The sequence below is a fragment of the Gemmatimonas sp. genome (assembly GCF_027531815.1).
GTDB lineage: Bacteria > Gemmatimonadota > Gemmatimonadetes > Gemmatimonadales > Gemmatimonadaceae > Gemmatimonas.
Genome location: NZ_JAPZSK010000006.1, coordinates 1 through 57,189, shown reverse-complemented (window position 1 = coordinate 57,189; position 57,189 = coordinate 1). Strand labels below are relative to the sequence as shown.

54 protein-coding genes, 3 tRNA genes and 1 pseudogene are annotated in these 57,189 nt (G+C 68.1%); 49 read left to right on the top strand and 9 right to left on the bottom strand.

The genetic code is table 11. The features are described 5' to 3' along the window. The first annotated feature begins 187 nt into the window (after positions 1-187). Positions 188-1,366, top strand: a complete 1,179-nt coding sequence (locus O9271_RS07825; protein WP_298267999.1) for a hypothetical protein — start codon at positions 188-190, stop codon at positions 1,364-1,366. 98 nt (positions 1,367-1,464) lie between these two features. On the opposite strand, the gene rpsT is transcribed toward O9271_RS07825, so the two are convergent. Then, positions 1,465-1,716 (bottom strand): 30S ribosomal protein S20, encoded by a 252-nt coding sequence (rpsT, locus tag O9271_RS07820; RefSeq protein ID WP_298267997.1) that lies wholly within the window; start codon positions 1,714-1,716, stop codon positions 1,465-1,467. Positions 1,717-2,151: 435 nt separating this feature from the next. Between rpsT and O9271_RS07815 the strand changes: the two genes are divergently transcribed. The 17 genes from O9271_RS07815 to groL all read left to right on the top strand — a co-directional run bounded on the left by O9271_RS07815 (position 2,152) and on the right by groL (position 21,133). Next, complete coding sequence (locus O9271_RS07815; RefSeq protein ID WP_298267993.1) at positions 2,152-2,835, top strand: site-2 protease family protein; 684 nt, start codon at positions 2,152-2,154, stop codon at positions 2,833-2,835. Between the two features lie 7 nt (positions 2,836-2,842). Further along, entirely contained in the window at positions 2,843-3,592 is a 750-nt protein-coding gene (locus O9271_RS07810; RefSeq protein WP_298267991.1) for a ScpA family protein, read from the top strand. Then, positions 3,567-4,121, top strand: coding sequence for an SMC-Scp complex subunit ScpB (scpB, locus tag O9271_RS07805; RefSeq protein WP_298267989.1), 555 nt, complete (start codon positions 3,567-3,569; stop codon positions 4,119-4,121). Before O9271_RS07810 ends, scpB begins: the two co-directional genes overlap by 26 nt. Beyond that, positions 4,118-5,185, top strand: a complete 1,068-nt coding sequence (locus O9271_RS07800; protein WP_298267987.1) for a pseudouridine synthase — start codon at positions 4,118-4,120, stop codon at positions 5,183-5,185. Before scpB ends, O9271_RS07800 begins: the two co-directional genes overlap by 4 nt. A gap of 92 nt (positions 5,186-5,277) precedes the next feature. After that, on the top strand, positions 5,278-6,252 hold the full coding sequence (locus O9271_RS07795; protein ID WP_298267985.1) for an AAA family ATPase: 975 nt from the start codon (positions 5,278-5,280) through the stop codon (positions 6,250-6,252). Positions 6,253-6,282: 30 nt separating this feature from the next. Further along, positions 6,283-7,254, top strand: a complete 972-nt coding sequence (locus O9271_RS07790; RefSeq protein ID WP_298267982.1) for a DUF58 domain-containing protein — start codon at positions 6,283-6,285, stop codon at positions 7,252-7,254. Further along, entirely contained in the window at positions 7,251-8,369 is a 1,119-nt protein-coding gene (locus O9271_RS07785) for a hypothetical protein (protein ID WP_298267980.1), read from the top strand. Before O9271_RS07790 ends, O9271_RS07785 begins: the two co-directional genes overlap by 4 nt. After that, positions 8,366-9,412, top strand: coding sequence for a VWA domain-containing protein (locus O9271_RS07780; protein WP_298267978.1), 1,047 nt, complete (start codon positions 8,366-8,368; stop codon positions 9,410-9,412). Before O9271_RS07785 ends, O9271_RS07780 begins: the two co-directional genes overlap by 4 nt. A gap of 7 nt (positions 9,413-9,419) precedes the next feature. Then, complete coding sequence (locus O9271_RS07775) at positions 9,420-11,129, top strand: VWA domain-containing protein (RefSeq protein WP_298267976.1); 1,710 nt, start codon at positions 9,420-9,422, stop codon at positions 11,127-11,129. Beyond that, positions 11,126-13,408, top strand: a complete 2,283-nt coding sequence (locus O9271_RS07770; protein WP_298267974.1) for a hypothetical protein — start codon at positions 11,126-11,128, stop codon at positions 13,406-13,408. The genes O9271_RS07775 and O9271_RS07770 overlap by 4 nt, the downstream gene beginning before the upstream one ends. Positions 13,409-13,416: 8 nt before the next feature. Next, the gene (mutL, locus tag O9271_RS07765; protein WP_298267972.1) at positions 13,417-15,243 is read left to right on the top strand and encodes a DNA mismatch repair endonuclease MutL; all 1,827 of its coding nucleotides are present in this window, start codon (positions 13,417-13,419) and stop codon (positions 15,241-15,243) included. Further along, a complete protein-coding gene (gene miaA / locus O9271_RS07760; RefSeq protein WP_298267970.1) occupies positions 15,212-16,213 on the top strand; it encodes a tRNA (adenosine(37)-N6)-dimethylallyltransferase MiaA in 1,002 nt (333 codons plus the stop codon). Before mutL ends, miaA begins: the two co-directional genes overlap by 32 nt. Continuing rightward, positions 16,210-17,409 carry an N-acetyl-alpha-D-glucosaminyl L-malate synthase BshA gene (gene bshA / locus O9271_RS07755; RefSeq protein WP_298267968.1) on the top strand — a complete coding sequence of 400 codons (1,200 nt, stop codon included), beginning with the start codon at positions 16,210-16,212 and terminating at the stop codon, positions 17,407-17,409. The genes miaA and bshA overlap by 4 nt, the downstream gene beginning before the upstream one ends. Further along, positions 17,406-18,212 carry an undecaprenyl-diphosphatase UppP gene (gene uppP / locus O9271_RS07750; RefSeq protein WP_298267965.1) on the top strand — a complete coding sequence of 269 codons (807 nt, stop codon included), beginning with the start codon at positions 17,406-17,408 and terminating at the stop codon, positions 18,210-18,212. Before bshA ends, uppP begins: the two co-directional genes overlap by 4 nt. 7 nt (positions 18,213-18,219) lie before the next feature. Further along, positions 18,220-18,945 (top strand): biotin--[acetyl-CoA-carboxylase] ligase, encoded by a 726-nt coding sequence (locus tag O9271_RS07745; RefSeq protein ID WP_298267962.1) that lies wholly within the window; start codon positions 18,220-18,222, stop codon positions 18,943-18,945. Between the two features lie 241 nt (positions 18,946-19,186). Continuing rightward, positions 19,187-19,474, top strand: coding sequence for a co-chaperone GroES (locus O9271_RS07740; protein ID WP_291260161.1), 288 nt, complete (start codon positions 19,187-19,189; stop codon positions 19,472-19,474). Between the two features lie 27 nt (positions 19,475-19,501). Continuing rightward, positions 19,502-21,133: a chaperonin GroEL gene (gene groL / locus O9271_RS07735; RefSeq protein ID WP_298267959.1), complete on the top strand. Its 1,632-nt coding sequence runs from the start codon at positions 19,502-19,504 to the stop codon at positions 21,131-21,133. Positions 21,134-21,339: 206 nt separating this feature from the next. On the opposite strand, the gene O9271_RS07730 is transcribed toward groL, so the two are convergent. From O9271_RS07730 to O9271_RS07710, 5 genes are read right to left on the bottom strand one after another with little or no spacing between them, the layout of a single operon-like run. Continuing rightward, positions 21,340-22,173, bottom strand: coding sequence for an MBL fold metallo-hydrolase (locus tag O9271_RS07730; protein WP_298267954.1), 834 nt, complete (start codon positions 22,171-22,173; stop codon positions 21,340-21,342). A gap of 10 nt (positions 22,174-22,183) precedes the next feature. Continuing rightward, positions 22,184-23,398 (bottom strand): putative sugar nucleotidyl transferase, encoded by a 1,215-nt coding sequence (locus O9271_RS07725; RefSeq protein ID WP_298267951.1) that lies wholly within the window; start codon positions 23,396-23,398, stop codon positions 22,184-22,186. Beyond that, entirely contained in the window at positions 23,395-24,426 is a 1,032-nt protein-coding gene (locus O9271_RS07720; RefSeq protein WP_298267948.1) for a mannose-1-phosphate guanylyltransferase, read from the bottom strand. The genes O9271_RS07725 and O9271_RS07720 overlap by 4 nt, the downstream gene beginning before the upstream one ends. Positions 24,427-24,454: 28 nt before the next feature. Next, the gene (locus O9271_RS07715; protein WP_298267945.1) at positions 24,455-24,889 is read right to left on the bottom strand and encodes a response regulator transcription factor; all 435 of its coding nucleotides are present in this window, start codon (positions 24,887-24,889) and stop codon (positions 24,455-24,457) included. Positions 24,890-24,893: 4 nt separating this feature from the next. Next, positions 24,894-25,247: a roadblock/LC7 domain-containing protein gene (locus O9271_RS07710; RefSeq protein ID WP_298267943.1), complete on the bottom strand. Its 354-nt coding sequence runs from the start codon at positions 25,245-25,247 to the stop codon at positions 24,894-24,896. A 140-nt stretch (positions 25,248-25,387) separates the two neighbouring features. Between O9271_RS07710 and O9271_RS07705 the strand changes: the two genes are divergently transcribed. From O9271_RS07705 to gatB, 7 genes are read left to right on the top strand one after another with little or no spacing between them, the layout of a single operon-like run. Further along, a complete protein-coding gene (locus O9271_RS07705) occupies positions 25,388-26,014 on the top strand; it encodes a hypothetical protein (protein ID WP_298267941.1) in 627 nt (208 codons plus the stop codon). A 13-nt stretch (positions 26,015-26,027) separates the two neighbouring features. Then, positions 26,028-27,305: a serine--tRNA ligase gene (serS, locus tag O9271_RS07700; protein ID WP_298267939.1), complete on the top strand. Its 1,278-nt coding sequence runs from the start codon at positions 26,028-26,030 to the stop codon at positions 27,303-27,305. Positions 27,306-27,346: 41 nt separating this feature from the next. Further along, the gene (locus tag O9271_RS07695) at positions 27,347-28,501 is read left to right on the top strand and encodes a HAMP domain-containing sensor histidine kinase (RefSeq protein WP_298267937.1); all 1,155 of its coding nucleotides are present in this window, start codon (positions 27,347-27,349) and stop codon (positions 28,499-28,501) included. Continuing rightward, entirely contained in the window at positions 28,498-30,939 is a 2,442-nt protein-coding gene (locus tag O9271_RS07690) for a UvrD-helicase domain-containing protein (protein ID WP_298267935.1), read from the top strand. Before O9271_RS07695 ends, O9271_RS07690 begins: the two co-directional genes overlap by 4 nt. Further along, positions 30,939-31,256, top strand: a complete 318-nt coding sequence (gatC, locus tag O9271_RS07685) for an Asp-tRNA(Asn)/Glu-tRNA(Gln) amidotransferase subunit GatC (protein ID WP_298267933.1) — start codon at positions 30,939-30,941, stop codon at positions 31,254-31,256. Before O9271_RS07690 ends, gatC begins: the two co-directional genes overlap by 1 nt. After that, a complete protein-coding gene (gene gatA, locus O9271_RS07680; protein WP_298267931.1) occupies positions 31,253-32,656 on the top strand; it encodes an Asp-tRNA(Asn)/Glu-tRNA(Gln) amidotransferase subunit GatA in 1,404 nt (467 codons plus the stop codon). Before gatC ends, gatA begins: the two co-directional genes overlap by 4 nt. After that, positions 32,653-34,119, top strand: a complete 1,467-nt coding sequence (gatB, locus tag O9271_RS07675; RefSeq protein ID WP_298267929.1) for an Asp-tRNA(Asn)/Glu-tRNA(Gln) amidotransferase subunit GatB — start codon at positions 32,653-32,655, stop codon at positions 34,117-34,119. The genes gatA and gatB overlap by 4 nt, the downstream gene beginning before the upstream one ends. On the opposite strand, the gene O9271_RS07670 is transcribed toward gatB, so the two are convergent. Together O9271_RS07670 and O9271_RS07665 are read right to left on the bottom strand one after the other, a co-directional pair. Beyond that, the gene (locus O9271_RS07670) at positions 34,088-35,035 is read right to left on the bottom strand and encodes a zinc dependent phospholipase C family protein (RefSeq protein WP_298267926.1); all 948 of its coding nucleotides are present in this window, start codon (positions 35,033-35,035) and stop codon (positions 34,088-34,090) included. The two genes, gatB and O9271_RS07670, sit on opposite strands and share 32 nt — an antisense overlap. Beyond that, on the bottom strand, positions 35,032-35,607 hold the full coding sequence (locus O9271_RS07665) for a hypothetical protein (RefSeq protein WP_298267924.1): 576 nt from the start codon (positions 35,605-35,607) through the stop codon (positions 35,032-35,034). Before O9271_RS07665 ends, O9271_RS07670 begins: the two co-directional genes overlap by 4 nt. Before the next feature lie 99 nt (positions 35,608-35,706). Between O9271_RS07665 and murA the strand changes: the two genes are divergently transcribed. The 14 genes from murA (at position 35,707) to O9271_RS07595 (ending at position 50,095) form a co-directional block, all read left to right on the top strand. After that, positions 35,707-37,002, top strand: a complete 1,296-nt coding sequence (gene murA, locus O9271_RS07660; RefSeq protein ID WP_298267921.1) for a UDP-N-acetylglucosamine 1-carboxyvinyltransferase — start codon at positions 35,707-35,709, stop codon at positions 37,000-37,002. 17 nt (positions 37,003-37,019) lie between these two features. Then, positions 37,020-37,727: a polyphenol oxidase family protein gene (locus tag O9271_RS07655; protein ID WP_298267918.1), complete on the top strand. Its 708-nt coding sequence runs from the start codon at positions 37,020-37,022 to the stop codon at positions 37,725-37,727. Positions 37,728-37,969: 242 nt separating this feature from the next. Further along, on the top strand, positions 37,970-38,437 hold the full coding sequence (rimP, locus tag O9271_RS07650; protein ID WP_298267915.1) for a ribosome maturation factor RimP: 468 nt from the start codon (positions 37,970-37,972) through the stop codon (positions 38,435-38,437). Positions 38,438-38,446: 9 nt separating this feature from the next. Further along, positions 38,447-39,757 (top strand): transcription termination factor NusA, encoded by a 1,311-nt coding sequence (nusA, locus tag O9271_RS07645; protein ID WP_298267912.1) that lies wholly within the window; start codon positions 38,447-38,449, stop codon positions 39,755-39,757. Then, positions 39,754-40,134: a ribosomal L7Ae/L30e/S12e/Gadd45 family protein gene (locus O9271_RS07640; protein WP_298267909.1), complete on the top strand. Its 381-nt coding sequence runs from the start codon at positions 39,754-39,756 to the stop codon at positions 40,132-40,134. Before nusA ends, O9271_RS07640 begins: the two co-directional genes overlap by 4 nt. A 9-nt stretch (positions 40,135-40,143) precedes the next feature. Then, a complete protein-coding gene (gene infB, locus O9271_RS07635) occupies positions 40,144-43,089 on the top strand; it encodes a translation initiation factor IF-2 (RefSeq protein WP_298267907.1) in 2,946 nt (981 codons plus the stop codon). Positions 43,090-43,098: 9 nt separating this feature from the next. Next, on the top strand, positions 43,099-43,515 hold the full coding sequence (rbfA, locus tag O9271_RS07630; protein WP_298267905.1) for a 30S ribosome-binding factor RbfA: 417 nt from the start codon (positions 43,099-43,101) through the stop codon (positions 43,513-43,515). Between the two features lie 14 nt (positions 43,516-43,529). Next, positions 43,530-44,462 (top strand): tRNA pseudouridine(55) synthase TruB, encoded by a 933-nt coding sequence (gene truB / locus O9271_RS07625; protein ID WP_343213880.1) that lies wholly within the window; start codon positions 43,530-43,532, stop codon positions 44,460-44,462. Beyond that, on the top strand, positions 44,459-45,412 hold the full coding sequence (locus tag O9271_RS07620) for a bifunctional riboflavin kinase/FAD synthetase (RefSeq protein ID WP_298267903.1): 954 nt from the start codon (positions 44,459-44,461) through the stop codon (positions 45,410-45,412). Before truB ends, O9271_RS07620 begins: the two co-directional genes overlap by 4 nt. A 77-nt stretch (positions 45,413-45,489) precedes the next feature. Next, the gene (secD, locus tag O9271_RS07615; RefSeq protein ID WP_298267901.1) at positions 45,490-47,169 is read left to right on the top strand and encodes a protein translocase subunit SecD; all 1,680 of its coding nucleotides are present in this window, start codon (positions 45,490-45,492) and stop codon (positions 47,167-47,169) included. Between the two features lie 7 nt (positions 47,170-47,176). Further along, positions 47,177-48,193, top strand: a complete 1,017-nt coding sequence (gene secF, locus O9271_RS07610; protein WP_298267900.1) for a protein translocase subunit SecF — start codon at positions 47,177-47,179, stop codon at positions 48,191-48,193. A 4-nt stretch (positions 48,194-48,197) separates the two neighbouring features. After that, positions 48,198-49,004 carry a TatD family hydrolase gene (locus O9271_RS07605; RefSeq protein WP_298267898.1) on the top strand — a complete coding sequence of 269 codons (807 nt, stop codon included), beginning with the start codon at positions 48,198-48,200 and terminating at the stop codon, positions 49,002-49,004. A gap of 38 nt (positions 49,005-49,042) precedes the next feature. Then, positions 49,043-49,432, top strand: a complete 390-nt coding sequence (locus tag O9271_RS07600) for a RidA family protein (RefSeq protein WP_343213887.1) — start codon at positions 49,043-49,045, stop codon at positions 49,430-49,432. A gap of 15 nt (positions 49,433-49,447) precedes the next feature. Continuing rightward, on the top strand, positions 49,448-50,095 hold the full coding sequence (locus O9271_RS07595) for a hypothetical protein (RefSeq protein WP_298267893.1): 648 nt from the start codon (positions 49,448-49,450) through the stop codon (positions 50,093-50,095). Between the two features lie 22 nt (positions 50,096-50,117). Here the strand turns inward: O9271_RS07595 and O9271_RS07590 are convergent, their stop codons facing one another. Then, positions 50,118-50,879, bottom strand: coding sequence for a UDP-2,3-diacylglucosamine diphosphatase (locus O9271_RS07590; protein WP_298267891.1), 762 nt, complete (start codon positions 50,877-50,879; stop codon positions 50,118-50,120). A gap of 84 nt (positions 50,880-50,963) precedes the next feature. On the opposite strand from O9271_RS07590, the gene O9271_RS07585 reads away from it, so the two are divergent. From O9271_RS07585 to O9271_RS07540, 10 genes and pseudogenes are all read left to right on the top strand, one after another. After that, positions 50,964-51,413 carry a thioesterase family protein gene (locus O9271_RS07585; protein WP_298267888.1) on the top strand — a complete coding sequence of 150 codons (450 nt, stop codon included), beginning with the start codon at positions 50,964-50,966 and terminating at the stop codon, positions 51,411-51,413. Further along, positions 51,410-53,173 (top strand): peptidylprolyl isomerase, encoded by a 1,764-nt coding sequence (locus O9271_RS07580; protein ID WP_298267884.1) that lies wholly within the window; start codon positions 51,410-51,412, stop codon positions 53,171-53,173. The genes O9271_RS07585 and O9271_RS07580 overlap by 4 nt, the downstream gene beginning before the upstream one ends. After that, positions 53,170-53,865, top strand: a complete 696-nt coding sequence (locus O9271_RS07575; protein ID WP_298267881.1) for a hypothetical protein — start codon at positions 53,170-53,172, stop codon at positions 53,863-53,865. The genes O9271_RS07580 and O9271_RS07575 overlap by 4 nt, the downstream gene beginning before the upstream one ends. Before the next feature lie 16 nt (positions 53,866-53,881). After that, entirely contained in the window at positions 53,882-54,376 is a 495-nt protein-coding gene (lptE, locus tag O9271_RS07570) for an LPS assembly lipoprotein LptE (RefSeq protein ID WP_298267878.1), read from the top strand. 17 nt (positions 54,377-54,393) lie between these two features. Further along, positions 54,394-54,858 (top strand): annotated as a pseudogene (gene rfaE2 / locus O9271_RS07565) (D-glycero-beta-D-manno-heptose 1-phosphate adenylyltransferase); the annotation flags it as partial. Further along, a complete protein-coding gene (gene rph, locus O9271_RS07560; RefSeq protein ID WP_298267872.1) occupies positions 54,851-55,606 on the top strand; it encodes a ribonuclease PH in 756 nt (251 codons plus the stop codon). The pseudogene rfaE2 and the gene rph, both read left to right, overlap by 8 nt. Before the next feature lie 59 nt (positions 55,607-55,665). Further along, positions 55,666-56,310 carry a non-canonical purine NTP pyrophosphatase gene (locus O9271_RS07555; RefSeq protein ID WP_298267869.1) on the top strand — a complete coding sequence of 215 codons (645 nt, stop codon included), beginning with the start codon at positions 55,666-55,668 and terminating at the stop codon, positions 56,308-56,310. 33 nt (positions 56,311-56,343) lie between these two features. Then, positions 56,344-56,417 (top strand) — tRNA-Pro (locus O9271_RS07550). Positions 56,418-56,482: 65 nt separating this feature from the next. Beyond that, positions 56,483-56,556 (top strand) — tRNA-Arg (locus O9271_RS07545). A gap of 37 nt (positions 56,557-56,593) precedes the next feature. After that, positions 56,594-56,665 (top strand) — tRNA-Lys (locus tag O9271_RS07540). The last annotated feature ends 524 nt before the right edge of the window (positions 56,666-57,189 follow it).

Sequence of the window (57,189 nt, the reverse complement as noted above, 5' to 3'; positions counted from 1 at the left end):
ACGCTCCCGGTTCATGGTGTCACAGTGCACAGCGCCGCGAGCGAATACGTAACATCCGTCACGCCCCTTGGCGTGACAGCGGGTGCCATTCATCGTCGCCTGTCAGGTACGCGGTGCTTGCTTCACCCGTTCGTCCCCGTGAGCTTCCCGGAGTTCACCCCTCGTCCCTCCTCACGGAGTAGCCGTCGTGTCCATCGAAGAAGTGCGCGCGCTGGTCGCGGAGCGCCAGCGCTATGACGAGTGGCTCGCTGCCCTCGAGGCCAAGCGAGCCGAGACACCTGCTCGCGTGTTCGAGCGGGTCCATGGGGACTACGTGGGCCGTCGTGCAGGGGTGTTGACACAGCTCCAGGCACACGTGGGCGCCCTCGCGACGTCCGGCGGTGAACTCGAGCAGCGACTGGGCGACCTCGAAGGACGACTGTCGTCGCTGGGAGAAGAACTCGCCGAAGGGATGCTGCGCAACCTGGTGGGCGAATACGACCACCAGCGATGGGACGCGGTGCGGCAGGACATCGAGGCCCGCATTGGCACGCTGGGTCAGGAACGCGGCGCGCTGTTGGCCGAAGTGGAGGAGGTCCGCGCGCTGCTGGCAAACGCCCGCGTCGAGCCGTTCGCCGTGCCGACTGTCGAACCGAGCGCCGAGCCCAGTGCCGAGCCGAGTGTCCATGTGGCGGCCGGGCAGAACGTGGCGTCGGTCCCCACACCCGTCGTCACGCTCTCCCCGGAGCCCACGCCCCTCGCCGGTCTCGCCGTGGACGCGGAACGTGCCGCCACGGAGTCAGAGGCGCCGCTGCTCGATATCCATGTGTCGGGCATCGTCGACAACCCCGTGCCGGCGGCGGACCGTCACGAGGATGTGCTCGCGGACGTCGCGGCGCTCTTCAATACGTCCAGCATTGCCGCGGTCCCGGCGCCGAAGCCTGCGGTACCGTTGGCCCCCTCGGCACCGCAGCTGGCTACGCCGGCGCTGTCGACGGAGGCTGTGGCCCAGCAGGCAGAGGTGGACCATGCGCTGGCCATGTTCGGCACGGCCACGGGGCCGGCCGACACGCAGTTCGTACAGTCACTGCAGGGCATCGAGCCCGAGCACGACACGCGCATGGAGCGCTCCACCGCGACGGCGACACCGAAGCCCGCCCCCAACGCCGCCGATCCGTTCGACGATTTGGCGTTCCTCCGGTCGGTGATCGATCCCAAGGGGGCGGCCGAATCGGCGCCGCCCGTGGCCGCTCCCTTCGGCAGCGCCGCCGCCCCCGCCGCCTCGGCCGAACCCCAGAAGACCCTGCGCTGCACCGAGTGCAGCACCATGAACCTGCCCACGGAGTGGTACTGCGAGCGGTGCGGGGGAGAATTGGCGGCGTTCTGATTCGAGCGCACTGATGGTGTCGCAGACGGACGGAACGCAAGAAGGCCGGTCTCATGAGAGACCGGCCTTCTTGCGTTCCGCCAACCGGCGTCCGCGATTTACGCGGCGGCGGCCTTGTTGGCCTGCTTCGCGAGCTTGCTCTTCTGACGAGCGGCCGCGTTCTTGTGAATGAGTCCCTTGCGCGCCGCGCGATCGAGCAGCGACACGGCATTGAGACGGTCATCCGCCGCCGCAGTCGCCGTCTTCGCCTTCTTCACGGCAGTCCGCAGCGCCGAGCGCTGGGCGCGGTTACGCACCGCCGCCGCACGCGACTTCCGCAGATCCTTCTTTGCGGACTTGATATTCGGCACGAAAAAACTCCTGGGAACTTGTTTGACAGTGACGGGACACCACCCGGCAGACGGATGGAATCCGGCCACGGCGGAACAGACTGAGGAACTTAGGCGAACCCAAGGCATGGGTCAAGCCGTTGCCACTGCTGCGCGAAGAGCCGTTTCGCCCACCTGCTTCCTGCTTCCTGCCTCCCGCTGCCTGCTCCCTCTTGGGGGGCACGGGGAGGAAGCAGGAAGCAGGGGGCAGGAAGCAGGGGGCAGGGAAGCAGGAAGCAGCAAGCGGGAAGCAGAGAGCGGGGCGCCCACGCCATGTGGATAACTCCCCGTGTGGAATACTTTTGACTTCCCCTCTCTCGACGGCTAGACTTCCCCGTTCGATTTGCTTGCATTCGCGTTCCGGGCGGCGCTGCGGTGCCACCCGTTCCACGTCTCCTATCCTTCCCGGCTGCCGCGGTGGACTTCGCCCAGCAACTTGCCCTCGTCTTTCCCGTCCTGCTCTTCTCGATGGTCGCCCACGAGTATGCGCACGGCTACGCGGCGATGAGGCAGGGAGACATGACCGCCTACCAGCTTGGGCGGCTCACGTGGAACCCCATCAAGCACATCGACCCCTTCATGACCATCATCCTCCCGGTCATGCTGGCGTTTCTGGGCGGGCCCATCTTCGGCGGGGCCAAGCCGGTTCCCGTCAACCCGCGCAATTACCGCGAGTACCGCAAGGGCGACATCATCGTGTCGCTGGCCGGCGTGGCGGTAAATGTGCTCATTGCCCTCGCCTGCGTCCCGCTCGTCATGGGCGTCGGGCTGCTGGGGCAGCAGTTCCCGCAGCTGCTCAGGCCGCTCTTCGTGCTGCAGCTCATGTTCATGCAAGGCATCGTGCTCAACCTGGTGCTGGCGGCGTTCAATCTCATTCCTATTCCGCCGCTCGACGGGTCGCACGTCTTCAAATATCTCCTGCCGCCGCAGTGGTCGCTGCAGTACCAGCGCATCGGCGCCGTCGGGTTCCTGCTCCTCTTCGCGCTGCTCTCCTTTGGTCGGCCGCTCGTGAATGCCTGGATGAGTCCCGCCTTCGCCACCGCCCGACTCGCCCAGCAGGTGTACCTTCCGTATTTGCTCCCCAACCCTTTCGACGCGTGAACGCTGCGTGATTGCCCCCAACTTTCGCCCCGTCGAGTCCGAGTCGTCGTCGTTCGTCATCGAGCTCAGCCAGTTCACCGGCCCGCTCGACCTGCTGCTGTCGCTCATCCGCGATGAGCAGGTGGACATCTACGACATCCCCATTGCCCGCATCGCCGAGCAGTTTCTCGCGCGCATCAGCACCCTGGGGCTCGACGAGGCGGCCGACTATCTCGAAATGGCCGCCCGGCTGCTGCGCATCAAGGCGCAGATGCTGTTGCCGCGTGCCGACGGGGAGGACGCGTGGGAGGATCCGCGCGCCGAACTGGTGCGCCGCCTCCTCGAGTACCAGCAGATGCGGGAAGTCGTCGACCTGCTCGAGCGTCGCGGTGAAGAGCGCCGCCACCAGTTCGCCAGACGGTACGTGCATGTCGCGGCCGACATCACGCCGCTCAACGCGCCACTGGCGCTGTCGCTCGGCGAGCTGCTCGCCGCCGTCGATCGCGTCCTCCGCACGACCAAGGAGCCCAAGTTCCATGACGTCGTGCCGCGGGCACTCGATGTGGCGGGGGCCATGACCACCATCCGCAAGGTCATCGCCATGCGGCAGCACGCGCGCTGGGCCGATCTGGTCGGCCGCGACGCGGAGCCGTGGCAAATCCTGTCCGTGCTGCTGGCCCTGCTCGAAATGGCGAAGCTCGGTGAGCTGCGTATCGCGCAGCATCGTCCCTTCGCCTCCGTGGAGATTACCCGTGACGCCATTAGCGAAGCTGCTTGAAGCGGCGCTGTTCGCTGCCCCGCGGCCCATCCCGCTGACGGCGCTGGAGGCGCTCGATCCCGAGTCGAGCCCCGCCGCCGTGGCCGCCGCCTTGGATGAACTCCGCGAGCACTACAACGTGGACGGCCACGGCGTGGAACTCGTCGAACAGGGCGTGGGCTGGCAGATCCTGACGCGGGCCGAATACGCCGAAGCCATCGAACGCGCCCAGGTGGCCGTGCGCCCGCAGAAACTGTCGGCGGCTGCGCTGGAGACGCTCGCCATCGTGGCCTACCGGCAGCCCATCGGGCGCGCGGAGATCGAGGAGATCCGCGGCGTCGCCGTGGGCTCGGTGCTCAAGTCGCTGCACGAGCGCAACCTCATCGACATCGTGGGGCGCAGCGAAGGCATCGGTCGCCCGCTCCTCTACGGTACCACGCCGCAGTTCCTCGAGCAGTTTGCCCTGCGTCACCTCGAAGAGCTCCCGCGCGCCGACGAACTGGCCATCGCCTTGCGCGGCGCGGGGAACACCGCGGTCGTGCCCGAGTGACGCCGCCACGTCGGTCCGGTGGTGACGGCGGCGGCCGCCAGGCCCCCGGAGCACGTAGCCCCGGTGGCAAGGCCACGGGCGGCAAGCCCGTCGGCGGCAAGCCCGTCGGCGGCAAGCCGGTCGGCGGCAAGGCACGCGGAAAACCGGGCGATGGGCGTCCCGGGACGGTAGCGGCCTCGCGCGGGCGCGGCGCACCGACCGGCGCGGCACCCACCAACCGCGACTTCGCCGCCGCCCGTGTGGAAGCGCGGCGCGACGCGGCGCGTACCGGAACCAAGACAACCGGCAGGGCCGCCCCGGTGGCGCCCGGCAAGGCCGGCAGCACCACCAAGGCACGTGACGAAGGCCCCATGCGCGTGCAGCGCGCCCTGGCGCGGGGCGGCGTCGTTTCACGCCGCGGCGCCGATCAGGCCGTGGCCGACGGGCGGGTGCAGGTCAATGGCACGGTGGCGCAGATTGGCCAGGTCGTCGACCCTCGGCGCGATGTCATCACCCTCGATGGCGTACGAGTCGAGACGCACGTGACCGAGCATCGCTGGATCGTGCTCAACAAGCCCGCCGCGGTCATGACCACCCGCCGCGATCCGCAGGCCAGGACCACCGTCTTCGACCTCGTCGAGGACGTGCCGGGGCTCGTGTACGTGGGACGGCTCGACTTCATGACCGAAGGCGTGTTGCTCCTCACCACGGACGGCACCGCTGCCCACGCCCTCACCCACCCGAGCCGCGAGGTGGAGCGCACGTACGTGGCGACGGTACGCGGCGATGCCTCCGCCGCCGCGCGCGAAGCACGGGACGGGGTGCAACTCGAGGACGGCGTGGTGATGCCGCGTGACGTGCAGGCCTATCCGCTGGGTTCACGGCGGTGGGCGTTCGAGATCACCATCACCGAAGGCAAGACCCACGAGGTGCGACGCATCTGCGACGCGCTGGGCCTCGAGGTGGAGCGTCTCGTCCGCGTCAGCTTTGGCCCGGTGAAGCTCGGCAATCTGGCGGCGGGAGAGGCCCGGGCACTCACCAATGCCGAACGCACGGTGCTCGACGCGCTCATCGCCCAGCGCTAGCACCACCGCGGCGGTACGCGGAGCAGACGGAACCCTGCCGGGTATGGAGGCACAGGCAGGCACAACTTCTTCAGTCAGAGGAGCAGGGATACGTGACCACGAGTGTCGCCACGTCGCATGACGCGGCTCTGGTGCAGGGGGTGGTACGCGAAGTCGCGCGCCGCATCGTCGGCCAGGAGTACATGGTCGAGCGCCTGCTCATCAGCCTGCTCACCGGGGGCCACGTCCTGCTCGAGGGCGTTCCAGGCCTGGCCAAGACGCTCACGGTACGCACCCTGGCCGAAACGGTGCGCACCTCGTTCCAGCGCATTCAGTTCACCCCCGACTTGCTCCCGGCCGACGTCATCGGCACGCAGATCTTCGATCAGCAAACGGGGGAGTTTCGCGTCAAGCGCGGCCCCATCTTCGCCAACATCATCCTCGCCGACGAAATCAATCGCGCGCCGGCCAAGGTGCAGGCGGCGCTGCTCGAAGCCATGCAGGAGAAGCAGGTCACGATCGGCGGCACCACGTACAAGCTCGCCGAGCCATTCCTCGTGCTCGCCACGCAGAATCCCATCGAGCAGGAGGGCACGTATCCCCTGCCGGAGGCGCAGGTCGACCGCTTCATGATGAAGCTGCGCGTGGGATACCCCACCCGTGCGGAGGAGAAGGAAATCCTGCGGCGCATGGCCGGCGGCGACCAGACCACCATCGTGCCCGTGGCCTCCCCCGAAGAACTGCTCGACGCCCGCCGGCGCATCGCCGAGCTGTACATGGACGAACGCATCGTCGATTACATCGTCGACCTGGTGCACGCCACCCGCCACCCCGCCGACATCGGCGCCCCCGATCTCAAGCCGCTCATCGAGTTCGGCGCCTCGCCGCGCGCGACCATCGCCCTCGGGCAGGCGGCGCGCGCGCATGCCTTCCTGCGTGGTCGCGCCTTCGTCACCCCCGATGACGTGAAGAGCATTGCCCCCGACGTGCTGCGCCATCGCGTGCTCACGTCATTCGAGGCGGACGCCGAGGGGGTCACCAGCGATACCATCGTGGCGCGACTGCTCGCGGTGGTGGATGCCCCGTGAGTCGCGGTCGCTGAGGAGCCGAAAGGTCCCGTGAGCGTCCTGTCCATCGCACCGGCGGCCGTGCTGCGGCAGGTGCGTCGCATCGAGGTGCGTACGCGCCGCCTGGTCGATTCGCGCTTCGCCGGCGAGTATCGGTCGCTCTTCAAGGGGCAGGGCATGGAGTTCGCCGAAGTGCGCGAGTACCAGCCCGGCGACGAGGTGCGTTCGATCGACTGGAACGTGTCCGCCCGCATGGGGCGCCCCTTCGTGAAGCGCTACGTGGAGGAGCGCGAGCTCACCATCATGCTCGCCATCGACCTCTCGGGGTCGTCGCGCTTCGGCACGCGCGCGCGCTTCAAGCATGATCTGGCCATCGAGCTGGCCGGTGTGCTCGCGCTCGCCGCGGTGCGCAACAACGATCGCGTGGGGCTCATGCTCTTCAGCGACCAGGTCGAACACGCGCTGCCGGCGCGCAAAGGGCGCAAGCACGCGTTGCGCCTCATTCGGGACTTGCTCACGGCGCAACCGAAGGGGCGGGGCACCTCCATGACGGTCGCGATCGACCGGCTCATGCGCCTCCTGCCGCACCGCAGCGTCGTCTTCCTCGCCTCCGACTTCATCGCCGACGATGTCGAGAAGCCCCTCGCGCGACTGGCCCAGCGGCACGATGTCATTGCCGTCACGCTCGAGGATCCCGCCGAGCGGGTGCTGCCCAACGTCGGCCCCGCACGTCTCGAGGACCCCGAGACGGGGACGGTCGTGGAAGTCGACACGTCGCACCCGGCGGTGCGCAGCGCTTTCGCGCAGCGCGTTGCTGCCGAAGACGAGGCACGGCGAAAGCTGTTCGGTCGCCTGGGGCTCGACGAGATCATCGTGCACACCGAGCACGGGTACGTCGATGCGCTCCTCGCCTTTTTCCGGGCGCGCTCACGACGACCGCACGGCGCCGTGCGCGCCGGTCCCCGTGGGGCACTCGGTGACGCGGCGCTGGCCGTGGAAACACGCGCGGTGACGAGCCGATGACGTGGCGCCGCCTTTGCCGGTCGGTTGCCGTCACGCTCGCCTGCGGCCCCGCCATGGCGATGCGGCCGGCCGAGCTCGCGGCACAGGCGAAGCCCCCTGCGGCCCCCGACACCGCCTTCCTCACCACGCGCAGCGGGGCCCGGGTGCAGGCAGGCTCACTCGTGCAACCCGACACGGTGGAAGTCGGCGACCCCATCACGTTCGTCGTGACGGTGGCCGTGCCCGCGGGCGCGCGGGTCGAGTGGCCCAGCATTGCCGACTCGGCGGCCACCGTGGCCATGCGCGAACCAGTGCGCATCACCGATCAGGGTACGCTCAACGGGCAACGCCGCGAGCGCGCCGTGTACACGCTCAGCGCGTGGGATGTCGGGGCACTCCCCATCGACATGCCCGACGTCGTGGTGCGCATGGATACGACGGTGGTGCGCGTACCGCTCACGAACGCGCGCGTGTTCGTGCGAACGGTGCTCCCCGGCGACAGCACGCAGCACATTCCCAAGCCGGCGCGCGACCTCTTCCCACGCGTGGTACCGTGGTGGCAGCAGTGGTGGCCGGCACTGCTCGTGCTGGCGGCCTTGGGCGCGCTCTGGTGGTATCGCCGCCGGCGGCGCCGGTCGCCGGCGGCCGCGGTGGTGCGTGTTCCGCTCGATCCGTTCGCCAGAGCCAGGCATGAGTTCGAGCGACTGGAACGCCTGGGCCTCGCCGATGCCGGTGAGGCCGGACGGTACGTGGCACTCGCACTCGACGTGTTGCGTCTGTACCTCGCCGAACGGCTGCCGTCGGCGGCACTGTCGCTGACCTCCGCCGAACTCGTCGCGGCCATCGGTGACGATGAGCGCGTACCGCACGATCGCCTGCGGTCGCTGCTCGCCGATGCCGATGGCATCAAGTTCGCCGCGCGTCTTGTGTCGCCGGCGCGGGCGCGGGAACTCGCCGGCACCGCGCGCGTCATTGTCGACGACGTCGAGGCGGTCGAGCGGGCACGTCAGGCGGCGGCCGAGGCGGCACGTCGGGCCGCGCTCGAAGCCGCCGCTCGCGCGCGTCGGGACAGCGAGGACGCGGCGCGACGCGCCTCCACGGGGCCACGCGGGCCCAAGACCGGAGCGGGCGTATGAACGGCGCCGACTCCCTCGGAGCCTACTGGCTCGAGCAGCTCGCCGGCCTTTCGCTCTTCGGCCTCGGGTTCGCTCGGCCTTGGGCGCTGCTGTTGCTGCTGCTCCTGCCGCTCTGGCTCTGGTGGTTGCGGCGCCACGAAGCCTCGCGGCTGACCATTCCGTTCTCGCGTGCCGACATGCTCGCCCGCGGCCCGCGGCCCGCGTTGCGCTTCGTGAAGTGGATCCCGTGGCTGCGCGCGCTGGCGCTTGCCGGCGTCATCATCGCTGTGGCACAGCCCCGCTCCGGGGCGCGAGCGTCCACGGTCAACAGCGAGGGGATCGACATCGCCCTCACCGTGGACATTTCGAGCTCCATGCTCGCCGAAGACTTCCAACCGCAGAACCGCATGGAAGTGGCGCGCGAGAAGCTCAAGCGCTTCGTCATGGCCCGCAAGACCGATCGCGTGGGGCTCGTGGCGTTCTCCGGTGAGGCGCTCACGCAGGTGCCGCTCACGACCGACTATCCCGTCGTGCTCGCCGCCATCGACAATCTGCAGGTGGGCCAGCTCGAAGACGGCACCGCGATTGGCACGGCCATTGCCACGGCGGCCAACCGGCTGCGCAATTCACCGGGCCGCTCGCGCGTCATGGTGTTGCTCACCGACGGCGAGAACAACCGCGGCGCCATCGACCCGCGCACGGCCGCGCAAGCCGCGGGCGCGTTCGGTATTCGCATCTACACGATCGGCGTTGGCAGCGAAGGCATGGCCCCGGTGCCCGTGGGGCGCGGACTCTTTGGTCTGCGCTACGAAAACCGGCCGGTCAAGATCGATGAACCGCTGCTCACCGAAATCGCGTCCACCACGGGAGGCCGATACTTCCGCGCCAAGGACGCGGCCGCGCTGCAGGCCATCTACGAGCAGATCGATCAGTTGGAACGCTCGGCCGTGGAAGCGAAGGCGTTCATTCGGTATACCGAGCAGTTCCGCTGGCCGCTGCTGCTCGGTGTGGTCGCGCTGCTCGGTGAGCTCTGGCTCCGCGCGCGGCGTGGGGTGCTGCCGTGAGGATCGCATGAATTTTCTCGCGCCGCTCACCATCCCGCTGGGCGATAATGTTCCGCCGCTCGTCCTCGACGCCCCGTGGCTGCTGGGACTCGCCGTGATCCTGCCGTGGGCCGTGTGGTGGCTGCAGCGGCAGCGCATGGTACAACGCACGCAACGACTGGCCCGCTTCGCCGAGCCGCAGGCGTTGCAGCGACTGATGCCGCAAGCGGCAGGCGACCGTCGGCGCACCGGGCGCCTGGTCGTGGCCGCGGCGTGCATCGGTCTCGCCATGGCCGGCCCGCGCTGGGGGCTCGCCAGTGGCCCGGTCAGTTCGCGCGGTATCGATATGGCCATCGCGCTGGATGCGTCGCTTTCCATGATGGCGCCCGACGAAAAGCCCAATCGCCTCGAGCGCATGAAGCAGGAAGTGCGGCGGCTGCGGGCCATGTCGCAGGCCGATCGCGTGGCCCTCATTGCCTTCGCCGGTCGCAGTTACATCCTCACGCCGCTCACGTCCGACGACGGCGCGATCGAACTGTTTCTGGAGAATCTCGACCCGAGTGTGGTGGGGCAGGCCGGGAGCTCGTTGGCCAAGGCACTGCGCCAGGGCACGGAACTGCTGCTCGCCAGCGATGGCAGCGCCGATCGGGCTCTCGTGCTCATGACCGATGGCGAGTCCTTCGACACGACCGAGGATGTGGAGACGGCGGCACGCGAAGCCGGCGCCAAGGGCATCAGCGTAGTCACGGTGGGGTTCGGGACCACGGCGGGCAGCACCATTCCCGTGCGCGACGGCTCGGTGGTGAAGAACAAGGTGGATGACGAGGGCAACGTGGTCGTCACCCGCTATTCCCCCACCTTGCTCGAACAGGCGGCCACGGCGGCCAACGGCACGTTCATTCCCGCGGAAGCGTCCGACAAGGCCTCGCGCATCCGGGCCACACTGCGTACGCTGCGCACGGCTCGCCGGTCGATCGATACCCGGGAAGATCACGTCCCGCGCTTTCTGTGGCTGCTGGTGCCGGCGTTGCTGCTGCTGGGCTGGGACACGTGGCGACTCGTCACGCCTCGCCGTCGCCCTGCACGGCAGCCCAGTGGGGCGCCGGTGAGTGCCCTTGTGCTCCTCGCTCTCATCCCCCCGGCCTTCGTGGCCTGCGGCCGCGAACCGGATCCTGCCGCCCTGTTTGCGGAAGGGCGCGTGGCGGAAGCTGTGGCGGCTTATCGTGCCCTGGTCGCGCAAGGCGACAGTTCCGCGCGCACCCTGTACAACCTGGGCTCGGCCGTGCTCGGCGCCGACTCGGTGACGGAAGCACAGGTGCTGCTCGACGCGGTGCGCAAGAACAGCGAGGGCGAAGTGCGCGCCCGCGCGCGATTCAACGCGGGGCTGGCGGCACTCAAGCAGGGACGCGTGCCGGACAACCCCGACGCTGACCAGCAATTGTCCGCCGCGCGCGCCGCCTATCGCGCGTTCCTCACGGAACGCCCCGGGTACGCCGACGCGAAGTGGAATTATGAGCTCGCGCTTCGGAAGCAGCCGCCGCAGAGTGGAGGCGGTGGGGGCGGCGGCGGCGGTGGCAGCAACCAGAACAATGAGCAGCAGCAGGAGCCGCAGTCCGACGGCGGGCTCGACCAGCGGCAGGCCGATGCGTTGCTCAACAGCGCGGCGCGTGAAGAGAAGGACGTGCAGGGACGCAAGCAACGGCAGGGACGTGTCCCGCCCGGTGGGAAGGACTGGTGAGCGCCGTCTTCTGGCAGCGAACGTGGCATGCCCTCGCGCTTCTGGCGTGCACCACGTGGCCCGTGGTGAGCGCGGCGCAGCCCGCGCCCTCGCCCACGGCCATCGTGAGTCGCATTCGGAGCACCGGCAACCGACCCATCGATTTTCACGCGGCCGTCTTTCCCGACACCGTCTACGTGGGGCAGCAGGTCACCTACCAGGTGGCCGTGCTGCTCAGCGACAACGCGCGCAGCCGCCTGCGCCGCAATCCGGAGTTTCTGCCGCCGGAGTTGCGCGGGATGCTGTCCTTTGAGCTCGGAGCACCGAAGCGGGTGGCCGCCCGCAGCTACGGCGGCGGGCCCGCGTACGAGACGCATGTCTTTCAGCGCGCCCTCTTCGCCGTGACGGCAGGACCGCTCCAGGTCCCCGCGCCGCAACTCACGTACAGCTTGCCGCAATCAGCCAGCTACTTCAGTCGGGAAGAACGCTATGTGGTGCGCGCCGAAAGTGCGCAACTCGTAGTGCGTCCGCTTCCCGCCGAGGGCAGGCCAGCTGACTTCACAGGCGCGGTCGGTGTGCTGAGTGCCAGTGCGCGCTTCGACAGCAGCGCCGTCCGCGTGGGCGACCCGCTGCTCTTCACCGTGCGTCTCGAAGGCGTGGGGAACGTGCGCCTGCTGCCCGCGCCGGCACTCGAACTCTCCTGGGCCACCGTGGTGCGGGGCAGTGAGCGCGTACGGGTCGATACGAGTGGTGCGCTCGTGCGCGGCGTGAAGGAGTTCGACTATCTGCTCACTCCCACGCGCGATGGACCGGTCACGCTGCCGGTCGTGCGCTATCCCTACTTCGATCCCTATCGCGAAGCGTATCTCGTGGCGGAGACGCGCCCAGCCGATGTACGCGTCGCCGCGGGAGATCTTACCGAGAACGCCACGGCCGAGGAAATGGAGCAGACGGCGCTGCGTCCCTGGCGGCATCGCCCACCCGTCACGCTCAACACCGTGACCGCCGGCTGGCGCATGGTGCTCCTCACGTTGCTCGTGCTGGCTCCGCTGCCGGCAATCGTGATGCGCTGGCAGCGGGTGCGCCGGCGACGGGCCGCGTTGGCACCCGCGCCAGGCACGGCCCTGAAGCACGAGGCGACGCCGGACGACGACAGTCCCGCCGGTGTGGCCCGTCGCACCCGTCGCACCGTCCTGGGGCATCTCGCCGCACGGCTCCAGACACCCGTGGCCGATCTCGTCACGCAGGCGGATGTCGAACGCATCGTGCGCCGCCGTGGGGTGACGCGCGCCACCACGCGCGACCTGCTGGAACTGCTCGACGACCTCGCGGTTGCCGGCTTCGCGCCCCACGGGCACACCGATGCCGCGCCCTCGTCGCTCGAATCGCGAGCCGCCCGACTGCTCCAACGCGTCCACGAGGAAGCCGTAACGCATGGCCGCACGCGCCTGACGGCCCGTCGAGGACGACGTCTCGTGGGCGTCGCGCTCATGCTCGCGCCGGCGGCGCTCTGGCGCCCGCTCCCTGCCGGGGCGCAGGAGCCGCTGCCGACCTCATCGATACGGTCAGCGCAGCCCGTGGCCGCGTGTGATCCCCCTGCGGGCAACGTGGCGGGCAGGGCGGCCCCTTCAGCGCTCGATCTCCTGGTGGGAGAGGGAACCGCCGCGTACCAGGCGCGACGCTTCAGCAGCGCCGCCGAACGGTTCGCCAGCGCCGTGGTGACCTGCCCGGGTGACGTCGACTTGTTGGTCAATTGGGGCGCGGCAGCATGGGCGGCCAACGATACCGTTTCGGCCGTCATCGCCTGGCAGCGTGCTGCCCGGCTCGATCCGCTCGCCGCCGATATCCAGGGCGCGTTGGCGCTGCTCCCGAGTGGCGCCCGCGACGGCCTCGCCGACATTCCCATGGTACCGGTCGTACCCCTGGCCCTCGTCGCGCTGGTGGCCTGGTGCAGCGGCTGGTGGCTGTTGGCATGGGCGTGGCGCACGTCCCGCGGCAGCACCTGGCAGTCGTCACTCGCCACCGTGCTGGTGGTTGCGGCGCTCGCAGCGGGAGCCACCGCGTGGTGGGGACATCGGGCGCTCGACGCCTCGGCGCTGGCCGTAGTGCGTCGTCCCGAGACGTTGCGTACGGCCCCCGGCTTCGATGCGGCAACGGCGGGTGGCGTCTCCACGGGCGATGTCGTTCGCCTGCTGACCAATCAGGAGGGCTGGTCCAGCGTGGCGCTTGCCGACGATCGCGCCGGGTGGATCCCCGCGTCGCGTCTCGCCCCGCTCGTAGACCGTTCCGCCACCCGATAGACTTCGGAATGTCGCGAATCGCCGTTCTGCCAACTGCTGTTGCCGACCAGATCGCCGCTGGCGAGGTGGTCGAACGGCCGGCATCGGTGGTCAAGGAGCTGGTGGAGAACGCGCTCGATGCCGGCGCCACCACGGTCGATGTAACCGTCGAAGACGGCGGACGTGCCCTCATCCGCATCGCCGACGATGGGTCCGGCATGGACAGTATCGACGCGGTGCTCGCCCTTTCGCGTCACGCCACGTCCAAGATCTCCTCTGCCGAACAGCTGGTGGGGGTTCGCAGCTTCGGCTTCCGCGGCGAGGCGTTGCCGGCCATTGCGTCGGTCTCCGAGTTGCAAATCGAGACCGCCCCCGAGGACGGCGCCGGCACGCTCGTGCGCGTGGCCGGTGGCGCCTTGCAGGAGACGCGTGCCGCCGCGCGACGCCGCGGCACCACGGTGTCGGTGCACCGCCTGTTCTTCAACACGCCCGCTCGGCAGAAATTCCTGCGCAGTGCGCGCAGTGAGTGGCGCGGGATTCTCGACACCATGCACGCCATTGCCACGCTGCGACGCGATGTGCACTTCGTGCTGCGGCACGACGGCAAGGTGGCGCTCGATCTGCCCGCTGTGCCCACCCTGCGCACCCGACTGGCCGCGCTGTGGGGCGCACGCGAACTGGAACGTTTCGTCGATGTCGACGACGTGCAGGGCCCGGTGCACGTGACCGGCCTCGTGGAACGACCGGCGGATGTGGGCACGGCGTCCCGCCGCGTGCTGCTTGTGGTGAACGGCCGGCTGGTGCGCGATTTCGGCCTCGTGCGGGCGGCGGAAGCGGCCTACAAGTCCACGCTGCCGGCAGGCATGCGGCCGTCGGTGGTCCTGCTGGTGCATGTGCCGGGGGCCGATGTGGACGTGAACGTGCATCCGGCCAAGGCCGAGGTTCGTTTCCGTGATCGCTGGCCCATCGAACGAGCGGTCGAACAGGCTGTGCGGCGAGCGCTCGGGCTGTTCGAGGCGTCGGCCGATATCGGGGGATGGCGCAGCTGGTCGCCGTCCGGGGCAACGTCGACGGCGTGGCGCAGTGCCCCCGTGTGGCTCGAGCCGGCCGCCTTGCGTGCGCCGCAGGCGCCGGATGGCCTCTTCGCGCCGCACGACGCGGCGGCGGCCCCCGCCTTCGACACACCGCCGTGGGAATCGCTCACGGAGGACGTGGGCGGCGTGGGCACGCCCGCCCCGGCACCGCACGAGAGCGACGCCGTGCTGACCGCGCCCCCCGAGCCCGTTGCCGTGCCGCCGTTGATGCAACTGCGGCGCACGTATCTCATGTTCGAACACGACGACGGCGTCATTCTCATCGATCAGCATTCGGCGCACGAGCGCGTGCTGTACGAGCAGTTCCTGGGGGTGCTCGAACGCGGCGAGGCACCGTCGCAGCGTCTCCTTTTCCCCATGACGCTGCACCTCGCCCCCGCCGAGTCGGAGGCGTTCGAGAGCAGCCGCGACCTTTTCGTGAAGCTGGGTTTCGAAATCGAGCACTTCGGCGGCCATACCCTGCTCGTGAATGCGGTGCCCATGCCGCATCCGCGCTTCGATGCCGAGCGTTGCCTCCGCGACACCCTCGCGGCGATGACGGGCGACCGGGTCCCCAGCACGCAGGCGCGTCACGAACGGCTGGCGGCCACCTTCGCGTGCAAGGCGGCCATCAAGGCCGGTGACACGCTGTCTCCCGGCGAGATGCGCGCGCTCTACGTGGCGCTCGCCGACACCCGGCTGGCGGCGCATGATGTGCACGGCCGCAGCACGATCGTCCGCCTGTCGTGGGATGAACTCGATCGCCGCTTCGGCCGCAAGTGAGGCGGCGGTGACCAACGCGCCGCCCGACACGGCGGAGCTGGTGTTCGCGTCTCCGGTTGCCTGTATCGTGGGGCCCACGGCGGCGGGGAAGAGCGCGCTCGCCATGCAACTGGCCGAGGCCCGCGGCCTGGCCATCGTGAGTGCCGACTCCCGGCAGCTGTATCGCGGCTTCGACATCGGGACGGCCAAACCGTCGGCCGACGAACAGCGGCGTGTGCCCCACTTCGGCATCGACATTGCCGAGCCCGCCGAGCGGTACTCCGCCCGACAGTGGGCGGAGCAGGCTGCCCAGTGGTGCCGAACCAGCCTCGACGCCGGCGTGCGGCCGGTGATCGTCGGCGGCACGGGGCTGTACGTCCGTGCACTCGTGCACCCTCTCGACGCCGTGCCGGCGCTCGATGCCGCGCGCCGGGCGGAGCTCGAGCCGCTTCTGGCGGCCATGCCGGTGTCGGAGTTGCAGCGATGGTGCACGCGGCTCGATCCATCCCGGGCGCATCTGGGGCGTACGCAGTGGCTGCGCGCCATCGAGACGGCCCTCCTTGCGGGCACCCGCCTCAGCGCGCACCTCGGGCAACGTGAGCCCGCGGCGCGACCCGCCCGTTACCTTGTGGTGGATCCCGGGCCCGTGCTCGCGGACCGCATCGAGCGTCGGGTACACGACATGATCACCAACGGCTTCGTCGAGGAAATCGTACAGTTGCGGCAGCAGATCCCCCCGGACGCACCGGCCTGGAAGGCGAGTGGCTACGGGGCGGTGCGCGATGCCGTGGAAGGACGATGCACGCTCGACGCCGCCGTGGCACGGGTGGTCATCGAGACGCGGCAGTATGCCAAGCGGCAGCGGACCTGGTTCCGGCATCAGTTGCCCGCCGCCGCCGTGACCCACGTGAATCCCGCACACCGCGAGGCCCTCGACCAGGCGCTGGCGTGGTGGGACGGAATTCCTCCGCTCGCGGGAGTGAACGCATGAAGATCGGCATTACCTGCTATCCCACGTACGGCGGATCTGGGGCGCTGGCCACCGAGCTCGGGATTGCCCTCGCCGCTCGCGGGCACGAGGTGCATTTCATCACGTATGCGCAGCCGTTCCGCCTCCCCAGCTTCCTGCCGCGCGTCTACTTCCACGAGGTGGACGTGGGGCGGTACCCGTTGTTCGAATATCCGCCGTACGACCTCGCCCTGGCCGTGCGCATGCACGAAGTGGTGCGCGATCATCAGCTCGATGTGTTGCACTGCCACTATGCCATTCCGCACGCCACCAGCGCGTGGATTGCCCGGTCCATGCTGCGAGAGGAGGGGCGCGACGTGAAGGTGGTGACCACGTTGCACGGGACCGACATCACCATCGTGGGACAGGAACGGTCGTTCTTCTCCATCACGAAGTTCTCGATCGAGAAGTCGCATGCGGTCACGGCAGTGTCCGAGTACCTGCGCGATGAGACGTATCGGGCGTTCGGTTGCGTCGGCTGTCAGGTCGAGGTCATTCCCAACTTCATCGATCCTTCGCTGTACGACCGGTCGCGCCACGTCTTTCCCGTCCCCGCCGATGTCACGCTGGGGCGGAAAGTCATCATGCACATCTCCAACTTTCGCCCCGTCAAGCGCGTACGCGACATCGTGCGCACCTTCGCGCGGATCGACCGGGACGTCCCGTCGGTGCTCATCATGATCGGCGACGGTCCCGAGCGCGTGGAGGCCGAGGCCGAGGCCCGGGAGCTGGGGGTGAGCGAGCACGTCCACTTCCTCGGCAAGATCGATGCGATCGCTCCGCTACTCGCCGGGGCGCATCTGTTTCTACTCACCAGCGACAAGGAGTCGTTCGGCCTCAGTGCCCTCGAGGCGCTGGCCACCGGCGTGCCGGTGATCGGCGCGCACGCCGGTGGTCTCCCCGAGGTCGTCCGTCATGGGGAGACCGGGTTTCTCTTCCCGGTCGGGGACGTCGAAGCGATGGCGCGAGCGGGAATCCGGTTGCTTGCTGATCCCGTGCAATGGCAGGCCATGAGTACGGCCGCTGCCGCCGATGCGCGGACGCGCTTCAGTGAGGCGGCGATCGTGGCGCAGTACGAAGCGCTCTACGAACGCACCGTCGGGGCGGCACCGGCAACCGCCGGTCCGGACGCCGATGGCGGCGTGGCGCCGCTTCCCACCCTTTCCGTTCCCTCGTGACGATCTTTCAGGCCATCGTGCTCGGTCTCGTGCAGGGCTTGACCGAACTGCTCCCCGTCTCCAGCTCGGCACATCTTGCGCTGACGCCCTATCTGCTTGGCTGGAAGGATCCCGGGCTGTCATTCGATGTGGCGTTGCACCTCGGTACGCTCATGGCGCTCATGTGGTACTTCCGTGCCGAGTGGATCGACATGACACGCAGCGCGTTCCGCATCGCGCGCACGCGGCGCATCGAGACCGTGCACGAGCGCCGCCTGCTGTATCTCGTCGTCGCCACTATCCCCGCCGGGATCGGCGGGCTGTTGCTCAACGATCTCGCCAAGACCACCTTCCGCTCGCCGTACATCATCGGCACGACGCTCATCGTGCTGGGCATCCTGCTCTGGGCCATCGACAAGTGGAGTGTCCGCTCGCGCAGCATCGAGGAGGTCACCATGCGTGATGCCATCATCGTGGGGTGCGCGCAGGTGCTGGCGCTGGTACCGGGCGTCTCGCGCTCGGGGTCGACCATCACCGCCGGGCGTCTGCTGCATCTCGACCGGCCGAGTGCGGCGCGCTTCAGCTTCCTCATGAGCATGCCCATCACCCTCGCCGCTGTCGTGAAGGAGGCCCCCGCGGCGTTGCTGGCTGATGGGGTGTCGGTGCCGTTGCTCTACGGCGTGCTGGCGGCGGCCGTGAGCAGCTGGCTCGCCATCACGGTGTTGCTGCGATACGTGAGCAAGCACAGCTTCGGCATCTTCGCACTCTATCGCGTGCTGCTGGCTGGCGTGGTGTTCTATACGCTGGCGACGCGCGGCAGCTGATCCGCGCGTGACCGCTCCCGCGCCCTCGCTGGCGGCGCGCCTCGGCCTCGCGCGCCTCGAATACCACGCGCAGGTCACCTCCACGATGGACGTGGCGCACGCCCTCGCTGCGGAGGGCGCGCCCGCGGGGACGCTCGTGCTCGCGGCGTCGCAGGCAGCGGGACGTGGGCGGGGCGGCAAGACGTGGATCTCCGAACCCGATGCCGGGTTGTGGTGCACGCTCATCGAGCGTCCCGTCGACAGTGGCGCGGTGGAGGTGCTGTCGCTGCGTGTCGGACTCGAACTGGCCACGGCGCTCACGTCCTGCGTGGATGGTCGCATCATGCTCAAGTGGCCCAATGACCTGCTGGTCGAGGGCCGGAAGCTGGCCGGGGTGCTCATTGAAGCGCGCTGGCGTGGTGCGCGCCCCGATTGGGTCGCGATCGGCGTGGGCATCAACCGGCGGGTGCCTGGCGATCTCCCCGCGACGATCGCGGTGCGTCAGGATGTGTCGCGCGACGCTCTGCTGGAAGCGGTGGCGCCGGCGCTGCGCCGCGCGGCCTCCGGTCTTGGTCCCCTCTCGGCGGCCGAATTGGCGGCATGGGACGCGCGCGATGCCGCAGTGGGACGCCGCGTGACGGCACCCGCGGTGGGCACGGTCACTGGCGTTTCGGCGACCGGGGGCATCTGTATCCGGTGCGACGATGGCTCCGACCAGTTGTGGCAGAGTGGCTCGCTGATCTTCGCGGACTGAACCGACCACTCCTGCCAATGTGGCCAGTCGCAGGGGGTGGAGATTGCCATCTTGGCGGCCATTCTGCCTAACTGGCAAGTTGCTAAGCTGTTGCATTTCATTGGCTTAGATGGCCATAGGCCCACTTGACGCGAGACTCGGCGTCGCCTAGGTTCCCTTCCGTTAGCACTCGTCTCGCATGAGTGCTAATCCAATTCGTCTTGTTCGTTCCCCTGACCCTGTTCGCAGGAGATCAATCCGTATGTCCAAGGTCGCGCCGCTCGCGGATCGCGTTGTCGTGAAGCCGCTCGAAGAGGCGGAGCAGATGCGCGGTGGGCTGTACATCCCCGATACCGCGAAGGAAAAGCCCCAGCAGGGCAACATCGTTGCCGTCGGCCCGGGCCGTTTCGAGAAGGACGCCCGCGTCCCGATGGACGTCAAGGTCGGTGACAAGGTGCTGTACGGGAAGTACAGCGGCACCGAAGTGACGATCGAGGGCGAGCAGCTCCTCATCCTGCGCGAGTCCGATATTCTCGCCGTGATCAACTGAACCGCACCCTAACTCCATTCAGCTACCATGGCAGCCAAGGAACTCCATTTCAACACTGAGGCGCGCGCGGCACTCAAGCGCGGCGTCGATCAGCTGGCCGAAGCGGTGAAGGTCACCCTCGGTCCCAAGGGCCGCAACGTCGTCATCGACAAGAAGTTCGGCGCGCCCACGGTCACCAAGGACGGTGTGACCGTCGCGAAGGAAATCGAACTCGCCGATCCCATCGAGAACATGGGCGCGCAGATGGTGAAGGAAGTCGCGACCAAGACGTCCGACCTCGCCGGTGACGGCACCACCACCGCCACGGTGCTCGCGCAGGCGATCTTCCGTGAGGGCCTCAAGAACGTCACCGCCGGCTCCAACCCCATGGCGCTCAAGCGCGGCATCGAAAAGGCCGTCGCCCAGATCGTCGAGGAGCTCAAGAAGATCTCCGTGCCCACCACGGGCAAGAAGGAAATCGCGCAGGTCGGCACCATCTCGGCCAACAATGACCCCGAGATCGGCAACCTCATCGCGGAAGCGATGGAGAAGGTCGGCAAGGACGGCGTGATCACCGTCGAAGAGGCCAAGGGCCTCGAGACGACGCTCGAGACGGTGGACGGCATGCAGTTCGATCGCGGCTACCTCTCGCCGTACTTCGTCACCGATCCGGAGAAGATGGAAGCCGTTCTCGAGAACGCGCTCATCCTCATCCACGACAAGAAGATCTCGGCCATGAAGGACCTCCTCCCGGTCCTCGAGAAGGTGGCGCAGCTCGGCAAGCCCCTCCTCATCATCGCCGAAGACGTCGAGGGCGAGGCGCTGGCCACGCTCGTCGTGAACAAGCTCCGTGGCACGCTCCGCATCGTCGCCGTCAAGGCGCCGGGCTTCGGCGATCGCCGTAAGGCGATGCTGCAGGACATCGCGACGCTCACCAAGGGCCAGGTCATCTCCGACGAAGTCGGCTTCAAGCTCGAGAACGCGGTCCTCACCGACCTCGGCTCGGCCAAGCGCATCGTAATCGACAAGGACAACACCACGATCATCGACGGCGCCGGCGACCAGAAGGACATCGAAGGCCGCGTGAAGGAAATCCGCGCTGCCATCGACAAGAGCACCTCGGACTACGATCGTGAGAAGCTGCAGGAGCGTCTCGCGAAGCTCGCCGGTGGCGTGGCCGTCATCAACGTCGGCGCGGCGACCGAAGCCGAAATGAAGGAGAAGAAGGCCCGCGTCGAAGACGCGCTGCACGCGACGCGCGCGGCCGTCGAAGAAGGCATCGTCCCGGGCGGTGGCGTCGCGCTGGTGCGCGCGCAGCACGTCCTCAAGGACGTGAAGGTCGCCGAGCGCGACGAGCAGATCGGTGTCGACATCATCCGTCGCGCCATCGAGGAGCCGCTCCGCATGATCGTGCAGAACGCGGGTGGCGAAGGCTCGATCGTGATCGAGAAGATCCGTACGGCCAAGGAGACGAGCTTCGGCTACAACGCCCTCACGGACGTGTACGAGGATCTGGTCCAGGCTGGCGTCATCGACCCCACCAAGGTCACGCGCACGGCGCTCCAGAACGCGGCGTCGATCGCCGGTCTGCTCCTGACGACCGAAGCCCTCATCGTCGAGAAGAAGGAAGACAAGCCGGCCGCGCCGGCCGGTGGCCCGGGCATGGGCGGCATGTACTGAGCCTCGCGCTCAGGACTCGCTTCCAGGCACGACGCACGACGGGCACCTCACGCGAGGTGCCCGTTCGTGTTTGCGAGCCGCCGCGCCGCGGGGCGGAACAGGCGCTCGGCGGTCGGGGTGCGGCAATCACCCGGTGCTGCCGCGCCATGACCGCGGGGACGTTGCCGACCGCGGTGGGGCGCGCGTTCCCTTCGCGCCTTTCGCCGCTAGAGGCCAAGCGCCAACTGCGTCGCTGCCAGCCGCCCAACGCCACCGTCGGCGCGCACCGGCGAGAGCGGCACGCGCTGCAGCGCCGTCGACACCCCGTCGCGCTTCCAGCCGGCGCCGCGGAGCGCCTCGCGCGTGCTCGCCAAGGCGAGGGCGGGGGTGTTGTTCGTTTCGCTGAGATGGGCCAGCACCACGTGGCGCAACCCGCGGTGCGCACAGGCGCCGGCCAGCATTGACGCCTGCTGGTTCGAAAGATGTCCGCTCCCACCGCCGATGCGTTCCTTGAGCGGCCACGGATAGGGACCATTCGCCAGCAGGTCCGGGTCATGGTTCGACTCCAGCACCAGCAGATCCAGGCGATCGAGGAATGCCGGCAGTGTCTCGGGGACATGGCCGGCATCGAGCACGATCCCCAGTCGCGCACCGCTCGCGCGATCGGTCAGCACCAGCGCGCGGCAATCGCTGGCATCGTGCGGCAGCGGGGCATGTTCGATGAGGAATCCGCACAGCACCTGATCACCGCTCGGCGCAAAGGGCTGCAGGTCGGCGGGCGCTCCATTGGCCAGCAGCGACATGGCCGCAAGGGTAGGGGCCGATGCGTGCACGCGCCACGACCACCGGTCGCAGGCCGCCGCTGCCCCACACGCATGGTCGACATGCTCGTGCGTGAGCAGCACCGCCCCCACATCGCTGGGCCGCCGCTGCACCGCCTCGAATCGCTTGGCCAGGGTACGCACGCCGAAACCGGCGTCCACCAGCACGGTGCCATCGCTGCCGTCCACCAGCATCGCGTTGCCTCGGCTCCCGGAGCCGAGCATGGTCACGGTAATCACGAGTGGCCCATCACCGACGCGGCCAGCGCGTGTCGGCGCTCGCGACGGCGTGCACACGGCGCCACCACCCGCGGGCCGATGCGGACATGACGATCTGACGGCGCGCCATCATGCGCTCCGCGGTATCGACGAACTTCTCCTCGGCGAAGCGGCCGTACGGCGCCGCACCGCCCCAGGAAAATGGGGCCACCGCCTTGGGTGGCATCGCATCGAACACGTTGGCTCCGGCGCCAACGACACAACCGGTGGTGAGGCGCAGGCCAATGCCGGTCTTGGCATGATCGCCAAACAGGGTGCCAAGAAACTGCAGCTTGGTGTCCTGCACACCATCCGGAGTCCACAACGAGACGCTGCCGTACGTGTTCTTCAGGTTGCTCGTCGTGGTACCGGCGCCGAGGTTGACCCACCGTCCCAGGACGGAGTGACCCACGAACCCCTCGTGTCCCTTGTTGCTGTGCCCGACCAGAATGGACGCCGACAGCTCACCGTGCACCCGACAGACGTCGCCGATGGCGCACCCCGCCACGCGTCCGCCCAGCACCGACGCCTCACGGCCCACGTAACAGGGGCCGGCGACACGCGAAAAGGCCTGCACGACCGCGCCCCGACGCAGCAGCACCGGACCAAGGGTGGTGTCGAACACCACCTGCGGTTCGATGGTCGCATCGGCTTCCACAAAGACGCCGTGGCTCCCCAGAATCGTCGCCAGACTGTTTGCCAGGGGAACCGCTTCGGTCTGCAGCGCCAGTGTCGGGATGTCTGCCTGCAACACGCTCTGGAGATGCGCGACCAGGTCCCACACGTTGTCGAGCCACACGCCCGGAATGTTCGCCATCGAGCCGGTGCTCGGCAGGACATCCTCGAGCGCGAACAGCGCGTCCTGCAGCTGCTCACGCGACACGGCCGCGGCAAGCTTGACGGCCGCCACCTTGTGATCGATCGCCAGCACCGTGGCGGTGCTGCGTACGGCTTCCAGCATCGGCACGGCACGGGTGTTCACCAGCCACGTGCCCGCGGGGACATCACCCACGTGAGCAGGGGGCGCATCGAACTCGGTGAATCCTTCAAGGTGCGGTGATGACACGAATCCGCGTGGCGCCGCGTGCAGCACCTCCTGCCATCGTTCGCGCTGGAGCAGCGCCCCCATGCGCATTTCGGCCAGGGGGCGCGTGGTGGCAAACGGCTCGAACCGACGCGCTCGGGCGTCATCGTAGAAAATGATCATCGATCGCGTACGTCTGGGGGAAGCGTGTCCAGCAGGGTCTTGAGGTCGGCGGCACGCTCACGGGTTGTGACCATGACCAGCCCCGCGCGCGCCACCACCACGAGGTCGTGGACGCCGTAGAGGACTACCTGGGTACCGTCTGCATGGACGACATTGCCGGTGGACTGGCAGGCATGGCTCGGACCAAGCATGGCGTTGTCCTGCCCATCGTGCGCGCGCACCCGATGCAATGCGGCCCAGGTGCCGACATCGTCCCAGCCGAACTGCCCGGGGAGCACCAGCACACGGTGCGAACGCTCCAGCACACCCACATCGACGGCAATCGAGCGGACGGCGGCGAAGAATCGCGCGAGATCGTCGCCCGACGACGCCAACGCCGGCTGGACCTCCGGCGTGTGTTCGCGGATCTCTTCGAGCAGGTCGCCCACACACCAGGCGAAAATGCCGGAGTTCCAGAGATACCCCTCGGCGACCATCCGCGAGGCCGTGGCGGCGTCAGGTTTCTCCGCGAAGCGCGCCACCCGCCGCACATCATCGCGCACCACCTCGCCAGGCTGGATGTAGCCGAAACCGGGGTCGGGACGTGACGGCACGATACCCACCGTCACCAGGGAACGGCGCGTCAGCGCCACCTGCGCGGCGCGGTCCAGCGTTTGGCGGAACGCCTCCACATCGCCAATGGCCCAGTCTGCGTGTGTGCACACCATGACCGCCTCACCACCGTCGCGAGCGGCAATGAATTTGGCGGCCCACGCCAGCGCGGCGCAGGTACCCGCCGGGCGCGGTTCGGCAATCACGTTGTCGGCCGGCAGTGTCGGATCCAGCGCCAGCACGGCGTCGCGCAACGTGGCGTTGGTCAGTACCAAGGTGCGCTCGGGGGGCGCCGATGGGCGCAACCGGTCGAGGGTGTCGCACAACATGGGCGCATCCGTGACCAGTGGCAGCAACTGCTTGGGGCGCGTTGGCGTGGATAACGGCCAGAAGCGCGAGCCGATGCCGCCGGCCAGCACCACGTTCCAGCGAATCATGCGGTCTTCGACCGGGGGAAAGGACGGGTCACAGCGAACTCGTATCATCGGCGGAGGCGCGCGGCCCCCGCATATGGTGGCGCACGCGGGCAAGCAGCCGGCGGGGGCTGAAGGGCTTCGACATCACCTCGGCCACGCCGAGGGCCTCGGCTTCCTGCCAGTGCGCTTCCTGACCGGCTGCCGTCAGGACGATGCAGGGCAGGTCGCTCCAGCGCGTATCCTCACGGAGGACCCGCAAGATATCGATCCCCGACATGCCGGGCAGCATGAGATCCAGCACGATCAGCCCAACGTCCGGTTCATGTTGTAGCTGGTCCAGCGCCTCGACCCCGCTTTCGGCGAGCATGACACGAAAGCCGTCCTGCTCGAGCCGCGTGCGGATGATGCGGCCAATGTGCGGCTCGTCGTCGACGACCAGAATCGGCAGCGCCGTCGTCGGGCTGTCGGTCACCGCCTCGGTCACTGGCTCAGACCAGCGCCGAGATCTGGGTGCGGTGACGTCGCAGTTCGTAGAGCAGGGCGCCGAGATTGGCCGTGGGCTGCAGCAGGACCAGGAGAAAGGCGTCATGCGACAGCGCCGTGACGACCGCATGGCCCTCCGCATACTCGAGCACCATGATGCCGAAATCGCCGCGCTGCGCCGCCACGCCCAGATCGGCAGCGGCCAGCGCCATGGGGGGCACGAACGCCGCGAGCCCGTCGGGGTCGAGAGGCGACGTGCTGTTCCCGTCAATGAGGAGGCCGTCGCGACCGAGAACGATGGCCGCGTCCACGCCGTCGCGGCGCCGCAGCGCACTGACCAGATCTCGAATGGTGGGCATGGCGGAACGCTGTCCCGCCCCGCGTGCGAAGTCAAGCGATCATTGCGCGGCCGAACCGCTTGCCCGTGCACGAGTTGGGCGGTAACCTCCGAAGGTGGAACGTTCGCCGGCCTGACGGCCGGATCACCTCGGAAATCGCCATGCGCTTCACCCTGAACGACCGTCGGAACGGCGCGCCTCGCCTGGTTCGGCGCGCCCTGTCATTTTGTGCCGTCGCCCTGATGACAAGCGTGGGGGCCGCATGCAGCGACAACAACCCGTTCCTGTCGCCGCCCACGAGTGAAAACACCGTGCGCGCCTTCAGCGTGTGGGCGCTGTCCGGTACCAATTCGGCCCTCCCGGCCAGTGTGCTCTTCAGCAACCTCTCGGTCCAACGCCCGCAGTTGCTCAGCAACGGCACGGTGAACTTCGAGGTCGCCTTCGACATCACCGCCGACGGCAAGGTCCGGTTCCTGCCGGCACGGGCGCTCGTCCCTCAGGCGCCGGCTGGGGCGCCCAGCATCGGGCTCACGCGCAGCACGTCGGCCTTCGATGCCATCACGCGGGCCCCCGATCGGGGCTATACCGACGACTCCACCCTCGTGGTGGCGGTCAGCGAGGTCGTGCTGATCAGGCTCACCAGTTCGCAGTGCATCCTCCAGGACCCGTTCTACGGCAAGGTGGCCGTTGACAGCGTGATCCTCGCCGAACGGCGCATCGTGCTGCGGGCGCTCGTGAACCGCAATTGCGGGTATCGTGCGCTCACGGTGGGCCTCCCCTCCACCTGAACCTGACACTGGCATGCACGATATTCGGCTGCTGCGCGATCAACTCGACCACCTGCGCGAAGGCATGCGGCGCCGCGGTAAGCTCGCCGAGTTGGCGCCAGTGCTGGACCGCGCCGAGGTGTTGGAGCGCGAGCGGCGCACCGCGATCACCGAGTTGGAGGCGCAGCAGGCACGACGCAACAAGCTCACGCAGGATGTGGCGCAGAAGCGCAAGGCCGGTGAGGATGCCTCGTCGCTGATCGCCGAGGGGCGTACCATTGGCGAGGCCATTGCCGCCCTCGAACAGCGACGGAATGAGGCCGAAGCCGCGGTGCAGCACATGCTGTACGAACTGCCCAACATCACCCTCGCCGAGGTCCCCGAGGGTGACGAGTCGCACAACACCATCATGAAGACGTGGGGCGAGCCGCGCGGCGACGGCGACACTCTGGTCCCGCACTGGGAGAAGGGGGCCGCGCTGGGGATGCTCGACCTGCCGCGGGGCGCGAAGATCTCCGGATCGGGGTTCATCGTGTATCGCGGCGTGGGAGCCAAGCTGGTTCGTGCGCTCATGAACATGATGCTCGAGCTTCACACCGAGGAGCATGGGTACGACGAGGCGTGGGTGCCGCTCGTGGTCAATCGGGCCAGCATGACCGGCACCGGGCAGTTGCCCAAGTTCGAGGACGACATGTACCGCGTGCCCGATGAGGATTTGTTCCTCATCCCCACCGCGGAGGTGCCCATCACCAATCTGTATCGCGACGAAATCCTTGACGCGTCGGCGCTGCCGATGGGCCTCTGCGGCTACAGCGCCTGCTTCCGCCGTGAAGCCGGCTCGGCGGGAAAGGATACGCGCGGCCTGCTTCGGGTACACCAGTTCGATAAGGTGGAGCTCGTGCGCTACGCCACCGCGGAAAACGCACGCGAGCAGCTCGAACTGCTCACCCGCCATGCGGAAACCGTGCTGGAACGGCTTGAGCTGCCCTACCGGCGCGTGCTGCTCGCGGCCGGAGACACGGGCTTCTCGAGCGCCATGACATACGATCTCGAGGTGTTTGCGCCGGCGGTTGGCAAGTGGCTGGAGGTCTCCAGCTGCAGCCTGTTTGCCGACTTTCAGGCCCGGCGCGCCAACATCCGCTATCGCACCGCGCCCGGAGAGAAGCCGCGCTTCGCGCATACGCTCAACGGGTCGGCGCTCGCGTTTTCGCGCATCATTGCCAGCCTGCTCGAACACCACCAGCAGGCCGACGGCTCGGTGCGCATTCCGGAGGCCCTGCAGCCTTGGCTGGGCCGGGCCGTCCTGCGCTGAGTCTGCCAAGGCGTCCTCGGTTCTCCCTCGCCCCCTCCCACATGCGCCGTCGTCGCTGGCCCCTCGTTGCGATGGTGCTCGGGGTGATCGCCCTGCTGGTCTGGTACGTGGCCTACACGCAGCACGTGGTCACCCAGCTGCGGGCGGCCGGGGCAGGCCAGGGGCGCATGTACGCGCGCATCTACGAAGCGCTGCAGGACACCAGCGTCAACGCCGATCCCACCATCGCCCTCCTCGATCTGTCACGGCAGATCCGCGAGTCGGGGCTGCCGCTGGTCCTCACCGACAACGACGGCCGCGTGTCGGCGACGGCCAATCTCCCCGACGGAATCGATCCGTCCGATACGGTGCGCTTCCGCCGCTATGTCGCCGACCTGGACCGGCAGAATCCGCCCATTGTGGAACCGGCGGTGGGCGCCGTGCATCTGGGCGACAGCGCCATCGTTAACGGATTGCGCTTCATTCCGCTGCTGCAGGCGCTCGGCATCACGCTGCTCGTGGGGCTCGGGGTGTACGCGCTCGTGGAACGCGGGCGCGCCGAGCGGGAAAAGGTCTGGGCCGGCATGGCCCGTGAGGCCGCCCACCAGCTGGGAACGCCCCTCTCCGCGCTCACCGGGTGGATCGAACTGCTGGCCGATACCGTCACGGGCGGTACCGGCACGCGCGCCGTCGCGGCCATGGCGCAGGATGTGCAACGGCTCGAACGCGTCTCACATCGCTTCGAGCGCATCGGACGGCCACCGCGCGACGAAACACTCGACGCCACGGCGCTCGTGCGACGGTTGGCGGAGTACTTCGCGGCGCGCGCGCCCACGCTGGCGCGCACGGTGACCATTCGCAGCGACGACCCCGGTGGACCGGTCATGGTGCGTGGCGACGTCGTGCTGCTGGAATGGGTGCTGGAAGTGCTCATCAAGAACGCCATGGATGCCCTCGGTGGCCGCAATGGCGAAGTCGTCGTCTCGGTCACCCCAATCCCGGAGGGAGGCGCTCGCATTCGGGTCCAGGATGACGGGCCGGGGGTCCCGCGCGCGCTGCGGAAGCGCATCTTCGACGCCGGGTTCACCACCAAGGATCGCGGCTGGGGCATTGGCCTGTCGTTGGCTCGTCGCATTGTGGAGGAAAATCATCACGGGCGATTGGTACTCGCCGAAACCGACCGGGGAGCGGCGTTCGACGTTATCTTGAGCGGATGACAACGACGGGTTGGACCGGTTCCCTCTTCGATGCGGTGCCTTCGGCGCCACGCGTCGACCTCGATGCCCTCACGCGCGGGCTCAATCCCGGCCAGCGTGACGCCGTCTTTCATGACGACGGCCCCGCGCTCGTCCTGGCGGGCGCCGGCTCGGGCAAGACGCGGGTGCTGACCACCCGCATCGCACGCCTCATCGGCACGCGCAACGTGGCTCCGCACGAAATTCTCGCGGTCACCTTCACCAACAAGGCCGCCGGCGAGATGCGGGAGCGCATCGCGAAGTTCCTCGGCCACGAGCCCAAGGGCATGTGGTGTGGCACCTTCCATGCGTTGGGCGCGCGTATGCTGCGCGGCGTCGCACCCCTGGTTGGTCGCGAACAGAATTTCACGATTTACGACGAAGACGACACCATCGGCGCGGTGAAGCGCGTCATGGAACGGCGCAAGCTCAGTCCCACCCAGTTCGCGCCCAAGGCCATTCTCGGTGCCATCTCCAGCGCCAAGAACGCGCTCGTGTCGCCCGGCGAATACGCACGCACCGCACGCGACACCTTCTCCACCGCGGTTGCCGGCGTGTACACCGATCTCGAAGCGGCGCTGCAGCAGGCGAATGCCGTCACGTTCGACGACCTTCTCGTGCTTCCGGTGCGCGCCCTCGAGATGGACGAGGCATTGCGCGCGCACTACCAGCGACGGTTCCGCTACCTGCTGGTGGACGAATACCAGGACACGAACGCAGCGCAGTATCGGTTCGTGCAACTGGTGGGCGGCCTGCACCGCAACGTCATGGTGGTCGGCGACGACGATCAGTCCATCTACGGATGGCGCGGCGCGGACATCCGCAATATCCTCGACTTTGAGCGCGACTTTCCGGGCGCCACTGTGGTGCGCCTCGAGGAGAACTACCGCTCCACGCCCAACGTCCTCGCGCTCGCGAATGCGGTGATCGCGGAGAACACGGAACGCCGCGGCAAGACACTGCGCGCCACGCGTCCGGCCGGAGAACCGGTCACCCTCATCGAGTGTCTCGACGAACGCGACGAAGCGGACTTCATCGCCGAGACGATTCTGGGCCGCATGGCGAAGTCGGATCTGTCGCGACGTGACTGCGCCGTCCTCTATCGCACCAACGCCCAGTCCCGCGCCGTCGAAGATGCGTTTCGGCGCCGCAACATCCCGTACCGATTGGTCGGCGCGGTGCGCTTTTACGACCGTCGTGAGATCCGCGATCTCATGGCGTACCTCAAGCTCATCGCCAACCCCGCCGACAACGAGGCGTTCCTCCGGGCGGCCAACGTACCCAAGCGCGGCCTTGGCGATGCCAGCATTGCGCTGCTCGCCGAGCGAGCGGCGCTCGACGGCAAGCCGTTGCTGGAGATCGCCACGCACCCCGATGTGGTGGCGTCGCTGCGCCCTGCCGCACGGGCGGCAATGGCCGACTTCGTGGGCTTGGTGCAGCGCTTGCGCGTCGCCGCCGTGGAGGCGGCCGTTGATGAGCTCCTGCGGGATCTCGTGCAGGCCATCCGGTACGCCGAACACCTGCGCGCCGAGGGGCCGGAAGGGCTCGAGCGCATCGACAACGTGCGCGAACTCATCGCCGGTGCGGCTGAGGTGGTGGCCGATGAGGGCGGCGAGGTGGGACTCACGCCGCTCGATCACTTCCTGCAGTCGTCGACGCTGGTGGCCGGCGTCGACAAGCTCGATCCCAATGCCGACGCCGTGGTGTGCATGACCATGCACAATGCCAAGGGACTGGAGTTCCCCCTGGTGTTCGTGTGCGGGCTCGAAGACGGACTCTTCCCACTGGCGCGCGCCGCCGAGGATCCGTCGTCGCTCGAGGAAGAGCGCCGGCTGTTTTACGTGGGGATCACCCGGGCCGAGGAGAAGCTGTACCTCACGTGCGCTGAGCAGCGCCGGCGTAACGGTGAACTCATGATCTCCATGCCCTCACGCTTCCTCAAGGCCGTCACGCCGTCCTTGGCGGAGCGGGGCAAGACGGGGCGCGCCAAGGCCGAAGGGCGTGCCGGTGCGGCCGGACTCGGGAGCGGCTACGGCAGTCGGCGGGATGACGACCAGAGCTGGGGGCGCAGTGGGTCGGCCAGTGGGTTCGCTGCCGGCGCCCCACGCCGGGCAAGCGGCCCGTACGGCTCCAACGCCTACGGCGATCGTGCGCCCAATGTCCCCTTCGCCACGCGGCCGGCCGGTGGCTTCAGCACCCCCAACCGGCGTGATGTCCCGCAGCCCGAGGACGAATCGCAGGATGCGCCGGCGTACCGGCCGGGCGAACGCGTGAAGCATGCGCGTTTCGGGAGTGGCACGATTGCGGAAATCACCGGCAGCGGGCGCGACACCAAGGTGCGCATCGATTTCGATGACGAGGAAATCGGGCGCAAGACACTCGTGCTCGCCCAGGCTAAGCTCGAAAAGGAGTGGGACTGATGTCGGTCACGTCGGACGATGTGCGCCATGTGGCCCGGTTGGCCCGCGTTGGGCTCGACGCCGAACGGGTACCAGCCCTGGTGGCTGAACTGAACGGCATTCTCGCGCACATGGAGGTGCTGCAGCAGGTGGATGTGAGCAGTGTCCTCCGCTCGCCGGACACCCCGGGGGCACCATTGCGTGACGATGCGCTGGCGCCCGACCCGCTCGCACGCCCGCGCGAGGCCTTCGCGCCATCGGCCCGTGACGGCTTTTTCCTTGTGCCCCGGTTGGCCTCCCACGGCGCGCTCGGTGCCAGTGCCGAGGAGGCGCCGTGAGCGACCACTCCGTCCTCAGCACGCTGCGCGCGCATCGCGTGGCAGCGGCGTGGGCCGCATTCGATGCGGTGCGTGCCGGCGCCGACGGGCTCAATGCCTTTCTCGCCGTGGACCGCGAGGCGACGGGCCGCGACGCCGGACCACTGGCCGGGGTGCCGGTCGCCATCAAGGACAATCTGGTCACGCGCGAACTGCCCACGACGTGCGGTTCGCGTGTCCTCGAGGGTTACGTAAGCCCCTTCGAAGCCACCGCCGTCCGCAAGCTGCGCGACGCGGGCGCGGCCATCATTGGCAAGACCAACATGGACGAATTCGCGATGGGTTCGTCAAACGAGAACAGTGCCTTCGGGCCGGTACGGAATCCGCTCGACCGTACCCGCGTGCCGGGCGGAAGCTCCGGCGGGTCGGCCGCCGCCGTGGCCGCCGGGGTGGTTCGCCTCGCCCTCGGTTCGGAAACCGGCGGGTCCGTTCGGCAGCCCGCCGCGTTCTGCGGGATCGTTGGCGTCAAGCCCACGTACGGGCGCGTCAGTCGGTATGGGCTCGTGGCCTATGCCTCCTCGTTGGACCATGTCGGGGTCTTTGGTCGCACCGTGGGCGACGCTGCCGCCGGACTGCAGATCATTGCCGGGCATGACCGCTTCGATGCCACCAGTGCGCTGCACGCAGTGCCCGAGTTCCTGCCACCAACAGCTGACGACACGTCGGCCGCCGCGCGGCCACTCGCGGGGCTCGTGATCGGGCGACCGATCGAGTACTTCCCGGCGTCCCTCGATCCACGCATCGCCGCTCATTGTCGGCACGCCCTGACCGTGCTGGAGAGCCTGGGCGCCGAAATCCGCGACGTCTCACTCCCCAGCACCGATCTCGCGATTCCGGTCTACTACATCATTGCCCCCGCCGAAGCATCGAGCAATCTCGCCCGCTACGACGGGGTGCGGTATGGCCGACGCGCCATGGCAGACGACCTCGGTACCATGTACGAGCGCACCCGATCCGAGGGATTCGGCGCCGAAGTGACACGCCGCATCCTGCTCGGGACTTACGTGCTCAGCGCCGGCTACTACGATGCCTACTATCGGCGTGCACAGGCGGTGCGCGACCTCATCCGTCAGGAGTTCTCGCAGGTGTTCGCGTCCGGCGTGCACCTGCTGTTCACCCCCACGGCGCCAACACCGGCGTTCCGCATTGGTGAGGTGTCAGATCCATACCAGATGTATCTGAGCGACATCTTCACGGTGACGGCCAACCTGGTCGGCATTCCCGCCATGTCGCAGCCCATTGGCCGGGTTGATGGACTCCCCGTCGGAGGACAGCTCCTGGCACCGCATTTCGCGGAGCCCACCATGTTCCGCGCGGCGGCGGCGCTCGAACGGGCGCTCGGAACGGAGGCACACCAGTGATCGGGGCGCACGACCTGTCGGGAGGAGGCCGCGAGTGGGAACTCGTCATTGGCCTCGAGGTGCACTGTCAGCTCAAGACGCAGAGCAAGATTTTCTGCGGCTGCCGTACGTCGTTCGGAGACGCACCGAACAGCAACACCTGTCCGGTCTGCCTCGGGCTTCCTGGGGCACTCCCCGTGCTCAACGCCCAGGCGGTAGCCCTGGCCACCCGGGCGTCGCTGGCCCTCGGCTGCACCGTGCACGAGGAGTCGGTGTTCGCGCGCAAGAACTATTTCTATCCAGACCTGCCCAAGGGCTATCAGATCTCGCAGTTCGATCGCCCGCTGGCCACCAACGGCGCGATCGTCGTGGGCACCAACGCCGATGCGACGCCGCGGGTCATTCGAGTGCACCGCGTGCACATGGAGGAAGACGCCGGCAAATCGATCCACGATCGCTTTGCCGATGCCACCGCCATCGACCTCAACCGCGCCGGTACGCCGCTGGTCGAAATCGTCTCCGAGCCGGACATCCGTTCCGCGGCCGACGCCGCTGCCTACGCCAAACGGCTCAAGCAGATCCTCGAGTATGCCGACGTGTCCGATGCGAACATGGAAGAGGGGTCGCTCCGCGTCGATGTGAACATTTCGGTTCGGCGAATCGGCGACGCGACGCTGGGCACCAAGACCGAGATCAAGAACCTCAATTCGTTTTCGGCCATCGAGCGCGCGGCCGAGATCGAGTTCGCGCGGCAGTGTACGGTATTGGCCCACGGAGGGCGCATCGAGCAGCAGACCATGCTCTACGACGACAAGCGCAACGAGGTGCGCCCCTCACGCAGCAAGGAGGGAAGCCACGATTACCGGTACTTCCCCGAGCCGGACCTGCCGCCGCTGCAGCTCGCCCCCGCTTATATCGCCGACCAGCATGCCGCGCTGCCGGAGTTACCGCCGGCGCGCCGTGCACGCTTCGCCGCGCAGTATGCGCTGGCCGATGCCGAGATCGAACAGCTGCTCGCCACGCGGGAGCTGGCCGATCGCTTTGAGGCGGTCGCGGTAGCGGCCGGTGACGCCAAACGGGCCGCCAATTGGATGCTCGGACCGGTGCTGGCCTCGGTGAACGCCTCCGGAACGCCACTCGCCCACCATCCCGTGTCGGCAGAGCGGCTGGGCGCCCTCATCGCGCTCGAAGTGTCGGGGCAACTCTCCAACACGGCGGCGCGTCAGCTCTTCACCGTGCTCGAACAGGATCCGGGATCGCCGCTCGATGTGGCCCGCGCGGCCGGCTTGCTGCAGGTGCGTGACGACGAGGCCCTGGTGAGGTGGATCGACGAGGTGTTCGCCGAACATGCCGCGGAGGCGGCGCGCTTCATGAGCGGTGAGAAGAAGCTGCAGGGAGTGCTGGTCGGCCTCGTGATGAAGAAGTCGAACGGGTCGGCCGATCCCCGCAAGGTCAACCAGTTGCTGGCCGCTCGCGGGGGCTGAACAACGGGGCAGGAAGATCGAGGGCGTGGCGCAACGGGGTGACCGGCATGCCGAACATGCGGTCGGCCTCGAGCGCCGCGCGCATATCGCCGCCCTCCCGTCGCGCCTGCCGCCGTACCCGCTTGGCTTCGCGGAGCGGTGTATCACCCGATGGATCGAAGGTGAACGGCTCACTGCGGTCCCAACGATTCAGCAGGTCCACGATGTAGTCGAAGGCGCGGGCCAGATAGCGGCCGACGTCGGCGTCGGCCAGATCCCAGCGACTGTTCTCGGAAACCAGCTGAAAGATCCGCTGCCACGATTCGGTGTCGGTCACGTACACCATGCCGCGGAAGATCCGGCGATTGGTGGGCGTACCAAACAGCGTGGGGCTGAGGATGCGATCGAGGTGCTGGTCGGCCGGCGAATGATCGAGCCGCAGCAGTTCCCGGGCTCGGCGGGGCCACGGATCGCCAAGGTGGGTGTCGATGCGGCTTTCCCAGTAGCTGTGCCCCAGCGCACTCGTACTCGAGGTCACCGCCAGCTGGCGGGGCACGAAGAAGTTGTGGGCCACCACGTCGGCGGCCAGATGCGCCAGATACCCGAGCGCGAAGGCCTGCAAGGCCGGAGGGTTCGCTTTGTCGTGGATCTCCATGCCCACATGCCACGAGTGGCAATGCCGACCGACCTCGGCGTACTTCTTGGCAATGCTCGTGTCCGCCGCAATCGACCCGTACAGAAAGTCGGCCGGATACGCAGCAAGCAGGGCACCGATGTGCGGCGGAACCAGCGAGAGATGGCGAAGCAGCGCATCGCCGAGAAAGACGTGCGTCCCCGGCGTCCACGCCCAGGCCTCGGCCGGTGTCGCGACCAGGGCAAGCAGCGCCAGCAGCAGGCATGCCGCCCACGGCACCCTGGCGCGTGGCCGCACGCTCACCCCTCGTCGTCCCGATCCGTCGTGGTCGGGCGCCGTCGCTTGCGCCCCTTGCCTGGAAAGCGCGCCACCAGCTCGTGGGCACCCAGACGCACGCCACGAACGGCAGCGATGGCCGTGATCGCGGTTTCCTCGAGCTCGTCCTGCACCACGTCAAGCACGGCATTCACCTCATCGACCCGGCGCGCGGTCACCGCGGCGGCATCGAGGATGGTGTCGCCAACGGCGGCGGCCGCATCGGTTACCGCGGCCACATCCCGTTTCACCGTCGCCACGGTATCGCGCGCATCGCGGACGATGGCGCTCGCGTCTGCCAGCATCGGACGGGTGTCGGCGGCCAGCCGGTCGAGCGTACCATTGAGCTTCAGCACCCCATCGCGTACGGCGCGGAGCAGCAGGATCAGGGTAACGAGGGCGCCCACGGCCAGCAGCAGCACCAAGATCTGCAGGAGGCCGCTCGTCCATTCCAGGACACCGCGATCCGGAATGGTCCGGGTCACGATCGTATCGGGCAGGCTGCTCACCTGCAGGAGGGACCATGCCACGAGCCGAGGCAAAGCGAGCGCGAAGGCCATGCTTCTGATCTAAAGGCTACAGAGGCTCGTGTCCATGGCGGCGCGTGACTAACCTTGAAGCTTCCCGTCCCCCGAATTCCCGCGTCCCGCTCCCGGCTCATGTCTGCGGTCCAATACATCGTTGAAGGTGGTCAGCGCCTCCAGGGGTCGATTCGCCCCGCGGGCAACAAGAATGCCGCGCTCCCGATCGTCGCGGCGGCACTCATTACCGACCAGCCGGTACAGTTGCATAACGTGCCGCGCATCCGCGACATCGAAACGCTGGTGGAGCTCATTCGTACCACCGGTGCCGATTGCGAATGGACCGGCGAGAACTCCCTCCGCATCCATGCCCAGACGGTGCGCGCGGCCGATCTCGACCCCGCCATGTGTGCCCGCATTCGGGCGTCCATCCTGCTTGCGGCGCCGCTGCTGGCGCGCTGCGGTACCGTCACGCTGTCGCCACCGGGTGGCGATGTCATTGGCCGCCGGCGTCTCGACACGCACTTCCATGTGCTGCAGGCGCTGGGGGCCACGTATGAGCTCGGGGCGCGCTTCCGTTTCGACACCGCCGGGCTGATCGGCGCCGACGTCTTTCTCGACGAGCCCAGCGTCACCGCCACGGAAAACGCGCTGGTGGCGGCCGTCGCCGCCCGGGGGCGCACGACGTTGCGTAATGCCGCGAGTGAACCGCACGTGCAGGATCTGGCACGCTTCCTCGTGGCGCTGGGCGCGCGCATCGAGGGGATCGGGTCCAACGTGTATACCATCGAGGGGGGGCTACCGCTGGGCGGCGCGACGCACGAGATCGGCCCGGATCACATCGAAGTGGGGTCATTCATCGGGCTCGCGGCGGTCACACGGTCCGCGCTGCGCATCGAGCGGGCAGGGGTGGAGCATCTGCGGAGCACCTTGCTGGGATTCGAGAAGCTCGGCATCAGCTGCGTGGTGGAGGGCGACGATCTCCTCGTCCCGGCGGAACAGTCGCGACGCATGCAGACGGATCTGGGCGGACATGTGGCCAAGCTCGAGGACCAGCCGTGGCCGGCGTTCCCGGCGGACACCATGTCCATCGCCATCGTCGCCGCCACCCAGTGCGAAGGCATGATCCTCTTCCACGAGAAGATGTTCGAATCGCGTCTCTACTTCACCGACAAGCTGGTGGGCATGGGCGCGCGCATCGTCCTGTGTGATCCGCACCGCGCCATCGTGTCGGGGCCCACGCAACTGCGCGGGGGAACCGTGGAATCGCCCGACATCCGCGCGGGCATGGCGATGCTGCTGGCCGCGCTCTGTGCCGATGGGACGAGCATCATCAACAACGCACAGCAGATCGAGCGTGGGTATGAGCGCATCGAGTCGCGGCTCGGCGCCTTGGGTGCCCGCATCAGGCGGGTCGAGTTGAGCGCCCACTGAACGTCGGTCAACCGCGCATGACGCCGCGCACCCTTCATCTCGCCGAGCCGGTCGACGGGTTGCCACCTGGTATCCGCGGGTGGACCACGACCAAGGCCAACGGGTCGTTCGGCCTGGGGAGCGACGAACCGGTCGGCGCCGTCATGGGGCGGTGGGGGGCGCTGCTGGCGGACCTCGGCGACCTCGGGGTGGAGCGGCTGGCCACGGCACATCAGGTGCACGGTGCCGAGGTGATGACGCACGGTGCCGGGTGGCGCGGGTGGCTTCGTGGGATGGAAGCGGACGGTCACGTGAGCGTTGCTCGCGGCACCGCGCTCGCGGTCACGGTAGCCGACTGCACACCGGTTCTGCTGTGGCACCCGGGGGGTGCGATTGCCGCCCTGCATGCCGGATGGCGCGGGACCGCCGCTGAGATCCTCGACCGGGGGCTCGATGCGCTCGCGTCGCTCGGCTTCCCTGAAGAGGAATGCACGATCTGGCTGGGCCCGTCCATTTGTGGCCAGTGCTACGAGGTGGGGCCTGAGGTGCTGCGGGCCGTTCACGGTGGGGCGCATCACGGCAAGGGGCTGCTCGATGTCCGAGCGGCCCTCGCTAGACAGGCGGCTCGACGGCGTGTCGCCACGGTACGAACGTCATCAGGGTGTTCGCGCTGTGACACTGCGCGCTACTTCTCGCACCGCAGCGGCGACGCGGGCCGCATGCTGGGCATCATCGCCCTGACATGACGGGGATGGGCGCCGGATCGCGTCGTCCGGAGCGTCCGAAAGGCGGACAGGGCACGCCTGTCATCTTGACCCGGCCATACCCGGTCCCTAGCTTGCGAGTCTGAGACGTAACCTCTTCGTGATATCGCTCGCTCACCGCGGGCGGAAGAAGTGTGGGGATGGCCCCCACACTTTTTTGTTCTCTGGGGGTTTCGCACGTTCATGGTGCAGGAAGCGGTCCGTGGTCGGCCGGAGGTCAGCAGGTGAGCGAGTCCATCGAACCCATTGTCGCGCAAGAACTTGACACGTTGGGCTTCGACCTGGTCGAGCTACGGCGGGGTGGGTCCAAAGCCCGTCCCGTGCTGGAAATCCGGATCGATCGGCGAGACGGCGAAAAGATCACGATCGACGACTGCGCGCGGGCGTCCCGGGCTCTCGAAGCGCGGCTGGAGGCCGACGCGCTGGTTGCCGAGCAGTATGTGTTGGAGGTGTCGTCTCCGGGTGCGGATCGTCCGCTCCGGAACGCCGCGGAATGGCGCCGGTTTATTGGACGTCGGGCCACGGTGACGAGCCCTTTGCTGGCAGGTGGAAAACAGGAAGTCGAGATTCTCGCGCTCGATGGCGAGGCAGGCGCTGAGGTCGCGTTGGTGCGGGATCCGAAGGGGCGGGAGGTGCAGGTGCCGCTTCGTGAGATCACGCAGGCGCGATTGGCGTTTCACTGGAAACGATAGGGGACACGGATGGCCGGATCGGCGGAAATTCTCACAGCGTTACGTGAGCTGTCGAACCTCAAGCAGATCACGCGCGAGGAGCTGCACGGGCTTCTCCAGGACGGCATTCTTGCCGCCCTGGCCAAGAAGCACGGGGCCAACGTCCAGGCGGAAATCGAGATCGACGAAGCCAAGGGCGCCATTCGCATCGTGCTGCTCAAGACGGTCGTGGACGAGGTCACCGACGAATCGCGCGAGGTGACCGTCGAGGAAGCACGCTTCATGGATCCGGAATTCCAGGTCGGCGACGTCATGGAAATCCCGGTCGATTTCATGGAGTTCGGGCGCACGGCGGTTCAGGCGGCGAAGCAGCGCATCATCCAGCGGGTTCGCGAAGGCGAGCGCACGCGTATCCGCGACGAGTTCGCGGGGCGGGTGGGTGACCTGCTGTCGGGTGAGGTCCAGCAGATCGAGCGCGGCAAACTGGTGGTTATGCTCAACAAGTTCCGGGAGGCCGAGGCCATCATCCCGTACCGTGAGCAGAATCATCGGGAGCACTACCATCAGGGCGAGCCGGTGCGCGCCGTGCTCAAGCGGGTCGAGGATACGCCCAAGGGGCCGCGCCTCATTCTGAGCCGCTCCGACGCCCTCTTCGTGCAGGCGCTGTTCAAGCTCGAGGTGCCGGAGATCCAGCAGGGGATCGTGGAGATCAAGGCCGCGGCGCGCGAAGTCGGTAGCCGCACCAAGATCGCGGTCACGTCGCGTGATGAAGCGGTCGATCCGGTCGGTGCGTGCGTGGGCCTCAAGGGCGCTCGGGTGCAGGCGGTCGTGAATGAACTGGGCGGCGAGCGCATCGACATCGTGCCGTGGTCTCCCGATCCGGAACGGTTCGCCAAGCTGGCGCTGGCGCCGGCGCGGGTGGCGCGGGTGTTCAGCGATGCGGTGTCGCGCACCATTCAGGCCGTCGTCGACGAGGACCAACTGTCGCTGGCGATCGGTCGCAACGGGCAGAACGTGCGACTGGCGTCCGAACTGACGGGGTGGAAGATCGACCTGTACTCGAGCCGGGAGTGGATGGAAAAGGGTGGGGAATCGCCCCTCTTCGCGCCGCTGCCGGATGACGCCGAAGCCGACGTGCCGCTCAACGAAATCGAGGGGCTCGAAACGGCGACGGTCGCGGTGCTGGCCGAAGCGGGATACCGTACCCTCAACGACATTCTCGATCTCGATCGGGATGATCTGCTGCGATTGCCCGGCATTGCGCCCGAGGAGGCCGATCGCATCATGGCCATCATCGACGAGCTCACCACCGAGGATGACGAGGACGGTCGCGGGGCGTGAGTGAAGCAGACGGCGGGTCGTCCCCGCTGACCGACACGGTGCGCCGCAAGGTGCTCGGGCTGGTCGGTCTGGGGGCGAGAGGCCGGTTGGTGGTGGTGGGCGCAGAGCAGGTGCGGCTCGCCGCGCAGAAGGGCAGTGTGCAATTGGTGCTGGTGGCGCGCGACGTGTCCCGGCACTCGCTCGACAAGGTGGTGCCGGTCCTCCGGGCCCGGGGGGTGGAGATGGTGGAGTGGCCGAGTGCGGCCGAGTTGGGAGGCGCTGTGGGACGGGACATCACGGCGGCCATAGGGATCGTAGATCAGGCGCTGGCGCGCGGAATCCGTGGCGCCGTAGCCGGGGCAGCCCCGGCAGGCGACGCGACGCGCGTTTCGCGGTAGGAGGACGGGTTGACCAAGCTTCGTGTGCATGACATGGCGGGTGAGTTCGGCATCTCGGCGGACGAGGTGATCGCACTGCTGCGCCAGATGGATGTCCCGGTTCGCAGCCATTTGTCGCTGCTGACCGATGATCAGGTCTCGCGAATTCGCGCCCGCTGGGAGCGCGAGAAGCGGCTGCGCGCCGAAAAGGCGCAGCCGGCGCCTGCGGCCGCTCCGCGCCGTCGTCGCACGACGGCGGCAGAAGCGGTGGCCACTCCCGAGCTCGAAGCCGCGTCGCCCACGCCGGCCGTGCGCCGGCGTCGCGCCGCCGACGTTGCCGAGCACCACGAGCCCGAGGTCGCGGCCGCCGAAACTGCCGCGGCCGCCGCGCCGGCCGCGCCGGAGCCGACTCCCGACATCGTGCCCGTCCCGGCGCGGAAGCCGGAGCGTCCGGCCGTCGAAGCCGCCGCGCCCGCAGAGACACCGGCGGCGCCTGCCGCGGTACCGGCGCCCGTCGCATCCGCCCCGCCGGCGGCGGACACGCGGCCGCCCGTCACGGATCTGCCCGCTGCCGTGCCCGCGCCGGCGGAACCTCCGCGGAAGCTGGAGACGCCCGCGCCGGTCACGTTCGTCGCCCCCGAGCTGCCGCCGGCGGCAGCGGTGACACCGGCCGCACCGGCTGCGGCGCCGGTTCCGGCTACCGGCGCAGAGCCGGTCGCCGCCGCACCGGCCGCCCCAGCGGCTCCGAGTCTGCCGGCAGACCGCCCGCGCCCGCGGCCGGTCGTGCCCGGTGCGCCGCGTCCGCGGCCGGTGGCCAGCGCCAGCCCCAACTTCGGCTCAGCGCGTCCCATTGCCTCCGCCGCGCCTGGCGGTGGACTGTCGCAGGGCCAGCGCCGCGACGATCGTCGTCCCGGCGGGGCACCGCCGCAGCATGGCGGCGGCCAGCACGCCGGAACCGGTACCGGTGGGCAGCAGCAGGGGGGCGGAATGGCCCAGCCCGGCGGCCAGAACCAGCAGCGTCGCGGGAAGAAGGGCAAGCGCGGGGCGGTCGACCAGGAAGCCGTGTCGGCCAACATCACCAAGACCATGACCGCCATGCGCGGCGCGCCCACGCGCGGTCGCCCGGGGCGTCGCTTCGGTGCCGAAATGCGCGCCGAGGCCGAGGAACAGCGGCAGGCGGCGGCGGAGCGCGAGCGCAAGACGGTGCGCGTCAACGAGTTCATCACCGTCTCCGAACTCGCGCAGATTCTGGGCATTTCCGCCACGCAGATCGTAGGCTTCGCTTTCAAGTCGCTCGGGCTGATGGTTACCATCAACCAGCGGCTCGACTTCGACCAGATCGAGCTCATCGCTGGCGAGTTCGGCTTCCAGGCCGTCAAGGAATCCGACTATGCCGCCGATGTCCCCGATCAGGGTGAAGAGGACCGCGAGGAAGATCTGCGCCCGCGCCCGCCGGTCGTCACCATCATGGGGCACGTCGATCACGGCAAGACGTCGCTGCTCGACTACATCCGCAAGGCGAACGTCGTGGCCGGCGAGGCCGGTGGCATCACGCAGCACATCGGTGCCTACCACGTGGAGGTCGCCGGCAAGCGCCTCATCACCTTCCTCGATACCCCGGGTCACGAAGCGTTCACCGCGATGCGTGCCCGCGGTGCGCAGGTCACCGACATCGTCGTCATCGTCATTGCCGCCGACGACCAGGTGATGCCGCAGACCATCGAAGCGATCTCGCACGCCAAGAGTGCCGGTGTTCCCATCATCATCGCCATCAACAAGGTCGATCTGCCGACGGCGAACATCGAGAAGGTGAAGCAGGACCTCCTGCAGCACGAAGTCGTGCTCGAAGACTTCGGCGGCACGGTCCTGCACTCGGAAATCTCGGCCAAGAAGGGCACCGGCGTGGCCGAGCTGCTCGATCAGATCCTGTTGCAGGCCGATATCCTCGAGCTCAAGGCCAACCCCAACCGCCGCGCCGTCGGCTCCGTGGTGGAAGCCCAGCTCGACCAGGGCAAGGGCCCCGTGGCTACGGTGCTCGTGCAGAATGGCACGCTCAAGGTGGGTGACGACTACATCTGTGGTATCCACTCCGGCCGCGTGCGCGCCATGCTCGACGAGCGTGGCAAGCAGGTGAAGCAGGCCGGGCCGGCCATTCCGGTGCAGATCCTCGGTCTCACCGGCGTGCCTATGGCGGGCGATCAGCTGCTGGTGGTCGATGATGCCACCGCTGCGCGCGAAATCGCGCAGCGTCGTGAGCGGCTCGATCGGGAGGCCAAGAGCCGTCGCACCACGCGCGGCGTGGTCTCGCTCGAGGATTTCATGTCCCAGGCCTCGGCTGGCCAGAAGCGCCAGCTGCGACTCGTCATCAAGGCCGATCAGGGCGGGCCGGCGGAAGCCCTCGCCGACGCGCTGCAGCAGCTGTCCAACAGCGAAGTCCAGGTGGAGATCATCCACCGCGCGGTCGGTGCCATTGCCGAAAGCGACATCCTGCTCGCGAAGGCGGCCGGCGCGATCATCATCGGCTTCCATGTGCGACCGGACAACAACGCACGCAACGCGGCGGAACGCGAGGGCGTCGACATCAAGCTGTATCGCATCATCTACGAGGCAGTCGCCGATGTGAAGGCGGCGCTCGAGGGGATGCTGCGTCCGGAAGAGCGGGAAGTGGTCTTCGGCGAAGCGGAAGTCCGTGAAACGTTCAAGGTGGCCCGCGTCGGAACCATCGCCGGTACCATCGTGCGCTCCGGCATCATCAACCGGAAGGGGCGCATCCGCGTCATCCGCGATGGGATCGAGATCTACGACGGGGCCATCGCCTCGCTGCGTCGCTTCAAGGATGACGTCAACGAGGTCAAGGAAGGCTACGAGTGCGGTATCGGCATCGAGAACTTCAACGATCTCAAGATCGGGGACGTCTTCGAGTGCTACCGCACGGAGGAAGTAGCGCGTACGCTCGATCAGGCCTCCAAGGCCTGAGGAGGCACCATGGGCGAACCGCGGCGTCCCGACCGCGTCGCCGAAGCGATTCGTGAACAGGTCGCGACCTTCCTGGCGGAAGGCGCGAAGGATCCACGCATCAAGGCGTTCGTCACCGTGACGGCGGTGGATGTAACGCGCGATCTTCGGCACGCGACGGTCTTCGTCAGCCTCATGGGCGACGAAGCCGAGAAGAAGTCCACGACGGAGGGGCTGGCCAGCGTGGCCAGCCACCTGCGCTCGGTGCTTGGCAAAACGCTCCGGCTGCGATCGGCTCCGGAGATCCACTTCCGTACCGACGAAAGCGTGGCGCGCGCGTCGCGCATCGAGAGTCTGCTGGCGCAGATTCGCGATGAGCGCGATCAGCGTGAGCAGGAACCAACGGGCGACGACGCCACCGCCGCCCCGGGCGCGCCGGAATCCTGACCGTCGACGCGCCCGTGTCGGTGGGGCCACCGTCACCGCCCTCGCCGCTCACCTCCGGCTTGCTCTACGTTGACAAGCCGGCCGGTTTGTCCTCGCATGATGTCGTGAGCGTTGTACGCCGTGCGGCGCGCAGCCGGCGCGTGGGCCATGCCGGCACGCTCGATCCGTTCGCCACCGGTCTGCTGGTGCTCGCGATCGGCCCCTGTACGCGCCTGCTGCCGTACCTCGTGGGAGAACCCAAGGTGTACGAGGCCGTCATCCGCTTCGGCCACGAGACGGACAGCGACGACGCCACGGGTGTGCCCACGCGCACGGCATCGCCCCCCCCAGTCGAGTGGCTCACCGAGATGGGCAACGCCGTGCGCCGTACCGCCGAGGCTGGCCTCACGGGGCGCATCGCGCAGATCCCACCGGCATTCTCCGCCAAGCATGTCGATGGGGTGCGCGCGTACGCCCTGGCCAGAAAGGGCAGGCACGTCGACCTGCCGCCCGTTGAGATCGCGGTGGACGGTTGGGAATGGCTGCAGGGCAGCGCCGACCGCCTCCACACCCGCATCCGCTGCGGGAGCGGGACCTACATTCGCGCCCTCGCCCGTGACCTGGGACGTGCGCTGGGCTCTGCGGCCCACTGCGAAGCGTTGCGCCGGGTGGCGAGTGGCCCCGCGCAGGTGGCCGATGCTGTCGCGTGGAGCATGCTGGTGCCCGGTGCCATCGCCGACGGCGCCGTCACGCTGCGGTCACCGCTGGCCGCGCTGGGCGCGGTGGCGCACCAGCCACTCGACGCCGACCAACTGCGCGATCTGCGGCACGGGCGGCCACTGCGCGCCACCGTCGATGGGGAGCGGGCCGCACTGTTGCGTGATGACGAGGTGGTGGCCATGGCCATCCGTACAGGCTCCGACCGTTGGCAGCCGCGTGTGGTCCTGTTGGGGGATAACGCGTCATGAGACCGCTTGGCGAACCGATCGGTCTGCCGCTGGAACATGGCGCCGTGGTCACCGTGGGCACCTTCGACGGCGTACATCGGGGCCATCAGGATGTGCTGGCCACCCTCGTGCGCCGGGCTGCGGAGCAGTCGTTGCCCAGCGTGGTCGTGACCTTCGATCCGCATCCCCTCGAGGTGGTCAACCCGGCCGCCGCACCGCCGCTCCTCACCCTCACCAACGAGAAGCTGGCCATGTTCGCCCAGTCGGGCGTCTCGTATGTGGCGGTCCTCCCCTTCACGCCGCGCCTTGCGGCGCTCGAGGCCGAGCAGTTCGTTGACGATGTGCTGCTGGGCCGGTTTGCCCTGCGCGAACTGCTGGTGGGGCACGACCACGGTTTCGGTCGCGGACGCCTGGGGGACATCGAGGTGCTCCGGCAATTGGGGCGCCGGCGGGGATTTCAGGTCACCGTGCTCCCCCCGGTGCATACGCCCGATGGGCACGCCATCAGCTCGACGGCCATCCGCCGCGCCGTCGCTGGCGGTGACCTGGCGCGCGCCGCATTGGGGCTTGGACGTCCGTACAGCATTTCGGGGCGCATCGTCCGAGGCGACCAGCGGGGGCGTACCATCGGCTATCCCACGCTCAACCTCGAACCCCTCCCCGATCGCAAGCTGCTCCCCCCCGACGGGGTGTATGCCGTGCGGGTCCAGCTGCCGGCCGGCGAGTACGGCGGCATGCTCAACCTCGGGCCACGTCCCACGGTGGGGGACTTCCACCGGCGCATCGAAACGCACGTGTTCGATGCCACCGGCGACTGGTACGGTGCCCACGTGCGTCTCGATTTCGTGGGGCGGTTGCGCGGGACCCGCCCGTTCGCGGGGCTGGGGGCCCTCAAGGCACAGCTGGCCGAAGATGAAGCGCAGGCGCGGGTGGCACTGGCTACCGCGCGACCCGCTGCGCCCCTAAGTTAAGGGGCTTGGCGCACTTCGCGCCGTTTCCCGCGCCTCTCCCCAGGGCGTGCCGACATTCCCTTTGGCCACCGGCATCGATGGCGAACCTGAAGTACCGCGTCCTGCTCATCGTGGGACTCTTCGCGGCCTCTGCATGGGCCCTCTTTCCGCGCACCGTCGTTGAACGGGTGAAGCGCGATGGCGTGTTCGTGTACGACACCGTGCGGCGCGTGCCGCTCAAGCGCGGACTTGATCTGCAGGGCGGTATGCACCTGACCCTCGAGGTGGACGAGTCCAAGCAGGCGGTGGCCAACAAGTCGGAAGCGCTCGATCGTGCACTGAAGGTCGTGCGGCAGCGCATCGACGAGTTCGGCGTCTCGGAACCGGTCGTGCAGAAGGTGGGCAACGACCGCATCATCGTCGAGCTGCCGGGCATCGACGACCCCGATCGTGCGCAGGATGTGGTGCAGAAGTCAGCCTTCCTCGAGTTCCAAATCACCGACGAAACCGGCGCCCTCGAAAAGGCGACGCCGCGGTTCGATGAAATCGCCCGGGCGGCAGGGATCGCGGTCGGCTCGCAGGCCACCGGGACTCCGGCTGCCGGCGATTCTGCCAAGTCCACCTCGGTGACGTCGCTGCTCACGCAGAAGAGCGACAGCGCCCCCAAGGACAGCGCCGCTGTTGCCGGGACCACCGGGACCGACAGCGCTGCTGCCAAGCCGGTCGCCGGGGGCCTCTTTGCCAACAACGTGCAGCCCGGGCAGATCCCCGGACAGTACATCGTCTCCGAGACGGCCTTCCCAGCCATCGATCGCGCGCTGCAGCTGCCGGCCCTCCAGGCCGCCATGCCGCCCGGCAAGGTGATCCGCTGGGGCGTGGTGGACACGGTGGAAACGGGTCCGCAGCGCTTCCGCGCGCTGTATGTCCTCGATGCGCGTCCCATCATTACCGGCGAAGTGCTGACCGATGCCCGCCCCAATACCGACCCGGTTGAGGGCAACGTGGTGCAGTTTACCCTCAACAACGAGGGCGCCCGCCGCTTCAAGGTGGAAACGGGCAAGCACATTCGTGACAACATGGCCATCGTGCTGGACCAGAAGGTCATCACGGCGCCCACGTTGCAGAGCGCCATTGGCCGCAACGGCCAGATCACGCTGGGTGGTGGCACGCTGCAGGCGGCCCAGGACCTGGCCCTCGTGCTGCGCGCGGGCGCGCTGCCCGTGCCGCTCAAGGTGGCCGAGGTGCGCCAGATCGGCGCCAGCCTCGGCAACGACTCCGTCAACAAGGGTATCTTCGCGCTGATTGCGGCCTTCGGGCTCGTGCTCGCCATCATGGTCGTGTACTACAAGCTGTCCGGGGCGCTCGCCGTCGCCGCGCTGATGCTGTACATGGTGTACACCATGGCCATGCTCGCCGGCTTCAACGCCGTGCTCACGCTCCCCGGTCTCGCCGGCTTTGTGCTCTCCATCGGCATCGCCGTCGACGCGAACGTGCTCATCTTCGAGCGTATTCGCGAAGAGCTCGATCAGGGCAAGTCGGTGCGTCTCGCGATCGACGAGGGCTTCCGCCACGCCCTCAGCGCCATCGTCGATACCTCGGCCGCCACCATCCTCTCGGGCATGGTGCTGTACCAGTACGGTACGGGCCCCGTTCGCGGCTTCGCCGTCACGCTCGTGGCCGGCCTCGTGGCCTCGCTGTTCACGGCGATCTTCGTGAGCAAGACCTTCTTCCTGATCTGGTTGAACCGCTCGCGCGGCACCCAGACGCTGAGCATCTGAGGCCGTCATGCTGCGTATCTTCCACAACACCAAGTACGAATTCATCAAGCACTGGAAGCTGGCGGCCGGTCTCACGGTGGCGTTCATCGCCGCGGGGCTCGTGACGTTCGGCATCACCGGTGGCGTGAACTACAGTATCGAGTTCACGGGTGGCACCCTCATGCAGGTGCAGTTCAAGCAGGCACCCGATGTGGCCGTGGTGCGCGGGACGCTCGACAAGGCCGGCATCGCGGGGGCCGAAATCCAGCAGTACGGCGGTCCGCTCGAGTACACCATCCGTGCCCGTGACGAAAAGCAGGTCGAAGCGCAGGCCGCTGGCGCTGAGGGCATCTCCAAGCAGATCCAGACGGCGCTCGACCAGCAGTTCGGTGCCGGCAACGTGAACATCGTGCGCACCGAAGCGGTGGGCCCCAAGGTGGGTAGTGAACTGCGCTCCGGCGCCGCGACCGCCATGCTCATCGCGTCGCTGTTCACGCTCGTCTATCTGGCCATCCGCTTCGATTGGCGGTTCGGCATTGCTGCCGTGCTGGCCACGAGCCACGACATTCTTGTCACGTTCGCGTTCATCAAGCTCACGAACCTCGAAGTGTCGCTCACGGTGGTCGCGGCCATCCTCACGCTCCTCGGCTACTCGGCCAACGACACGATCATCATCTTCGATCGCGTGCGCGAAAACCTGCGCAAGCCGCACAAGGGCATGACGCTGGCGGCACTGCTCGACAAATCGATCAACGAGACGCTGCCGCGCTCCATCATGACACACGCCACCACGCTCCTCGCGACGTTGGCGTTGCTCCTGCTTGCCGGTGAGGTCATTCGTCCGTTCGCGTGGGTCATGGCGTTCGGCGTCTTCATCGCCACGTTCTCGTCGATTTACGTCGCCGGCCCGATCCTGCTCTGGATCGAGTCCAAGTATCCGCGCAACGACGACAGTGCGACCGCCATGGCGGCCAAGGCCGGCAAGGATGCGGCGCCGCCCAGCACCAAGGGCGCGCGTGGTACGGAGCGTCTCGCCGCGCGTTGAACGAGTGAGCGAAACCCCGGCGATCATGCCCGTGGCGTCGTACGCTGACAGCCACGTGCACCTCGCCAGCACGGCGTTCACCGATGAGGTGGACGCCGTCATCGACCGGGCCCGCGCAGCAGGTGCGCGGGCCCTCGTCTGTATCGGCGAATCGCCGGAGGCCGCCGAGCGGGCACGAGCGATCGCCGCGCGATTCCCCGGGCTCGTGCATCACACCTGCGGGCTGCATCCGCATGATGCCGCCCAGTGGGACCCTGCGGTGCATCCGGAGGCCATTCGTGACGCGGTACGGCTTGGTGCCGTGGCCGTAGGCGAGTGTGGACTCGACTACCACTACGATCACGCTCCGCGTGAGGTACAGCGCCGCACGCTGGACGCGCAACTCGCGCTGGCGGCGGAACTCGATCGCCCCATCGTGCTGCATACTCGAGAGGCGGAAGACGACACGCGAGACATGTTGCGGGCGGCGGCCTCTGCCGGGGTGCGCGGCGTGCTGCACTGTTTCACCGGAAGTGCGTCGCTGGCCCTGGCCGGCCTCGACGCGGGCTGGTTCGTCTCGTTCAGTGGTATCGTCACGTTCCGGAACTGGCACGACGAGTCGCTGCTGGCATTGGTGCCCGACGACAGGCTGCTCGTGGAGTCCGATGCCCCGTATCTCGCGCCCATCCCCAACCGTGGCAAGCGCAACGAACCGGCGTGGGTGCCACATACCATCCGGCGACTCGCCGCGGCGCGCGGTAGCACAGCCGAAGCACTGGCGGCACTCACCCTGCGCAATACCCAGCGGTTCTTTCGGTTACCCACCGAGTGACCACCGCCGACCTCTTTCACTCACTCCACGCACACGTCATGAGCCTCGAAATCCTGCACACCGATGATGCCCCCAAGGCAATCGGCCCGTACGCTCAGGCCGTCAAGGCCAATGGCTTCCTCTTCACGGCCGGGCAGATCCCTCTGCACCCCGTGAGCATGGAAATCGTGGACGGGGACGTGGCTGCCCAGACAGAGCAGGTGCTTGCCAATCTGTCGGCGGTGCTCGCCGCTGCCGGGGTCACCTGGGCAGAGGTGGTGAAGACCACCTGCTTCCTGCGTACGATGGATGACTTCGCCGCCTTCAACGCGGTGTATGCGCGCGTCCTTGGCGAGGCGCGGCCCGCGCGGTCGACTGTGGCCGTGGCCGGACTGCCGCGCAACGTGAGCGTCGAGGTGGAACTCGTGGCGGCTCTTCCGACGCGCTGAGGAGTACCACGCCCCATGGCCGACCGCCCCCTCACGCCCAGGCACCGCCACCGCGCGTGCATTGCAGGACTGCTGCTCCTGCTTGCGGTCAGCCCCGGGCGCGGTGGCGCGCAGGCTCGCGACAGCGTGCGCACCGCGGCCGATTCCGCCCGCGCTGCCGCGGCGCCGGCCGTGCGCGCGCCGAACGCGGCCGCTCCCGCTCCTGTAGTACGGCCGCGTGGGCAGTTCACGCCGCCGCTGACACCGCGGCGGGCATTCGTGTATTCCGCCATCCTCCCCGGGCTCGGGCAGTCCCGCCTCGACCGCGGCTCGTCAGGCGCGCTCTTCGCCGCCGTGGAACTGGCCGCACTCGTCATGGTGCGGCGCAGCTCGGCCGACCTCCGGGAGGCGCGGCGCTTTCTCGCCGATTCGTTGCCGCTGGAGTTCACGGTCTCGGGTACCGGCACCGTGCAACGCAGCGGCATCCTCAGCAGCCGCTACGACGACGACCTCATTCGGACGCGGCGCCTGCACGTGGAGGATTGGCTGGCCGTCGTGGCCTTCAACCACCTCTTCGCCGGTGCCGACGCCTTCGTGTCTGCGCAACTCTGGGATCTGCCAATCCGGCTCTCGGCTGCGCCCACCGCCAACGGACCGCTCTTCGTCGCCACGTTGCGCTTCTGAACGGAGCGCACATCCCCGCACCTCAGTGCGGGCGCCCTAACTGTTCGATCAACGAGACGGTGCCGTCGTCGTGCGCTTGCATGCGGGCAGCACGGTCATCCTCCAGTCGCAGGTACTGGTGGTCGAGGTACCACGCCCCGGCGTTGGCATATATGCCGTGGCTGGCCCTCACCAACGTGGGCACGTGCGAATGTCCGTGCACGGTGAGGCGAGGACCGTCGGTTGACGCGAGAGCCGCGGTGCCGACCGCCTGTAACCCGGCGCCTCCATCGCGGGCGCGCCCCTTCCGACTGGTCTTCGAACTGGCGTGTGCAAGCCGCGACGCAAAATCCGGATGCAGCCACGAGTACGCGGCAATCGACCACGGGTGCCGAAGCACACGGCGCAGGCGGCGATACGGTGCGTCTTCGACCTCGCGCAACCCATCGCCATGCGCCAGGAGCGCATCCCACGGCCCGATCAGGCCGCGCCACGGTTCCAGCGTGTACTGGGCCCCGGTTTCGGCCTGGAGCGCCTCGCCGCCCCAGCAATCGTGGTTGCCGCCGATCCAGAGGACCGGGATCTCCTGGTCCGCCAGATCCGCCAACGCCGCCAGCACACGGAATCCTGTCCGCGGCATGACGTGCCGCCAGGCAAACCAGAAGTCGAACAGGTCGCCCATGATGATGAGCGACCGCGCCTGTCCCGGAAGGGCGCGCAAGTGCCGGAGGAGCCGCCGTTCGGATTCCGCCGAGGCGACACCCAGATGCACATCGCCGAGGATATGGCAGGGGGTAGGCAGCACGCAGGCAGTCTAACTCGTTGCCACAGGACCGACAAACCGCGCGATGAGGGTGCGGGACGTCCCGCAGGCTGGCATTTTCCTGCCATGGCTTACGAAACCGTATCGGAACTCCGGGTGCGCTATGCCGAGACCGACCAGATGGGCGTGGTCTACCACGCCAACTACCTCGTCTGGTGTGAGATCGGACGCACCGACTTCATCCGGCGGGCAGGGCGCAGCTACGCCGACCTCGAACGCGACGGCGTGCTGCTCGCGGTGAGCGACGCGTCACTCCGCTTTCGCGCCTCCGCCCGGTACGATGATCCCATTCGCGTTCACACCACACTCACGTCGGTCGGATCCCGGGGCATGACCTTCGCCTATCGTATCGTGCGGGCGGATTCCGAGCAGGTGCTGGTGTCCGCGACCACATCGCTGGTCAGCATGAATCGTGAGGGACGCCCATGCACACTGCGTGCGGACGTGCGCGCATGGCTCGAGGCGGCCATGCGGGGCGGCGAGGCGCAGGACAGTCATGCCGTGGTGTCGTCATGACGGGCGCGAACCGGTGGGGGCGGGCGGTCGTCGTGGCCGCTGTGCTGGTCACGGTCGCGTGCGGGCGACGCGGGGCAGCGGGCGCGGCGGCGGTTCCCGCCGCGGCGCCAGTCACGGCGTCTTCTGCGGTGAGTCTCAGCGCCGATGCTCGCCTGTTGGAGATGGTCGACCAGCGACGTCCCGATACGGCGCTCGTCGATCGTCTGCTCGCCGACACGAGCGCCGCGCGCCGAGCGCGCACGGCGCTGGCGATCGGGCAGGCGCGTATCCGCCTTCGATATCCACGCTTGCGCGCGCTGCTCGTCGATGGTGACACGGCCATTGCCGCCAATGCCGCGTACGCCATCGGGATCGCGCGCGACTACGAGGCGGTGCCGTCGCTCGCGCGCGCCGTGATGGGTGCGCCAGACGCGGTCGCCCGCGAAGCCGCCTGGGCACTGGGGGAAGTGGGCGAGATGGGCCGGGAGGTTATTGTATCGGCGCTCGGCAACGGTGCCCCCAACGCCGTGACACGCAGCCCGGTCACGGCGCGTGCGCCCGCTGTACGCGCCGCGTTGGTGCTGGCCACCTTCAAGCTGCGCGAGGCACCCATCGCGGCGGTGACGCCCTGGCTGCAGGATCCCGCACCCGAGGTGGTACGCGCCGCGGCCTATGTTGTGGCGCGGCTGCGCGCTCCGGCGGGCGTACGCGCGCTCTTCGCCGTGGCGGCGTACAACGACGAGGAGGTGCGGCAATACGCGGCGCGTGCCTTCGCGCGCTCGGCGGCCGGTGACTCACTCGGCGGTCGCGCACGGGAAGCCCTGCGTGTACTCCTGCGTGACGAGAGCGAGCGGGTGCGCATCAATGCCGCGCAGAGCGCCGCCTCCTACGGCCCCCTCATGGCCGATGCCGTCGACTCCCTCTGGAGCGACCCCGCGCGGAATGTGCGCGTCGCCCTCGCGGAGGCCTATGCGGAAGCGGCCGGACGTGATGCTGCGCGCTGGCAGCGGGCGTGGGATGCCGACACCTTGCTGGCCGTGCGTCGCACCCTGTTGTCGCACCTGCGCCGTTCGCAGCTGCCGTTGGCGGCCGGTGTGGAGGCGGAGTGGGCCGGACGTGCCGACTGGCGTTATCGTGTGGCGGCGATTGGCGGTGGAGACCCCGGCAGCATGCTCGACAGTGCGTTGGCGCGCCGGCTGCTGGCAGATGCCGACCCCCGGGTCCGGCGAGAGGCACGGGCCCGCTTGGGTGAGCGCGACACAACGGTGTCGGCGCGGCCCCCGCGCAGCAGCGTGCCCGTCCCGCGGGCACTCGAGGAGTACGAGCGGCTGGTCGAGCGATACTGGCGTACGCCGACACGCCCACGCGCGTTCATCGACACCGACCAGGGCACCATCACGGTCGAGCTGCTCGCCCACGACGCGCCACTCGTGGTGGAAGCGTTTACGCGCCTTGCCCGAGAAGGGAAGTATCGGAACACCATCTTCCATCGGGTGGTACCGAACTTCGTCGTGCAAGATGGCGACATCGCCAGCGGTGACGGAGCACCCGAGCCGCCCTTTTCGCTGCGCGAGAGTTGGTCCCGCCGGCGACACGGGCGTGGTTGTCTCGGCTTGGCCACCGCCGGGCCGGACACCGGGGGCAGTCAGTACTACCTGTGCCATTCCACCCAGCCTCATCTGGACGGCGGCTACACCGTCTTCGGGCAGGTGGTCGACGGCTTCGACGTGATGGACCGCATTGTACGAGGTGATCGGATGCTGCAGGTACGAGTGCCATGACACCGGGTGTGGGCAGGCGGTGGGGAGTGCCGCTGGCATTGGTGCTCGCGAGCACGGTTGGTGGCTGTGTGCCAACGGCGCGTCCTCTGGTGGGGGCGCCAACGCGCGCCGTGCTGCCACCGACCGCCATTTCGACCGTGCCCACGGTCCTGCGCTTCACCTGGCAGTACAAGGACGAGACCTTCGAAGCGAATGGTGACGGTGCGGTGCGCCGTCAGGGGCCGGATCGTGCCCGGCTCGATTTCTTCCTCAGCAACGGCATGGCAGGTGGCTACGCGATATTGGTGGGAGATACACTGACGGTCCCCGGTATTGACCTGGTCAAGCGTATGCTGCCACCAGTGCCACTGCTCTGGGCGTCGCTTGGCCGTCTCGCCGTACCGCCGGCTCGCGATACGGTGGGGCGCATGGATGGCGATACGCTGCGCGCGGATCTGGGCCAGTTGCGCGGGAGCGATGCCTCCGGTGCGGACGGCCGTGCGTGGCGCCTGGCCTTTGCGGGTACGGCACTTACGCGCGTCGAGCGTATTGAAGACGGCAAGGTCATCGAGTGGATGTCTCGGGTCCCGGGGGCCGACGGTACGCTGCGGTTGCAGTATGTTCATGAGCGCGGCAAGCGACGACTCGCCATTGCCGTCTCCGACACCACGATTGTTGAGGCTTTCGATGACGCCATCTGGCGCCGCCGTTGATGCATACCGCTGGCCCATGACACGACGCGCCCTCCTCGGACTCGGCGCCATCCTGTTGTGCGCGGGCTGTTACGGGTTCTCCGGTGGCGGTGGGTTGCCGCGCAATCTCAAGACGGTCGCCATTCAGCCCTTCGACAACCAGACGGCTGCCCCCGAGTTGCAGCGCGAGATCTTCGATCAGCTGCGGACGGTGCTGCGCGACCGCCTCAACTTGCGTGAGGCCCCCGAGGCACGTGCAGATCTCGTCGTGCGTGGCACCATCGTGACGTACGACGTGGACCTGCCACTCGGCGCCGCAGCCGACGCGCGCAATACGGCATCGAATCGTCGCCGCCTGCAGCTCGCCATCGACATCGAAATCATCGAGTCGGCCACCAGCCGAGTGCTGCTGGCCCGCAAGGGACTGTCGCGCGAGGGACAGTATGCTGAGGGGGGCGAGGCGAGCGGTCGCAGGAATGCTCTCGAAAGCATCATGGCGGACATCGTCGAAGGGGTGCAGTCGCAGTGGTAACGCCATCGGCGCCGCGCACGCCGGCGTCCAAGGTCATGGATTGGGAAGCCGCAGCGACATGGCGCCAGGGCCTTGCCGGTCCGGTGGTCTTCACCAACGGCGTCTTCGATCTGCTGCACCCGGGACACATCGACGTGCTCGATGGCGCGCGGCGTCAGGGCGCCGCGCTCATTGTCGGGCTCAACAGCGATGCCTCGGTGCGTCGCCTGAAGGGGCCGACCCGACCCGTGCGCTCGACGGCCGAGCGTGCCCTGGTGCTGGCGGGGCTGGAGTCGGTCGATGCGGTGGTGGTGTTCGAGGAAGACACGCCGCTGTTGCTGGTCCAACGGCTCCTGCCCGATGTGATCGTGAAGGGCGGCGACTACGCGCCGGATACGATCGTGGGCGCCGACATCGTCACCGCGCGGGCCGGACGGGTCGTCGTCATTCCGCTGGTCCCTGGGCAATCCACCACCTCCATCATCGAGAAGCTTCGTGGCTGAATCGTCAACGGCAATCACCCTGCTGCGGCAGGGCCGTCTCAACAATGCGTTGCGTCCGGTGACGCTCGAGCGGGGGGCGGTGGCGTACGCCGAGGGCTCGTGCCTGGTGAGCTTCGGCGGCACCCGGGTGCTCTGTGCCGCGTCGGTGGAAAGCGGTGTGCCGGGGTGGAAGAAAGGCTCTGGTGAAGGGTGGGTCACGGCGGAGTACGCCATGCTACCTCGCGCCACGCGCACGCGGGTGTCGCGCGAGCGCTCGCAGGTCGGCGGCCGGACGCACGAAATCCAGCGACTCATTGGCCGCAGTGTCCGGGCCATGCTCGACGGTTTTGCGTTCGGCGAGTTCACGGTGAAGGTCGACTGTGATGTGCTGCAGGCCGACGGGGGGACGCGTACGGCGGCCATTACGGGAGCGTGTGTCGCGGTGCAGGACGCGTTCGCGTGGATGGTGGCCACGGGGCGGTTGCCCGCCTCCCCGGTTCGTCGCCGTGTGGCGGCCATCAGCGTGGGAGTGATCGACGGGGAGGCACGTCTCGATCTCGACTACGAGGAAGATGTGCGTGCCGGCGTTGACATGAACGTGGTCATGAGCAGCGAGGGGCGGTTCGTGGAGGTGCAGGGGACCGGCGAGCACGGCACCTTTGCGCGCGGTGAACTCGATGCGCTTCTCGATCTCGCGGTCCATGGAATCGGTCAGCTCGATGCGCTGCAGCAGCAGGTGCTCGCCGCGCCGCTCCCGATGCCGGTGTAACGGTGGTGTCGCTCGCGACCACGACGGGGGCGAGGGGCGGGACCGCAGCGTGCCAGATCGTGCTCGCGACACGCAGCGCGGGTAAGCTCCGGGAGCTGGGCCCGTTGCTGGCGACGCACGGTTGGGACGCGATCACCCTCGATGCGCTGGGCGTTGTCGAGTCGGCCGAGGAGGAGGGACTCGAGCAGTACGATCGCTTCGAGGAGAATGCCCTAGCAAAGGCCCGGTACTTTGCCACACTGACGGGTCGTCTGGTGCTCGCCGATGATTCGGGGCTCGCCGTGGAGGCTCTCGGCGGGCGCCCGGGTGTGCACAGCAAACGCTGGTCGGGGAGTGCGTTGCAGGGGGCGGCACTCGATGCGTTCAACAACGCGTACCTGCAGGAACGCCTGCGCGAGGCTGAGGCAGCCGGGCGTTCGTCACGTGCTGCTGCCTACGAGTGTGCGGCGGCGTGTGCATGGCCGGAAGGAGCCGTTGTGGCGCACGGGCGCACGACGGGGCAGGTGCTTTCGGCGCCGAGGGGCACGGGAGGGTTCGGGTACGACCCCTACTTCTGGTCGGAGGAGTTGCAGGCCACCTTCGCCGAGGTGGCCCGCGATGCCAAGGCGGCGGTCAGCCATCGGGGGCGGGCCGTGCGTGCCGTGCTCGCTGACCTCTCGAGTTTTTTTCCGCTGCCAGTTGACCCGACGCCACGGCGGGGATAACATACCCCGCCGCTGGAAGGCGGTGCTGATGTGCGGGGCGTAGCGTAGCCCGGTATCGCGCCTGCTTTGGGAGCAGGAGGTCGCCGGTTCGAATCCGGCCGCCCCGACTCTGCGGTATCAGCGGTTGGTGAGTAGCAGTCAGGTGCCCGAGAGGGTGACCAAGCGTGTGCGGGCGCCAGTAGCTCAGATGGATAGAGCGGCAGCCTTCTAAGCTGTTGGTCGGGGGTTCGAGTCCCTCCTGGCGCGTCTGCTTACCGTGCTCAGCCCAATGGTGTGGGCGTGCGCACCCTTAGCTCAATGGTAGAGCAGCTGACTCTTAATCAGTAGGTTCTAGGTTCGAGTCCTAGAGGGTGCACTTCGCGGCGGTCGCGAAAGCGGCCGCCGCGCTTTTTCTCCTCGCGTGGCGAGCTCGGCTGTATGTAAGGCAGGCAGGCGGGAGGTGACGGATCAGGCAGTCGGTCAGGGCTTGGTTTTGTCGGAGTTCTTTCCGGATAGAGGTTGCGCTTCTCTTTCTGTTTGGCGATTATAGCGACCCTCGTCCAAGCGGCTCGGAGCAGCGGCGGCGGGCCAAGTTTGCTGCGGCTGATGCGACTCGAGCGGTTGAGCGCGCGGCCGGCGAAAAAAGAAGTGAAACAGGCAGTTGACAAGTTCGCTTCAACTTGGTAAATAAAGAGGCTGCCGCCAAAACGGTGGCCATCAAGAAAGCAGGAACTTGTGTAGCCGCAAGCGGTTACGCGCAGGACGGTAGGACGCTATTTGACAACCGAGGAAGAGATCGATGGATGTGCGGGCGGTGTTTATGACCCAGGGCTGATCAGGGCTCTGGCGAGACATCAACCTGAATTTTTGTGATTCCGCGATTAGGAGCTCCGCAAGGGG

What these genes read in the sequence shown, in the direction of transcription:
- O9271_RS07785 (WP_298267980.1), top strand. Translation starts at nt 7,251, where the DNA reads ATGACGTGGCGCCGCCTTTGCCGGTCGGTTGCCGTCACGCTCGCCTGC.
- O9271_RS07780 (WP_298267978.1), top strand. Translation starts at nt 8,366, where the DNA reads ATGAACGGCGCCGACTCCCTCGGAGCCTACTGGCTCGAGCAGCTCGCC.
- O9271_RS07775 (WP_298267976.1), top strand. Translation starts at nt 9,420, where the DNA reads ATGAATTTTCTCGCGCCGCTCACCATCCCGCTGGGCGATAATGTTCCG.
- mutL (WP_298267972.1), top strand. Translation starts at nt 13,417, where the DNA reads ATGTCGCGAATCGCCGTTCTGCCAACTGCTGTTGCCGACCAGATCGCC.
- miaA (WP_298267970.1), top strand. Translation starts at nt 15,212, where the DNA reads ATGAACTCGATCGCCGCTTCGGCCGCAAGTGAGGCGGCGGTGACCAAC.
- bshA (WP_298267968.1), top strand. Translation starts at nt 16,210, where the DNA reads ATGAAGATCGGCATTACCTGCTATCCCACGTACGGCGGATCTGGGGCG.
- O9271_RS07740 (WP_291260161.1), top strand. Translation starts at nt 19,187, where the DNA reads ATGTCCAAGGTCGCGCCGCTCGCGGATCGCGTTGTCGTGAAGCCGCTC.
- groL (WP_298267959.1), top strand. Translation starts at nt 19,502, where the DNA reads ATGGCAGCCAAGGAACTCCATTTCAACACTGAGGCGCGCGCGGCACTC.
- O9271_RS07725 (WP_298267951.1), bottom strand. Translation starts at nt 23,398, where the DNA reads ATGATCATTTTCTACGATGACGCCCGAGCGCGTCGGTTCGAGCCGTTT.
- O9271_RS07720 (WP_298267948.1), bottom strand. Translation starts at nt 24,426, where the DNA reads ATGATTCGCTGGAACGTGGTGCTGGCCGGCGGCATCGGCTCGCGCTTC.
- O9271_RS07710 (WP_298267943.1), bottom strand. Translation starts at nt 25,247, where the DNA reads ATGCCCACCATTCGAGATCTGGTCAGTGCGCTGCGGCGCCGCGACGGC.
- O9271_RS07705 (WP_298267941.1), top strand. Translation starts at nt 25,388, where the DNA reads ATGCGCTTCACCCTGAACGACCGTCGGAACGGCGCGCCTCGCCTGGTT.
- serS (WP_298267939.1), top strand. Translation starts at nt 26,028, where the DNA reads ATGCACGATATTCGGCTGCTGCGCGATCAACTCGACCACCTGCGCGAA.
- O9271_RS07695 (WP_298267937.1), top strand. Translation starts at nt 27,347, where the DNA reads ATGCGCCGTCGTCGCTGGCCCCTCGTTGCGATGGTGCTCGGGGTGATC.
- O9271_RS07690 (WP_298267935.1), top strand. Translation starts at nt 28,498, where the DNA reads ATGACAACGACGGGTTGGACCGGTTCCCTCTTCGATGCGGTGCCTTCG.
- gatC (WP_298267933.1), top strand. Translation starts at nt 30,939, where the DNA reads ATGTCGGTCACGTCGGACGATGTGCGCCATGTGGCCCGGTTGGCCCGC.
- O9271_RS07665 (WP_298267924.1), bottom strand. Translation starts at nt 35,607, where the DNA reads ATGGCCTTCGCGCTCGCTTTGCCTCGGCTCGTGGCATGGTCCCTCCTG.
- murA (WP_298267921.1), top strand. Translation starts at nt 35,707, where the DNA reads ATGTCTGCGGTCCAATACATCGTTGAAGGTGGTCAGCGCCTCCAGGGG.
- O9271_RS07655 (WP_298267918.1), top strand. Translation starts at nt 37,020, where the DNA reads ATGACGCCGCGCACCCTTCATCTCGCCGAGCCGGTCGACGGGTTGCCA.
- nusA (WP_298267912.1), top strand. Translation starts at nt 38,447, where the DNA reads ATGGCCGGATCGGCGGAAATTCTCACAGCGTTACGTGAGCTGTCGAAC.
- rbfA (WP_298267905.1), top strand. Translation starts at nt 43,099, where the DNA reads ATGGGCGAACCGCGGCGTCCCGACCGCGTCGCCGAAGCGATTCGTGAA.
- O9271_RS07620 (WP_298267903.1), top strand. Translation starts at nt 44,459, where the DNA reads ATGAGACCGCTTGGCGAACCGATCGGTCTGCCGCTGGAACATGGCGCC.
- secD (WP_298267901.1), top strand. Translation starts at nt 45,490, where the DNA reads ATGGCGAACCTGAAGTACCGCGTCCTGCTCATCGTGGGACTCTTCGCG.
- secF (WP_298267900.1), top strand. Translation starts at nt 47,177, where the DNA reads ATGCTGCGTATCTTCCACAACACCAAGTACGAATTCATCAAGCACTGG.
- O9271_RS07600 (WP_343213887.1), top strand. Translation starts at nt 49,043, where the DNA reads ATGAGCCTCGAAATCCTGCACACCGATGATGCCCCCAAGGCAATCGGC.
- O9271_RS07595 (WP_298267893.1), top strand. Translation starts at nt 49,448, where the DNA reads ATGGCCGACCGCCCCCTCACGCCCAGGCACCGCCACCGCGCGTGCATT.
- O9271_RS07585 (WP_298267888.1), top strand. Translation starts at nt 50,964, where the DNA reads ATGGCTTACGAAACCGTATCGGAACTCCGGGTGCGCTATGCCGAGACC.
- O9271_RS07580 (WP_298267884.1), top strand. Translation starts at nt 51,410, where the DNA reads ATGACGGGCGCGAACCGGTGGGGGCGGGCGGTCGTCGTGGCCGCTGTG.
- O9271_RS07575 (WP_298267881.1), top strand. Translation starts at nt 53,170, where the DNA reads ATGACACCGGGTGTGGGCAGGCGGTGGGGAGTGCCGCTGGCATTGGTG.
- lptE (WP_298267878.1), top strand. Translation starts at nt 53,882, where the DNA reads ATGACACGACGCGCCCTCCTCGGACTCGGCGCCATCCTGTTGTGCGCG.